Here is a 57,671-nt window from a genome sequence, read left to right as displayed (position 1 = left end):
TCCGCCGCGGCCTTCTTGCGCGCTGGGGCCTTTTTGGCAGCAGGCGCCTTCTTGGCCGCCGGTTCCTTCTTCGCCGCTGGTTCCTTCTTGGCAGCCGCCTTCTTGGGCGCAGCGGCCTTCTTGGCTGGCGCTTTCTTCTTGCCCTTGGCCGGTCCCTTGGCGGCGCGCTCGTCGATCAAGGCGATCGCTTCGGCGGGCGTCAGGCTTTCAGGCTGCTTGTCGCGCGGCAGCGTGGCGTTGGTAGTGCCATCGGTGACATAGGGACCATAGCGCCCAGCCATCAGCTTGATTTCACCGCCAGAGGTGGGGTGCGGCCCGAAGGTCTTGAGCGGCTCGGCCGCCGTACGCGCGCCGCGCCCGCCCGCGCCACTGGCCGCCTCGGCCAGGCGCACCACTGCCGCGTTCATGCCGGTGTCAAACACTTCGGCCGTGGATTTGAGGCGAGCATACTTGCCGTCATGCGCCAGATAGGGGCCATAGCGGCCGATCGCGGCCGTAATCGGCTTGCCGCTTTCGGGATGCACGCCCACTTCGCGTGGCAGGCTGAGCAGCTTGAGCGCCCATTCCAGATCCAGCTCGGGAACATCCTTGGGGATCGAGGCGCGCTTGGCGTCCTTGCCCTCGCCCAACTGGATATAGGGACCGAACCGCCCGGTGCGGCGCGTCACTTCAAGGCCGGTCTCGGGGTCTTTGCCCAGCCCGGTTTCTTCGCCGTCACCACCCTCGCCATTGCCGCCCGGCTGGGCAAACTTGCGGGTGAACTTGCACTCGGGATAGTTGGAGCAGGCGATGAACGCGCCGAAACGGCCACCGCGCAGCGAGAGCCGCCCAGCGCCACACTTGGGGCATTCGCGCGGATCGTGTCCATCGGCGCGCGGCGGAAAGAGATAGTCTTCCAGGAACACGTCCAGCTCGGCGGTAACCTCGCTGGGCTTCTTCTCCATGACCTCGTCGGACTTGGGTTTGAAATCGCGCCAGAATTCGGCCAGCACCTGCTTCCAGGCGGCGCGGCCACCGGAAACATCGTCCAGTTCGTCTTCCATGCCGGCGGTGAATTCGTAGGCGACATAGCGCTCGAAGAACCGTTCGAGGAACGCGGTGAGCATGCGCCCGCTTTCCTCGGCAAAGAACCGGTTCTTCTCGGTCCGCACATAGTTACGGTCCTTGAGAACCTGCAGCGTGGCGGCATAGGTGGAAGGACGGCCGATACCCAGCTCTTCCAGCCGCTTGACCAGGCTGGCTTCGGAATAGCGCGGCGGCGGCTGGGTGAAGTGCTGCGTGGCGTCAACGCCGTGCTTGACCGGGCAATCGCCCTTGTTGAGCATCGGCAGCAGGTTGCCGTCCTCGTCGTCGCCGTCGGCCTTCTGGTCGCGGCCTTCTTCATAGACGGCCAGGAACCCGGGGAACTTGATCACCTGGCCGGTGGCGCGCAGCTCGTGGCGGCCGGTGCCTTCGCGCAGCGTCACCGTGGTGCGCTCGATCGCGGCAGAGGCCATCTGGCTGGCCAGCGCGCGCTTCCAGATCAGGTTGTAGAGCCGCGCCTCGTCACCGCTGCCATAGTGATCGCGGGTGAAATCGGTGGGGCGGATCGCCTCGTGCGCTTCCTGGGCGTTCTTGGCCTTGGTTTCATAGTGGCGCGGCTTTTCGGGCAGGAAGTGCCCGTTATAGCGATCAGAGATCGCCCGGCGCGCGGCGTCGATGGCGCTGGGGTCCATCTGCACGCCATCGGTACGCATATAGGTGATGGCGCCCGCTTCATACAGCGTCTGTGCCACGCGCATGGTGTGGCTGGCCGAAAAGCCCAGCTTGCGCGCGGCTTCCTGTTGCAGGGTAGAGGTGGTGAACGGCGGCGAGGGATTGCGCCGCGTGGGCCGCACGTCCACCTCTTCGACGCGGAACGTGCCCGCTTCCACCGCCGCCTTGGCAGCCAGCGCGCTGCCCTCTTCGCCCAGCGACAGGCGATCGAGCTTGTTGCCATCGAACTTGACGAGGCGCGCCACGAACGGCGTGCCGTCGTGCTCCATCCGCGCGGCGACAGACCAGTATTCCTGCGCCTTGAACGTCTCGATCTCGCGCTCGCGCTCCACGATCAGGCGCAGCGCCACCGACTGCACGCGCCCGGCCGACTTGGCGCCCGGCAGCTTGCGCCACAGCACCGGCGACAGCGTGAAGCCGAACAGGTAATCCAGCGCGCGGCGCGCCAGATAGGCATCGATCAGATCCTGGTCCAGCTCGCGCGGCGCCTTCATCGCCGAGGTTACCGCCGGCTTGGTGATGGCGTTGAACGTCACGCGCGAGACATTCTTGGGCAGCGCGCGGCGCTTGGCCAAGAGTTCGCGCACGTGCCAGGAAATGGCCTCGCCTTCGCGATCAGGGTCAGTCGCCAGGATCAGGCCGTCGGCCTCCTTGGCGGCGTCGGTGATCGCCTTCACGCGCGATTGCTTGTCGCCGTACAGCTCCCAATCCATGGCAAAGTCTTCGTCCGGGCGCACGGACCCGTCCTTGACCGGCAGGTCGCGAATATGGCCGTAAGAGGCCAGGACCTTGTAGCCGGGGCCAAGGTACTTCTCGATGGTCTTGGCCTTGGCCGGGGATTCTACAATGACAAGCTGCATGGCGACTGGCAAAACGTCCTTACGCGTATACGTGCGTATGAGGGTGGGGGCGGTTGGACGGTGGCGTCAAGCCCCCGATTTTCAGCGACGGTTCAGGCGTGCGTGCAGGCAGGCGCTCAGGCAAGCGACACCCTCCCCCCGGCATGGCGCAGCAGGCGCCCGGCCAATTCCAGTTCGATCAGCGCCAGTTGCACCGATCCGGCCGGCGCGCCGCTCAGCCGCACCAGTTCATCCACGCCAACCGGCGCGGTGCCGAGCAAAGCGACGATATCGGCCGGCGCATCGTCGGCCGGCGCGCTGTCGAGCGCCACGGGCGCGGCTGCTTCGTGAAAAGTGGAGCGCGGCGTGCCGGTAAAGCTTTCGAGCAGTTCGATCACGTCGGCCGGGCTCTGCACCAGGATCGCGCCCTCGCGGATCAACTGGTTGCAGCCCTGGCTGCGGCTGTCGAGGGGGGAGCCCGGAATGGCCATGATCTCCCGCCCCGCTTCTGCGGCCAGCCGCGCGGTGATCAGCGAGCCCGACTTAGGCGCGGCTTCCACCACCACCGTGCCGGCGCACAGGCCGGCGATGATGCGGTTGCGGCGGGGGAAATGGCGCGCCTGTGGCTCGGTGCCCGGCGGCATTTCTGCCAGCAGCACGCCCTGCGCCACGATCTGCGCCTGCAACGCGGCATGTTCGGGCGGGTAGATACTGTCGAGCCCACCGGCAATCACGCCGATGGTGCCGCCGCCGCCGGCCGCTACATCGGGCAGCAAGGCGCCCTGGTGCGCGGCGCCATCCACCCCGCGCGCCAGCCCGGAAACCACGGCAAAGCCGGCCGCCGCCAGCGCCGCGCCAAATTCGCGCGCCAGGCGCATCGCCCCCGCTGAAGCATTGCGCGCGCCCACCAGCGCCACCGCCGGCCGCGCCAGCAATGCTCCATCGCCCTGCATCGTCAGGATCGGTGGCGGCGTGTCGGTCTGCGCCAAAAGCGCGGGATAGTGCGGCGAATCATGAAAGAGATAGCGTCCACCCAGCGCGCGCACCCTGGACGCCTCTGCCGCGATGCGCGCCACATCGGCCGGGCGATAGGGCGCCCCGCCCCGCGCCGCCAGGCTGGGCAAAGCCTCCACCGCAGCGCCGGCGCTGCCAAAGCGGCGCAGCAACTGGTAATAGGAAACCGGCCCCACGTTGGGCGAGCGCAGCAGCCGCAGCCGTGCCAGCGCCTCGTCGGACGAAAGCGGCAGCGCCGCAGCTTCGTCCGCGCTGGCCATCAGGCAGCGTCCTTGCCAGTAGGCTTCTTGCCGCCGATCTTCGGCTCGGTTCCAGCGAGCAGGCGGGCAATATTGGCACGGTGCAGGAAGATCACCAGCGCGGCGATCACGGCCAGCACCAGCGCATAATCGCTGCGCCCGATGGCCAATGCGGCCAGAGGGGCCACCACCACGGCGGACATGCCGCCGACCGAGGAAATCCGCACCAGCGCCAGCATGCCCAGCCACACCACGGCATAAGCCAGCCCAATCGGCCAGGCCAGGCCCAGTGCCACGCCCATGGTGGTCGCCACGCCCTTGCCGCCCTTGAAGCGCAGCCACAGCGGGAAACAGTGGCCGATCACCGCCGCCAGCGCGACCAGCGCCTCGGTGCCGGGGGCATAGGCGCGGGCCAGCCACACCGCCACGCTGCCCTTGAGCAGATCGAGCAGCAGCGTGCTGGCCGCCAGCCCCTTGCGCCCGGTGCGCAAGACGTTGGTGGCGCCGATATTGCCCGATCCGATCGCGCGCAGATCGCCCGCCCCAGTCAGCCGGGTGAGGATCAGGCCGAAGGGAATCGCGCCGAGCAGATAGGCCAGAATGCAGGCCGGAAGGGCAAGGTCATGGGTCACGCCGCCGCTCTTAGCCGTGGTTGCGCACAATCGAAAGGTGCCACGCCCTCCCTTTTTACCACCGTTATCGCTACAAGCGCGGCCATGACCGCTGCCGCCACCACTTCCGATCCAGCCATTCCGCCGGCCGACGCGCCGATCCTGATGTTCGATTCCGGCGTCGGCGGGCTGTCAGTGCTGGCCAAGCTGCGCCAGGTCCTGCCCCAGGCGCCGGTGATCTATGTGGCTGATAATGCGGGCCTGCCCTATGGCACCAAGACCGAGGCACAGATCGCCGCGCGGGTATCGGGCCTGCTCGGCCGCTTGACCGAGCGGCTGCGTCCGCGCCTGGTGTGCATTGCCTGCAACACGGCCTCGACCATTGCGCTGGCTTCGGTGCGCGAAGTGCTGGAGGTGCCGATCGTGGGCACGGTGCCGGCGATCAAGCCCGCCGCCGCGATGACCCGGACCGGCGTGATCGGCCTGCTCGGCACGCAGGCCACCATCCGCCAGGGCTATGTCGATCGGCTGGAGGCAGAATTTGCCGCCGACAAGCGCCTGCTGCGGCACGGGGCGCCCGAACTGGTTGCCGCAGCAGAGGCGCAATTGCGGGGCCATGCGGTTGATCCCGCTGTGTTTGCCGCAGCAGCCCAGGCCCTGCGCGAACAGCCGGGCGGCGCCCAGATCGATACCGTTGTGCTGGCCTGCACGCATTTCCCGTTGGTAGAGGCCGAGCTGGGCAAAGCATTCGGGCCTGGCGTACGCTTCATCGACGGGTCTGACGGCATCGCCCGGCGCATCGCGTTCCTCACCCAGGGCCAGGAATTTGCCCGCCGCGTGCCCGACCTTGCGCTGTTCACCCGCCTTGACGATGCCGTGGCCGAACTGGCGCCCACGCTGGCGGCACATGGCCTTGGTCAGGTGGGCAAGGCTTGAGCGTTGCGGCGCGCCGCCTGGGGCATTTTGCCGCATTGACCTAAAGTGCAATCGCTTCGATCACTCAAACCGCAAAAGTCACTTGGCAAGACTTTATCGCGGGGAGTAGAAGCGCCTGGCAACCCGCGACAAACGCCTTTTGGGAGAGAGGTGGCGGGCGCACAACAACGATGTGGCATTATCCAACCCGTGCATTCACCGCAGGATGGGATTTTGTTGCGATAAGACAAAGACGCGGCCGCCTGGCAGTGCTTCATCGCGAGGCAATCCGGGCCCAGCCGGTCAGCTGCAGGAACGAAGGAGCAGCAAGCAGTGAACTACGACCAGATTTTTGATGCTGCCATCGATCGCCTGCACTCCGAAGGTCGTTATCGCGTTTTCATCGACATCCTGCGCAACAAGGGCGCCTATCCCAACGCGCGCTGCTTTGCCGGCCACAACGGCCCCAAGCCGATCACCGTGTGGTGCTCCAACGATTACCTCGCCATGGGGCAGCACCCCAAGGTGATCGCCGCCATGGAAGAAGCGCTGCACGATGTCGGTGCTGGCTCTGGCGGCACCCGCAACATCGGCGGCAACACCCACTATCACGTCGATCTCGAAAACGAGCTGGCTGATCTCCATGGCAAGCAGGGCGCGCTGCTGTTCACCTCGGGCTATGTCTCGAACGACGCGACGCTGTCCACCCTGGCCAAGATACTGCCGGGCTGCGTGATCTTTTCCGACGAACTCAACCATGCCAGCATGATCGCCGGCATCCGCAATTCCGGCGCGGAAAAGCGCGTGTTCCGTCACAACGACCTGGAGCATCTGGAAGAGCTTCTGGCGGAAACCGATCCCGCCGTGCCTAAGCTGATCGCGTTTGAAAGCGTCTATTCGATGGACGGCGACGTCGCCCCGATCCACGCGATATGCGACCTGGCGGACAAGTACAACGCCCTCACCTACATCGACGAAGTCCACGCCGTGGGCATGTATGGCCCGCGCGGCGGCGGCATCACCGACCGCGACAACGCGGCCCACCGCATCGACATCATCGAGGGCACGCTGGGCAAGGCCTTTGGCGTGATGGGCGGCTATATCGCAGCCGACAGCCGGATCATCGACGTGATCCGCTCCTACGCTCCGGGCTTCATCTTCACCACTTCACTCTCGCCGGTGCTCGTGGCCGGCGTGCTCGCCTCGGTTCGCCACCTCAAGGCATCGAGCGACGAACGCAACGCCCAGCAGGCCGCTGCCGCCACGCTCAAGCAGCTGTTCCGCGATGCCGGCCTGCCGGTGATGGACAGCACCACGCACATCGTCCCGCTGATGGTTGGCGATCCGGTGCGCGCCAAGAAGGTGTCGGACATCCTCCTCGCGGAATACGGCGTCTATGTTCAGCCGATCAATTTCCCCACCGTGCCACGCGGAACCGAGCGCCTGCGCTTCACCCCTGGCCCGGCCCACACCGAGGCAATGATGCGCGACCTGACGCAAGCCCTGGTGGAAATCTGGGAACGGCTTGAACTGGAAATGTCGCAGCGCCAGGCCGCCTGACGCTTTCATCCGCAAACACAGAAAAAGGCCCCCGGACCGCAATCCGGGGGCCTTTTTCTTTAAGCCCCATCCTCTTCAGAGAAGGGGGTTTGGGGGTGGTGGAAGCCAAGCCGAAGCCTGGCCCCCTCACCCCCGATCACATCAGAACCGATCCGCGTTCATCACCTTGGTCCAAGCCGCGCCGAAATCGCGCACGAACTGTTCCTTGGCATCGTCCATGGCATAGGCTTCGGCCACGGCGCGCAGTTCGGAATTGGAGCCAAAGATCAGGTCCACCGTGGTGGCGGTCCAGCGCGGCTTGCCGCTGGCACGGTCGCTGCCTTCATAGAGGCCCGCTGCCTTGTCAGACTTCTTCCACACCGTGCCCATGTCGAGCAGGTTGACGAAGAAATCATTGCTCAACGTGCCCGGCTTGGCAGTGAGCACGCCATTGGCCGAATGGCCGGTATTGGCGTCAAGCGCGCGCATCCCGCCCAGCAGCACAGTCATTTCCGGCACGCTCAGGCCCAGCATATCGGCTTTGTCCACCATGGCTTCGGCCGGGCCCTGCCAGTTCGACGGGGTATCGTAATAGTTGCGGAACGGATCAGCCACGGGTTCGAGCACGGCAAAGCTGGCCGGATCGGTCTGCGCCTGGCTGGCATCGACACGGCCTGGCGTGAACGGCAGCGCCAGCGCGACGCCGCCCTTGGCTGCGGCCTGTTCCACCGCCGCATTGCCGCCCAGCACGATCAGATCGGCCAAGCTCACCTTCTTGCCGCCCGGTGCGGTCTTGTTGAAGCCGGCCTGGATTGCCGCCAGCTTGGCCAGCACCGCGTCAAGCTCGGCCGGATCGTTGACCGCCCAGGCTTTTTCGGGGTTCAGGCGAATGCGCGCACCATTGGCGCCGCCGCGCATGTCGGTGCTGCGGAACGTGCTGGCCGAAGCCCAGGCGGCGCGGATCAGTTCACGCTGGCCCAGCCCGCTCGCCAGGATCTGCGCCTTGAGCTTGGCTACGTCACCGGCATCGATCATGGCGTAATCGGCCTTGGGCAGCGGATCTTGCCACAGGAACGATTGCGCGGGCACGTCAGGGCCGATGTAGCGGCCCTTGGGGCCCATGTCGCGGTGGGTCAGCTTGAACCAGGCGCGGGCAAAGGCATCGGCAAACGCCTGCGGGTCCTTGCGGAACTTGAGCGCAATCGCGCGAAAGCCAGGGTCTTCCTTCACCGCGATATCGGTGGTGAACATCATCGGTGCGTGAGTCACGCCAGCCAGGTGCGCATCGGGCACGATCTGCACGTCCTTGGCGTTCTTGGGCGTCCACTGCTTGGCGCCGGCCGGGCTGGTCGTCAGCACCCAGTCAAACCCGAACAGGTTGTCGAGATACTGCGTGGTGAACGCGATCGGATTGGCTGACCATGCGCCTTCCAACCCGCTGGTCACGGTATCTTCGGCGTTGCCCTTGCCACACTTGTTCTTCCAGCCGATGCCCTGGTCTTCCACCGGGGCAGCAGCCGGCTGCGGGCCGGTGCACTCGTCGGGCTTGTGCGCGCCATGCGCCTTGCCAAAAGTGTGACCGCCGGCGATCAACGCCACGGTTTCCTCGTCGTTCATTGCCATGCGGCCAAAGGCGCGGCGGATATCGGCCGCCGCCGCGATCGGATCGGGATTGCCGCCCGGTCCTTCGGGGTTCACATAGATCAGGCCCATCTGCACGGCGGCAAGCGGCCCCTTGAGCTGGCCATTGGCGCCGATGCGGCTGTTCGCCCCGTCGAGCCACTTCTTCTCGCTGCCCCAAAACACCATGTCCGGCTCCCACGCATCGACGCGGCCACCGGCAAAGCCCAGGGTCTTGAAGCCCATCTGCTCCAGCGCGACGTTGCCGGTCAGCACCATGAGATCGCCCCACGAGATCTTGCGGCCATACTTCTGCTTGATCGGCCAGAGCAGGCGGCGCGCCTTGTCGAGGTTGGCGTTGTCAGGCCAGGAATTCTGCGGATCAAAGCGCTGTTCGCCGCCGGCCGATCCGCCACGACCATCGACCGTGCGATAGGTGCCGGCGCTGTGCCAGGCCATGCGGATGAAGAACGGGCCATAGTTGCCATAGTCGGCCGGCCACCACGGCTGAGACGTGGTCAACACCTTGGCGATATCGGCCTTCACCGCCGCCAGATCGAGCGTCTTGAACGCAGCGGCATAGTCGAAATCGGCGCCATAGGGATTCGATTTCACGTCATTCTGGCGCAGCGGCGACAGGTCGAGCCGAGCCGGCCACCAGTCCTTGTTGGTGGTGGCCGTGTCGCTGGCAGCCATGGCCGCAGGCGCAGCCCCAGCGGGAGCGGTTGCTTCGGCATGGGCCAGCGATGTGCCCCAAGGGGCAGTCATCGCCAGACACAAAGCGCCCAGCGAGCGATGAATATGACGCATTGCAACAATCTCCTGCGTTTTAGTAAGACAAGCATAAGCGCTGCCGCAAACGCGATCGCATGCGACATGAATTGTTTCCGAATATATTCAGAACAAAAGAACGAACGTGGCCATCAGGCAAAATGCCTGATGACGGGCCTGAAACAGCAATTTCGTAGATTTCAGATCATGTCATCCCGGCATTGCAAATACACTTTCCCTTCATCACGAGTTCAGGGTGTGTCTTTCCGCAATTCGCGGTTTGGCGGAAACAGATTTATCCGGTCACAAAGATTGCCGAAATCGATCATGCGAAAAAGAGCGGGAACCAAGGTGCAGCCACGTGCGTTGCAGCGCGCGAGCGATGCCGTCTGTTGCGAACGAATGCCGCAGTATTGCCCCAAAGGCCAGGGTGTAACCTGGCTGCAACACCCGGACAAGCCATTGATCGAATTGGCGCAAAACAGTTGCGTTTTGATACCTCCCACGCGAGTTTGGTCGCACTTGCAACAAACGGGGGCTTTATGGCCGCGACTACTTTTTCGCAGCGCCGCATGCGTGCCTTGGCAGCTACGGCGTCATTCCTTGTTCCTCTGACCCTGGCCGGCGTGGCGCACGCACAATCCACCGACGCGGCCCCCGCCTCGGCGGAACAGGCTGCACCGGCCGACGCGTCCGATGCCGAAATCGTCGTCACCGGTTCGCGCATCACCCGCGCGCCGATCACCGACCAGCCCGTGGCCACGCTCGGCAGCGACCTGATCGAGCAGCGCGGCTATACCAACGTGGGCCAGGCGCTGCAGCAGCTGCCGGGCTTCGGCGTTCCGGGCAACAGCGTCGCCGGTGACCAGGGCAGCTTCGGCGCCGGCCAGACCTTTGCCAACCTCTATAACCTGGGTTCGCAGCGCACGCTCACCCTCGTCAACGGCATGCGCTTCGTCAGCCCGGCGACCACCTCGATCTTCGGCGCCGTCGCCGGTAGCCCGGTGGACCTAGGCCAGATCGCGCCGAGCCTGGTTGACCGCATCGAAGTCGTCTCGGTCGGCGGTGCGCCGATCTATGGCTCCGACGCGATCGCCGGTACCGTCAACATCCTGTTGAAGAAGAACTACGACGGCGTCGAAGCCAATGGCTCCTACGGCCTGTCAAAGTATGGCGATGGCCAGGATTACAACTTCTCGGTGCTGGCCGGGAAGAACTTTGCCGACGGCCGTGGCAACATCACTGCCAACTTCTATTACGACAACCAGAACGGCATCACCGGCGCGCAGCGTCCGACGACCTACGGCGGCTCGGCGTCGTTCTTCGGCACCTCAGTCAAGCCGGCGAGCTATGCGTACCAGCTCTATGGCGGCGGCCGTCACTACAACGTGTTCACCAACACCGGCATGCCGATGGTCGAGGATTACTACCCGATCTTGGGCACGACCCCCGTTTCGGCAATCACCAATGCAGCCGGTCAGGCGCTGGTGTTCAACCGCGCCGGGCAACTGGTGCCGTTCCAGAACGGTCAGCGTACCGGCAGTTCCATCTATCAGGCGGGTGGCGACGGCTTTGCCATCGGCGACTACAGCAACTTCCTGGTGGCCTCTGAACGCTATCAGGGCACGCTGCTGGCCCACTATGACATCAGCGACAGCATCCGCTTCAACGGTGAAGTGTGGTTCAGCCGCAACTATGCGTCGAACACCGCGGGTCAGCCGTTCTACAACTATGCCGGTTTCGGCAATGCCGGTGACACCAACGGCAACCTGATCCTGAGCACGGCCAACCCGTTCCTGAGCGCCGCCGACCGCGCGACGATCATCAACAACCTGACCGCCGCCGGGGCTGACCCGAGCCAGTTCTACATGTCGCGTGCCAATACCGACCTGTCCACCGGCTCGTTCCGCACGAGCAGCGACCTGCTGCGCTTCGTGGGCGGCGTGACGGGCGATATCGAGGCTGGCGAACGCAAGTTCACGTGGGAAATCAACGGCACCTATGGCCGAACCATTTCGCGCACGACCTCGCGCGAGATCGTCACGCAGAACTTCTTTAATGCGCTCGATGCCACCACCGACGGCAGCGGCAACATCATTTGCCGCCCGGGCTATACCAACGCCGCGATTGCCACGTTCAGCTCCACTTGTGCGCCGCTGAACATCTTTGGCAATGGCAACGCCAGCAAGGCAGCGCTCGACTACGTCACCACGCAGGCCACCACCCGCCAGATCAACAAGCAGTCTGACATCATCGCCGACATCAAGGGCGATCTCGTCAAGCTGCCAGGCGGCTTTGCCAAGTTCGTGCTGGGTTACGAGCACCGCTATGAAAGCGCACGTTTCGATCCGGGTGCGTTCTACTACGGCCAGGACAATGGCGATGGCACGCGCACGCAGTACGGCAACTCGATTCCGATCGATCCGGTGGCGGGCAGCTACAACACCAACGAAGCGTTCGGCGAAATCAGCCTGCCCTTCATCTCGCCCGATAATGCGGTGCCGGCCGTCTATCGCCTCGAAGTCAACGGGGCGGGCCGCTATGTGAAGAACAGCATCGCCGGCGGTTTCTGGACCTATACCGGTGGCGCCACCTACGCGCCGGTCAAGGCCCTGACGCTGCGCGGCAACTACACCCGTTCGTTCCGCGCGCCGTCGATCACCGAACTGTTTGCGCCGGTCGGCTCGATCTTCGACACCGGCAACGACCCGTGCGACGCGCGCTACATCAACCAGGGCCCCAACCCGACGCGCCGTGCCGCCAACTGCGCTGCCGCCGGCATTCCCGCCAACTTCACCTCCAACGTTGTGGATTATACCGCTCAGGGTACGTCGGGCGGCAACCCCGGCCTGCGCAACGAAGTGGCGAACAGCTGGACCGTGGGTGGCGTGTTCCAGCCCAGCTTCCTGCCGGGCCTGACCGTCACGTCAGACTACGTGAACATCAAGCTCAAGAACGAGATCGCCACGCTCAGCCTGACCGATCTGATGAACGCGTGCTACGATTCGGCCTCGGGTAGCAGCCCGTATTGCAGCACGTTCACGCGCAATGCTGCCGGCCAAGTCACCAGCTTTGCCGAAGGCAACTACAACATCGGTCTGGAAGTGTTCCGTGCCCTGCAGACTTCGGCCAAGTGGGACCTCCCACTTACCCGCCTCGGCCTGCCTTCGTCGGCCGGTGCACTGCTGTTCGACGTGAACTACCTGCATACCTTCCGCCACTACTATCAGATCGGTGAAGGCGATTTCACCAAGACGGTAGGCGGCGTTGCCGAACCGACCGACAACTTCACGGCAACGGCAGTCTGGGCCACCAAGTCGATCAACTGGATGTGGCAGGCCACGTATTATGGGCCGGCCAAGGTTGCGGTGAATTCGCCTGACACGGTCTATCAGTACCCGCGCGTGGGCGCCTATGTGCTGTTTAACAGCGCACTCGGCTTCAACGTCAACGACCGTTTCAGCCTGCGCTTCAACGTCAACAACGTGTTCAACCGCAGCGTGCCCTTCCCGTATGGCCTCGGAAGTTCGGTTTCCACCCGTTACTACGACGCTGTGATGGGCCGCTACATGCGCGTTACGGCTGGCATCAAGTTCTGATGACCACGGCTGCGTGGCGGTTTCGGCCGCCATGCAGCACGGGCCGCAACGCCCCATACTGCACAACAAAAAAGGCCCCGCCGATGCGATCGACGGGGCCTTTTTTCTGGGTTGCGACCCGATTGGACTCGGGTTGTGGGCAAATTATATCGATTGCAACATGACGCAAAAATGAACCGGCGGACCGCAATCCGCCGGTTTCATATTTTCAGCGCAGCGAAACCACGTTGTCGCCGGTGCGCAGGTGGCGACGGCTGCCGTTGTACTGGCTGGCCATCGGCTCGTCCGCCACGGTGTAGGTTTCCACTGCTTCAAAGCCATTGAACGCGGTCTTCATCGCCGCGCCATAGGCACCGAGCATGCCGATCTCGATATAGTCGCCGGCGCGGACATCGCCGGGCAGCGGGAACGGCCCTTCCATGAAGTCCATGTCGTCGCAGGTGGGGCCGTAGAAGCTGAAATCCTGCGCCTCGACACTGCCAGCAGCATCGTTGTCGGCCTCGCGCAGCAGGCGCACCGGAAAGCGCCAGCCCACGTGTGCGGCATCAAACAGCGCGCCATAGGCGCCGTCGTTGATGAACAGTTCGTTCTCGCGGCGCTTTTCCACGCGCACGATGATCGAGTTGTATTCCGCGCACAGCGCACGGCCCGGCTCGCACCACAGTTCGGCCGAATAGGACACCGGCAGCGATTCGTAGGTACGGTCGATCAGCGCGAAGTAATCTTCGAGCGGCGGCGGCTCCATGCCGGGATAGACCGACGGGAAGCCCCCGCCGACGTCGATGATGTCCACCGTCACGGCAGCATCGACGATCGCGGCACGGGCCTTTTCCAGCGCCAGCACATAGGCATGCGGGCTCATCGCCTGGCTGCCCACGTGGAAGCACACGCCCAGGCAATCGGCCAACTGGCGGGTCTGCTGCAGCAGTTCACGCGCATCGACCAGGTCGACGCCGAACTTCGACGCCAGGCTCAGTTCCGAATGCTCGGACGATACGCGCAAGCGCACGCAGAGCGTGAGATCGGTGGCGCCATTGGTCGCTTCCCGGATTTTTTCCAATTCGTCGAGCGAGTCGAGGCTGAACGTGCGCACGCCATGGACGTGATAGGCCTCGGCAATGGCGCGCGGCGCCTTGACCGGGTGCATGAAGCACAGCGTAGCTTGCGGCAGCGTGGCGCGCACCAGCTTGACCTCGGTGATCGAGGCTACGTCATAGTGCGTGACACCAGCGTCCCAGAGGATGCGCAGGAGGTCAGGAGAGGGGTTCGCTTTGACAGCATAGAGCGACTTGCCCGGAAACTTCTCAACAAAGAAGCGGGCTGCGCGCGCTGCTGCATGCGGGCGGTTCAAAATGGCGGGTTGGTCAGGCGCGGTGGCGCGAACTACAGCCCGTGCATCAGGATGAATGTGCAACTCAAGGGACCCCCAAACGGAACGTGGAACGAAAGCTGCCTTGCGGTTTGGAAGTCCCCATGGGGCAGCGAGGAAGCGCTAAATAAGGCTCAGGGGGCGAACTTCAAGCGAAAAAATCCCCCTTTCACAAATCTGTCACAGTGCCAGCCTCGGACTGACGCACCCCCGCCCCGTCCGGGCGCAGACAGCACCTCGACGGGAGCAGGCAACAGACTGTTTTGAAGAGATATTCTCCGGTCAGCTCAGCCGGTCGCGGAAATCTTCATAGGCAAACCGGCGCACCAGCTTGAGCGTGTCCGCTCCGCTGTCCCATAGCCAGATCGAGGGCAGCGGTACCCCGTTGAACGTGGTCGTCTTGACCATCGAATAATGCGCCTGATCCAGGAACGCGAAACGCACGCCCGGCTCGGCCGGAACCGGCAGGCGATAGTCGCCGATCACATCGCCCGCCAGGCACGATGGCCCGCCCAGGCGCACCGGGGCATCGCCGGCGCCATCCTCGTATTCGTCGATCGGCAGCTCGCCCAGCATGGCCGGCCGATAGGGTGCCTCGATCACGTCGGGCATGTGGCACGTGGCCGAAATGTCGGTGATGGCAATGTCCATGCCGTTCCAATGGCGATCGAGCACCGTGCCCACCAGGATGCCAGCGTCGAGCGCCACGGCCTCACCGGGCTCGAGATAGATCTCACAGCCAGTCTGGGCCTTCACCTCGCGCAGGAAAGCCACTAGGTCGTCGCGCTGGTAATCCGCGCGCGTCACATGGTGGCCGCCGCCAAAGTTCAACCACTTGAGCTGGCCCAGGAACGGCGCGATGCGCGGCAGCAGCGCTTCCCACGTGCGGCGCAGCGGCTCGAAATCCTGCTCGCACAGGGTGTGGAAATGCAGGCCGGACACGCCCCCGAGATGCTCTGGCTGCAACTGGTCCACTGGAAAGCCCAGGCGCGAATGCGGCGCGCACGGGTCATAGCGCGGCACTTCGCCTTCCTGGTGCAGCGGATTGATCCGCAGGCCCACGTCGAACGCCTGGCCATCAGCGCGCGCCTGCGCCAGCACCGGGGCAAAGCGCGCAATCTGGAACGGCGAATTGAAAATCACATGGTCCGAAAGCGCGCAGATTTCGGCCAGGTCTTCCGCCTTGTAGGCCGCGCAATAGGTCGCGATCTCGCCCTGGTAGTGCTCGGCCGCCAGCTTGGCTTCCCACAGGCCAGACGTGCACACGCCGTCGAGGTATTCGCCCACCACCGGCGCCACCTGCCACATCGAAAAGGCCTTGAGCGCAGCCAGAACCTTGATCCCGGCCCGATCGCGAATGTCCGCCAGGGTTGCCAGATTACGCCGCAGGGCCTGCACATCGACGACGAAAGCTGGGCTGTCGACGCGCGACAGATCGAAATGGGCGAAGGCGCCCGGGTCACCGGCTCTGGTTTCCATGGGATACTGGCCTTTCGTTCGGCAGGGGCGACAATCCGCGACCCCCGCAGTCAATCAACACGTCACCCCGGACTTGATCCGGGGTCCCGCTGCTCCCGCGCCGGAAACAGAAAGCGGGACCCCGGGGCAAGCCCGGGGTGACGAAAATGCGGGATCAGTTGGAGCGCGACCCCGCCGAATGATCAGGCGATCAGAACTGCAGCGGGCCTGCCAGTTCCTTCACCTGCCAGGGCAGGCCATGCTGGTTGAGCATGTCCATGAACGGATCGGGATCGAGCTGTTCGATGTTGAACACGCCCTCGCCCTTCCACAGGCCCTGCACCATCAGCGCCGCGCCGATCATCGCCGGAACGCCGGTGGTGTAGCTGATCGCCTGGTTGCCGGTTTCGGCAAAGGCGTCTTCATGGTCGCAGATGTTGTAGATGTAGAACGTCTTTTCAACGCCGTCCTTGATGCCGGTGGCAATGTCACCGATGTTGGTCTTGCCCTTGGTGGTGGCGCCCAGCGACGCCGGTTCGGGCAGTACGGCCTTGAGGAACTGCAAGGGAATGATTTCCTTGCCTTCATAGATCACCGGATCGATGCGCGTCATGCCCACGTTCTGCAGCACGGTGAGGTGCGTGATATAGGCGTCGCCAAACGTCATCCAGAAACGGATGCGCTCGATTTCGGGCAGGTGCGTCTTCAGGCTTTCGATTTCCTCATGATACATGAGGTACATGTTCTTGGGGCCGACGGCCTCGAAATCGAACTGCTGGCGGATGGTCAGCGCCGGGGTTTCCACCCATTCGCCATTCAGCCAGTGGCGCGCCGGGGCCGTCACTTCGCGGATGTTGATTTCCGGGTTGAAGTTGGTGGCAAAGGCCTGGCCATGATCGCCGCCGTTGCAATCGAGAATGTCGAGCGTGCGAATCGTGTCGAGCTTGTGCTTCTTGAGCCAGCCGGCAAACACCGAGGTCACGCCCGGGTCAAAGCCCGAACCGAGCAGCGCCATCAGGCCCTTTTCCTTGAAGCGTTCCTGATAGGCCCACTGCCACTTATATTCGAACTTGGCTTCTTCGCGCGGTTCGTAGTTGGCGGTGTCCATATAGTGCACGCCGGCCGCCAGGCACGCGTCCATGATCGTGAGATCCTGGTACGGCAGTGCCAGGTTGACCACCAGCATGGGCTTCACCTGGTTGATCAGCGCGGTGGTAGCGGCCACATCGTCTGCGTCGATCTGATAGGTGGCCACGTCAACACCGGTGCGTTCCTTCACCGATGCGGCAATCGCGTCGCACTTGCTCTTCGTGCGGCTGGCGAGCGCGATGCCGGTGAAGATATCGGCATTCATCGCCATCTTGTGGACCGCGACCGAGCCGACGCCGCCGGCGCCAATCACAAGAACCTGAGCCATGGTCACTCCATAATTCGAGAAAACAGGGGGCATTCGGCCTGCCCGGCACAGGGCAGACCCATCATGGGCAGGCCCCATAGGGCAAGCACATGACAAACCCAAGTCCTATTGCGGGCAACACAACCGGGGCGAAACCCGGTACGCCACCGGGTTTGCCATATTACCGCAACGCCGCTGCCTTAAACCGGTGCCTATCCATACGAATGGGAAAGACACTGACCATGGAACTGCAACGCCACCGGGGCCAACCCGGCGCCGGCAACCCGATCACCCGCTCTGTCGTGCGCAAGGGCGCCGGTGTTGCCCACCGCCTGCTCGATCATGCTTTTGCTCTGGCGTTTCGCGGGCTGGTCTATGCGCAGATCTGGGAAGACCCGGACGTCGACATGGACGCCCTGCAGATCCGACCCGACAGCCGCGTGGTGGCGATCGCCAGCGGCGGGTGCAACGTGCTGTCCTATCTGGTGGCCGATCCCGAAAGCATTACGGCGGTCGATCTCAACACCGCGCATATCGCGCTCAACAAGCTGAAACTGGCCGCAGCACAAGGCCTGCCCGACCATGCCGCCTTCCACCGCTTTTTCGCTCAGGCGGATAGCCCGGCCAACATCGCGGCCTATCGCGCGCACCTTGCGCCCATGCTCGATGAGCCGACGCGCCGCTATTGGGAAGGACGCGACCTGATCGGCCGGCGCCGCATCGGCGGCTTTTCCAAGGGCATCTACAAGCGCGGGCTGCTGGGCAACTTCATCGGCGTGGCGCATCTGCTGGCCAAGCTTTATCGCATCGACCTGGCGCAAATCCTGGCCGCCCCCACGCAAGAGGCGCAGCGCGCCGTGTTCGAGCGCGAACTGGCCCCGGTGTTCGACAAGCGCTTCGTGCGCTGGCTGACCGACCAGCCCGCCGCGCTGTTTGGCCTGGGCATTCCCCCGGCGCAGTTCGATGCCTTGGCGGGAGACCAGCCCATGGCCCAGGTGCTGCGCCGCCGCCTGGAAAAGCTGGCCTGCGATTTCCCGGTGGAGGACAACTATTTCGCCTGGCAAGCCTTCGCCCGTGGCTATGCCCGCGATGGTGATGGGCCCCTGCCGCCCTATCTCCAGGCCGGGAACTGGGACGCCGTGCGTGCCCGTGCCGGCCGCGTGACCGTGCTTCACGCCAATTTCACCGAGCATCTCGCCACGCTGCCCGATGCCTCGCGCGATCGCTATGTCCTGCTCGATGCGCAGGACTGGATGACCGATGCCCAGCTCAACGCGCTGTGGCAGCAGATCACCCGCACTGCCCGGCCCGGCGCCCGCGTGCTGTTCCGCACTGCGGCCCAACCCACGCTGCTGCCGGGACGCGTGGCGCCCGACCTGCTCGATCGCTGGACCTATTATGCGCAGGCCAGCGCCGGCTTTACCGCGCGTGATCGCTCGTCGATCTATGGCGGCGTCCACCTTTACGAACTGCGCGCATGACGATGCTGGCCGGGCAAGCCCGCGAGCATGGCGTGCTGATGGATGCGATCTACCGCCGCCAGGTGCGCATCTATGACATCACGCGCAAATATTACCTGTTCGGCCGCGATCGCCTGATCCGCGGGCTGGACGCTGCGCCCGGCGCCCGCGTGCTGGAACTGGGCTGCGGCACCGGGCGCAACCTGGCGATGATCGCGCGGCGCTGGCCCGGCATGCGCCTGTTCGGCATCGATATCTCGCGCGAGATGCTCGGGGCCGCACAGGCGCGGCTGGGTGATGGCGCGCGCCTGGCACTGGCCGATGCCAGCGCTTTTGACCCGGCTGCGCTGCTCGGCACGGCGCGGTTCGATCGCGTGGTCATTTCGTTTGCGCTCTCGATGATCCCGCCGTGGCAGCAAACCGTGGCCCATGCCGCCACCCTGCTGCCGCCGGGCGGATCGCTGCACATCGTCGATTTCCACGATGCCGCCGGCCTGCCCGGTCCGCTGCGCCGCCTGCTGCATGCCTGGCTGACGCGCTTTCATGTCACGCCGCGCACCGAACTGGCCAAGCTGGCCCAGGACATCGCCGCGCGGCAGGGCCTGTCTTGCCAGACCCACACCGGCGCCTTTGGCTATTACCGCCTGATCGTGCTCACCCGGTCACGCTGAGCCCCTGTGCGCAGGCCTGTGGATAACCTGCGCACAATCCATGGATATCGCCGGGAAAGGCTGTGGGTTGCGCCGGCCCTGATCAGGCGCCTGCGCGCACGAACAGGCTCGCCAGTTCGACATGGGTGGACCAGCGGAACTGGCCCACAGCCTTGAGCCCTTCCAGGCGATAGCCAGCCGCCACCAGCGTTGCCGCATCACGGGCCCAGCTGGCCGGGTTGCAGCTGATATAGACCACCCGCGCCACGGTTGATTCCGCGATCTGCCCCACCTGCTCGCGCGCGCCGGCGCGCGGCGGATCGAGCAGCACGGCAGCGAAGCGGTTCAGTTCTTCGGCCCGCAGCGGATTGCGGAACAGATCGCGGTGCAGCGCGTGCACCGGACGGCCCTGGCTGCGCGCCGCCGCCTGGCAGGCGAGATGCGCGTCGCGCGCGGCTTCCACCGCCAGCACCTTGGTGCCCGGCCCGGCCAAAGCAAAGGCAAACGTGCCCAACCCGGCGAAGAGATCGGCGACTGTGCTGGCGCCGGCCAGCCAGCCCTGCGCGACGGCGACAAGCGCCGCTTCGCCATCGGCCGTGGCCTGCAGGAATGCCCCCGGCGGCAGGCCAACGGCGGTGCCACCCAGTGTGATCGTCGCAGGATCGGGCTCCCACGTGGTTTCCGGGCCATAGCCGGTGTCGATCGTCAGCCGCGCCAGGCGGTGATCGCGGGCGAAATCGAGCAACGCCTCGGTCCGCGCCAGGTTATCAGCGACCAGGCCGGAAAAGCCCACGGCCACGCCCTGATCGGCCAGCGTCAGTTCCACGTCTACCGCCAGCTTACGATCCTGCCAGCTTTCCAGCAGCGTGCGCAGCGGAGCCACCAGCGCCATCAACTCGGGCGCGATGACATGGCATTCGCGCATATCAATGGTCTTGTGGCTGCCACCCTCGCGAAAGCCCAGCACCACGCGGCGGCCAATTGCCTGCGCATGCAGGGTGGCGCGGCGGCGGGTGCGCGGCGGCGAAAGGTGGGTTGGCGCGGGCGTGCCGGGGTCCAGTTCCTGCCCCTTGGCCGCGCCGATCACACGACTGCCGACGAAATCGATCAGCGCAGCTTCCGAAAGATGCTGCAACTGGCAGCCACCGCAGGCCGGGAAATGCCGGCAGGGCGGCTCGACGTGGTTGGGCCCCCAGGTCAGCGTGCCATCGGCCTCCAGCATGTCACCGGGGGCAGAGAGTGCGACATAGCGGCCATCGGCCGTAGCGCCCTCACCCTTGGCGGCAACGCGCACGATCGGTGCCGCGCTCATGCCAGCACCTGTTGCATCGCACCGGCAATGGCGTGGGCCAGATCGCCGCTGGTAAAGGCCGGGCCGGCCAAGCGCGCTGCTTCGCCATGGAGCCACAGCCCTTCCTGCGCGGCGCGATGCGGATCGCGCAGCACGGCCAGGCGGCTGGCAACGGTGCCAGCCAGCACATCGCCGCTGCCGGCCACCGACAGCCACGACGACGCGCGCGGCGCCACCGTCACAGCGCCATCGGGCGCGGCGATCACACTGTCCGGTCCCTTGAGAATCACCACAGCGCGGGCGGCTTGCGCCAGTGCCACGGCGCGCGCGCGCCGGTCACCCGTGCCGGAAAGTCCAAAATTGCGTTCCAAAACCTGCATCTCTCCATCATGCGGGGTCAACACCAAGGGTGTTCCCCGCAGCATCGCCGGCACCAGCAAGACCAGCGCATCGGCATCAATCACCATGGGCCGGCCTGCTCCAAGCGCTGCAGCCAGGCGAGCCCGCGCCACGCCATCGCGGCCCAGCCCCGGCCCCACCAGTAACGCGGCAAAGCGATTATCGTCTAACGCGGCTGCCAGCGCCGCTTGCTCGGCAGTGTCACGCACCACCAGTTCCGGCGGCGGCCCGGATAGCGCGCTTTCGCCCGCCAAGACCTGTACATAGCCTGCCCCACCGCGCAGCGCGGCCGTGGCCGCCAGAAGCGCCGCGCCGGGCATGGCACCGGCCACGATGCCCAGCAAGCCCCGGCGATACTTGTGCGCATCGGCCGTTGGCGCTGCCAAGACTGGCCGTGCCAGCACGTGCGCCGCGCCGGGCACGGCCGCAACGCCGATGTCGACCAGGCGCAGCGCGCCCATCGTGGCGCAGGCCGGCATGGCATAGTGGGCGTGCTTCCATGCGCCCAGCGCCACGGTCAGATGCCAATCGGGCAGACCGGGATTGAGGCATTCGCCGCTATCGCTGGCCACGCCGCTGGGCACATCGATCGCGATCCGATAGGCGTGCCGCGCGGCCAGTTGCGCCAGCATCGCCGCCGATGCATCGTCCAGCGGCCGGGCCAGCCCGCTGCCGAACAGGCAATCGACCAGCACCCCGCCCAGCCCGTCAGCCGCGCTTTCCATAACGGTGCCGGCATACAGCGCCCGCGCCCGCTGCGCCGCCGGAGTGGCGGGCGGCCTGGGCGCGATCACGCACACGCGCAAGCCCGCCTCGGCCAGATATTGCGCGATGACATAGCCATCGCCGCCGTTGTTGCCCGGCCCGCACAGCACGGTCACGCGCCGCCCGGCCGCCACCCGGCGCACCCATTCCCCGGCGCCGCGCCCGGCCCGCTGCATCAGCGCATGGACATCGGTTCCAGCGGCGATCAGGGCGTCTTCGGCGGCGCGCATCTGCGCGACGGTGAGGATTTGCGCAGGGTCAGGGCTTGGCGGGAGCATCGGGTCCAGCCGGGGCACTGGCCGGGGCGTCGGCCTTCACTTTGGCGGGAAAGCGATAGCGGTCGCTGCCCACCGTCACTTCCAGCCGGCCATCGGCCAGCCACGCCACCTGGGCAGGCACCACACCGTCTGCCGTCACCACGCCGCGCCCGTCATCGACCTTGAGCAGGCGGCGAAATCCGCCAGCCGGATGGTGCACGACCAACAGGTGCCGGCCCTGTTCCATCACCGGCTCCACCTTGCAATCGCGCGCAAAGGCCGTGGCGCCATCGGTGGCGCATTCGATAGTGACCATCGGCCGTTCCGGCGCAGAGCCGGCGCCCTGCCCGCAGGCAGCCAGCGCCAGCAGCGGCAGCAGGGCGGCCGCGCGCAGCATCAGCTCCGCTTCAACTGCGCCAGATCGCGCACCGCGCCGCGCGCCGCGCTCGTGGTCATCGCGGCATAGGCCTGCAACGCCACCGAAACCTTGCGCGCGCGCGGCTTGGCCGGTTGCCAGGCATCGGCGCCCTTGGCCTCCATCGCGGCGCGACGGCGGGCGAGTTCATCGGCCGACACCAGCACGTCGATCTTGCGGCCAGGAATGTCGATGGCGATCAGGTCACCGGTTTCCACTAGGCCGATCGCTCCACCCTCGGCCGCCTCGGGCGAGACGTGGCCGATCGACAGGCCCGAGCTGCCGCCCGAAAAGCGCCCGTCCGTCACCAGCGCGCAGGCCTTGCCCAGGCCCTTGGACTTCAAATAGCTGGTGGGATAGAGCATTTCCTGCATGCCGGGGCCGCCTTTGGGCCCTTCATAGCGGATCAGCACCACGTCGCCTTCCACCACCTGGCCGGTGAGGATCGCGGTCACCGCGGCGTCCTGGCTTTCATAGACCTTGGCCGGGCCGGTGAACGTGAGGATGCTTTCATCCACGCCCGCTGTTTTCACGATGCAGCCGTCGGCGGCGATGTTGCCGGCCAGCACGGCCAGCCCGCCGTCCTGGCTGAAGGCATGGGTGGCGCTGCGGATCACGCCGTTTTCGCGATCGAGGTCCAGCTCGGCCCAGCGGCGGCTCTGGCTGAATGCGGTCTGCGTGGGCACGCCGCCAGGGGCCGCGCGATAGAACTCCTGTACCGAGGGCGCATTGGTGCGCGCCACGTCCCACTGCGCCAGCGCATCGGCCATGGTGCGGGCGTGCACCGTGGGCGTATCGGTGTGCAGCAGCCCGGCGCGGTCCAGTTCGCCCAGGATCGCCATGATCCCGCCGGCACGGTGCACGTCTTCCATGTGCACGTCGTTCTTGGCGGGCGCCACCTTGGACAGCACCGGCACCCGGCGCGACAGGCGATCGATGTCGGCCATGGTGAAATCGACCCCGGCCTCGTGCGCGGCGGCCAACAGGTGCAGAACAGTATTGGTCGAACCGCCCATGGCGATATCCAGGCTCATCGCGTTTTCAAACGCGCGGAAGTTGGCGATCGAGCGCGGCAGGGTGCTCTCGTCACCCTCTTCGTAATAGCGCTTGCACAGGTCCACCGCCAGGCGACCTGCTTCCAGGAACAGGCGCTGGCGATCGGCATGGGTGGCCAGGGTGGAGCCGTTGCCGGGCAAGGACAGGCCGAGTGCTTCGGTCAGGCAGTTCATCGAATTGGCGGTGAACATGCCGGAGCAAGAGCCGCAGGTCGGGCAAGCCGACCGCTCGATATCAGCCACTTCCTCGTCGGTGTAGTTGTCATCGGCGGCCACGACCATGGCATCGACCAGATCGAGCGCGTGTTCCTTGCCACGCAGCACCACCTTGCCGGCTTCCATCGGCCCGCCCGACACGAACACCACGGGAATGTTGATGCGCATCGCCGCCATCAGCATGCCCGGCGTGATCTTGTCGCAGTTGGAGATGCACACCATGGCGTCGGCGCAGTGCGCGTTGACCATGTACTCCACGCTGTCGGCAATCAGATCGCGGCTCGGCAGCGAATAGAGCATGCCGTCGTGGCCCATGGCGATGCCATCATCCACCGCGATGGTATTGAATTCCTTGGCAACGCCGCCCGCAGCCTCGATCTCGCGCGCCACCATCTGGCCCAGGTCCTTGAGGTGGACGTGGCCCGGCACGAACTGCGTGAACGAGTTTACCACGGCGACGATCGGCTTGCCGAAATCGCCATCCTTCATCCCCGTTGCGCGCCACAGGCTGCGCGCGCCCGCCATGTTGCGGCCGTGGGTAGAGGTGCGGGAGCGGTAGGCGGGCATTGTTCGAAAACTCCAGGCATGCAATTTTCTCGCGCCGCGCAGGCGCAAGCACGTGCCCCTACTCCACGTGAGCCGACGCGTCCAAGGTTACATTTGCGACTTTTTGGCGAGGCCCGCAACCACCGCTGGCAACAACCGGGAGAGCCGCGCGGCCCACTCCGCCTGGCCCGCCGCGTCGCCAATCAGATCCTGGCGCAGTTCCAGCCCCACATACGCCCGCCCGTGCGCCTCGGCATGGCGGTTCATCGTGGCATTGAGCAGACGCCCCGAATAGGGCTGCTGATCGCCCACGCACAGGCCCGGCTCTTGACCCAGCCAATTGAGCGCCAGATGTGCGGCGCGCGTATCGTCGTTGTACAACACGCCGACATGCCATGGCCGCTGCTGTTCGGGATCACTTGAAAGACGCGGCGTAAAGCTATGCAGTGAAAGGATTAGCGCCGGTTCATTCGCCGCCAGTATTCGCGCCAGCGCGGTATGATAAGGATCGAAGAACCGCGCCAGCCGCCCTGCGCGAGCAGCGGCGTCGAGCCGGTTGCCGGGGATCACATGCCCGTCGCTCGCTTCGGGCACAACGCCCGGCGCATCGGCATCGCGATTGAAATCACAGACCAGACGGCTCACCCCGCCCAGGAATGCCGCCACGCCCGAGGTTTGCGCCAGAATGGCGGCAATGCCGGCAACGCCAATGTCGATGGCCATATGCTGGCTCAACAAGGCAGGATCGATGCCCAGATCGATATCGCCCGGCACACGCGCCGATGCGTGGTCGGAAACGATCAGCACCCCACCTGTTGTGGGCGTGCCCAACAGGGTCCAGGCCTCGGCGCTCATCGCAACGCTCCGGCCAGCGTCCACCATGCGCCAGGCATGGCCGCCTGCGCGGCATCGCGCGCGGCCGTATCGTCAAACAGCGCAAAGCAAGTTGCGCCAGACCCAGACATGCGCACCAGCCAGGCGCCCGTGGCGCGCAGCGCGGCGAGCACCTCACCGATTTGCGGCACCAGCGCCAGCGCCGGTGCTTCCAGATCGTTGCGCCCGTCCAGCGCGATGGTGCGCAGGTTTCCGGTAGGCAGCGGGCCGCGATCGACGCCATCCCAGCCCTTGAACACCGGTCCGGTCGCCAGCGGAATGCGCGGATTGACCAGCAGCACCGGGCACCCTGCCAAGTCATTGTCCACCGCTTCCAGCTCGGTGCCGGTGCCGCGCCCGATGCAGGCTTGGCTCGCTACGCAAGCGGGCACATCGGCGCCCAGCGCAGCGGCGCGCGCGTGCCAATCCTTCGGCAGGCCCTGCGCCCGCTCGACCAGGCGAAACACCGCGCCGGCGTCGGCCGATCCACCACCCAGCCCGGCCGCCACCGGCAAGCGCTTTTCCAGCGTGACCGCCCAGCCTTGCTCACGCGGCAGCGTAGTCAGCGCCTTGGCCACGATATTGCCAAACGGATCGGCCAGTTCACCGCCGAATTCACCCACCACGCGCAAGGCATCCTGCGCTGCCGGGCTTACTGCCAGTTCATCGCCCGCATCGACAAAGGCGAACGCAGTTTCCAGCGCGTGATAGCCGTCCTGGCGCCGCGCGCGAACGTGCAGCGCCAGGTTGATCTTGGCAAAGGCCGTTTCATGCATGGTCTGAACAACGGGGCCTTACATATTGGGATAATTGGGACCGCCACCACCTTCGGGCGTGACCCAGTCGATGTTCTGGGTCTTGTCCTTGATGTCGCAGGTTTTGCAGTGCACGCAGTTCTGCGCGTTGATCTGCAAACGCGGCGTGCCTTCTTCCACACCCACGAATTCATAGACACCCGCCGGGCAGAACCGCGCCTCTGGCCCGGCATAGAGCGGCAGGTTGACGCGCGTGGGCACCTCGGGGTCTTTCAACACCAGGTGGCACGGCTGGTCTTCCTCGTGATTGGTGTACGAGAACGACACGCTGGTCAGGCGATCGAAGCTGATCACACCATCGGGCTTGGGATAGGCGATCGGCTTGTAGAGATCGGCGCGCTGCGTCGCCTCGGCATCGGTATGATGCTTGAGGCCCTTGACCGGATTGACCTTGAGCACGCGGGCCCACATGTCGGCCCCGGCCAGGATCGTGCCCCACGAACCGCCGAACTTCGACACCAGCGGCTGGGCGTTCTGCACCAGCTTGAGTTCCTTGGCGATCCAGCTGTCGCGCACGGCGGCATCGTATTCCACCATGTCGTCATGTTCACGCCCGGCGGCGGCTGCCGCCACGATCGCCTCGGCCGCCAGCATGCCGCTTTTCATCGCGGTATGGCTGCCCTTGATGCGCGGCACGTTGACGAAACCGGCCGAGCAGCCGATCAGCGCGCCACCGGGGAACGAGAGGCGCGGCACTGATTGCCAGCCGCCTTCGTTGATCGCGCGCGCGCCATAGGCCACGCGGCGGCCACCTTCCAGGATGGCGCGGATTTCCGGGTGCTGCTTCCAGCGCTGGAATTCCTCGTAGGGATAGACATAGGGGTTGGCGTAATCGAGCGCGGTGACAAAGCCCAAGGCCACCTGGTTGTTGGCCTGGTGATAGAGGAACCCGCCGCCCCACGAATTGCTTTCCGAAAGGGGCCAGCCCTGGGTGTGCAGCACGCGGCCCGGCACGTGCTTGGCCGGATCGATGTCCCACAATTCCTTGATACCCAGGCCATAGACCTGCGGCTGGCAATCGCGCTCAAGATCGTAATGCTGCTTGAGCCGCTTGGTCAGGCTGCCGCGCGCACCCTCGGCAAACAGGGTGTACTTGGCATGCAGTTCCATGCCGGGCTGGTAATCGCCCTTGTGGCTGCCATCCTTGGCCACGCCCATGTCGCCCGTGGCCACGCCTATCACGGCGCCGGCCTCGTTGAACAGCACTTCGGCAGCGGGGAAGCCGGGGAAGATTTCCACGCCGAGTTCGGTCGCCTGTTCGGCCAGCCAGCGGCACAGGTTGCCAAGCGAACCGGTGTAGTTGCCCTCGTTCGACATGAACGGCGGCATCGGCCAGTGCGGGATGGCGTACTTCTTGGTCTTGGTCAGCACCCAGTGCCAGTTGTCGGTCACCGGCACTTCGGCCATCGGGCAGCCCATGGTGCGCCATTCGGGCAGCAGTTCGTCCAACGCCTTGGGATCGACCACCGCGCCAGACAGGATATGCGCGCCGATTTCGGAGCCCTTTTCCAGGATGCACACCGAAAGTTCGGGATTGAGCTGCTTCACCCGGATCGCGGCAGCCAGGCCTGCAGGCCCACCACCGACGATCACCACGTCATAAGGCATCGATTCCCGTTCGCTCATCGTCCCCGCTCCATCGCCCGTTCGTGCTGTGGGCTGTTAATCACGCGATTATGCAGCGCAGCCTTGAAAGCTGGGGCGCCCAAGGTCAATAGGGTGTGCATGACAAGCTGCCTCATGAGACAAAAAGGCATCGCGCCCCAGGTTGCGGCATGAGCCAGCCCCCTGCCGGCACGGCCGCCGGCCATTCCCTGTCTGCCCTGGTCGACGCTGCCTTTGCTTGGTGGGACGACGCCGGGCTCGATGGAATGTTGAGCGATACGCCGCAATCCTGGCTGGAAAGCGACCGCAAGGCTGCGGCCAAGGCCAATGCCAAGGCCGGAAATGGCGCTGCCAGCTTTGCGCCGCCACCACCGCCGCCGGCGATGGGCGGCCTGGCGCGGGATTGGCCGCAAACCCTTGATGATTTCCACGCCTGGTGGCTGGAAACGCCCAGCCTGCCCTTCCCACCGGCACGCCGCATTGCACCCGCTGGCCCGACCGGCGCGCCGCTGATGATCCTGTTGCCCATGCCCGAGGCGGATGACGAGGCCGGCCTGCTCAGCGGCCGAGGCGGCAAGGTAGTGGACGGAATGCTGGCCGCATTGGGCCTGGCACGCGATCAGGTCTATTGCGCCGCCGCCCTGCCGGTGCATGTGCCGATGCCCGATTGGGGCCAGTTGCGGGCAGAAGGCCTGGGCGCACTCCTCGCCCATCACGCCGCGCTGGCAGCTCCCCAACGCGTGCTGATCCTGGGCCGTAGCGGCATTTCAACGCTTCTTGGCCACAGCTTGCCGAATAATGCTGCCGATTTACGAGAGTTTAACCATGACGGTGGATGCGTACCTGCGGTTTTCGCATACGATCTTGCGGCGCTCGTGGCTCGCCCGGCGCACAAGGCGGCCTTGTGGAACCGCTTGCTTGACTGGACGGGAACAGACCTGACGTGATGATCCGGCGCTTTCACCGCGCTTGCCTGCCGGCTGCAGCCCTTGCCTGCATCGCCGGCCTGGCCGCGCCTGCACACGCCAACAGCGCGGCCGTGGAGTACTTCCGCAGCCGGGCAGACCGCACCGCGGTGCCAACCCTGCTCAGCCAGGACGACCGCACCTATTACACCCAGCTGTTCGCCGCGATCGAGCGGCAGGACTGGATCAATGTCCAGACCATGCTGGCCCAGCGCAGCGATGGCCCGCTTCAGGCCGTAGCCCGCGCGCAGTATTATCTGGCTGCCACCTCGCCCAAGGCGGATCTCGCCTCGCTCACCGATCTGATCGCCCGCGCGCCCGATCTGCCGTGGACCGACCAGCTCGGCCGCCTGGCGCTCAAGCGCGGGGCCATCTCGCTGCCGATAACGCCCAGCGCGCAATCGTTCGCCACGCTGCCCAGCACGCCGCGCCGCACCCGCCCGCGCAGCATTGCCGATGGCACGATGCCCGATAGCGTGGCCCAGGCCATTCAAGAGCGGATCAAGGCTGATGACCCCACCGGCGCGCGCGTGCTGCTCGATGGGATCGACGCCAACCTTTCCTCGGACGCCCGCGCCGAATGGCGCCAGAAGGTCGGCTGGAGCTTCTACATCGAAAACGACGATGCCAACGCCCGGCTCGTCGCGCTGTCCGCCACGCAGGGCGGCTCTGGCCCATGGGTGGCCGAGGCGCTGTGGACCGCCGGCCTCGCTGCCTGGCGCATGGACGATTGCATGGCCGCGGCTGATGCGTTCCAGCAGGCAGCGACGCAGGGCAGCAACCCGGAACTGGTTTCCGCCGGCTATTACTGGGCCAGCCGCGCCATGGTGCGCTGCCGCCAGCCGGAAAAGGTGTCCGGCATGCTGCGCGCGGCTGCCCGCAACAGCGACACGCTCTATGGCATGATGGCCGCAGAGGCGCTGGGCCTGCGCAGCGCGACGCCGCCCCCAGCGCCTGATTTCTCCGCTACCGATTGGCAATCGCTTCGCGATGTCAACAATGTGCGCCTCGCCGTCCAGCTTGCTGAAATCGGTGAGGATGGTCTGGCCGACGATGTGCTGCGCTATCAGGCGCGGATCGGTGCACCCAGCCAGTATGCCCCGCTTTCGCGCCTGGCGCGCGACCTGGGCCTGCCATCCACCCAGCTGTGGATGGCCTATAACGCCCCGGCTGGCGCGCGCGCCGATGAAGCGGCACGCTTCCCCGCGCCCAAGTGGGTGCCGGCCAATGGCTGGAAAGTCGATCCCGCGCTGCTCTTTGCCCACTCGCTGCAGGAATCGAACTTCCGCACCGCCGTGACCAGCCCGGCTGGCGCCAAGGGTCTGATGCAGGTGCTGCCTGGCACCGCGCGTGACATGGCACGGGCCGATCCGGTCATGCAGGGCCGTGATACCCAGCTTGATCTGCCCGGCGTGAACCTGGCGTTTGGCCAGACCTACCTCACGCGGCTGCGCGACAATGGCGCCACCGGCGGGCTGCTGCCCAAGGTGATCGCCGCCTACAACGCCGGCCCGATGCCGGTGGCGCGCTGGAACACCCAGGTGAAGGACCAGGGTGATCCGCTGCTGTGGATGGAATCGATCCCCTATTGGGAAACGCGCGGCTATGTTTCGGCCGTGATGCGCAACTACTGGATGTATGAACGTCAGGCCGGTGGCCCGTCGGATAGCCGGATCGGCCTGGTCCAGGGCTTGTGGCCCAAGTTCCCGGGCCTGGCCGGCGCAGACAATGTCCGGGTTGCGATGGGCGGGAATTGAGCGCATCACGCCGCCATGGCCATAGACACGACGCGCACTTTCAAGCCGATCAACATCGCCCTGCTCACCGTGTCCGACACGCGCGGACCGGATGAGGACACCTCGGGCGACATCCTTGCCCAGCGCATTCGCGATGCCGGACACGCCCTGGTGGCGCGCGGCATCGACAAGGACGATGCTGGCGTCATCGCCACGCGGCTCAACAACTGGATCGACGATCCCAAGGTCGATGCCGTGGTGATCACCGGCGGCACCGGCCTGACCGGCCGCGACGTGACGCCAGAGGCGCTCGACCGGGTAAAGACCCGCGACATTCCCGGCTTTGGTGAGCTGTTCCGCTGGCTCAGCTACAAGACCATCGGCACCAGCACGATCCAGTCCCGCGCCTGCGCCGTGGTGGCGCGCAGCACCTATATCTTTGCCCTGCCCGGCTCGAACGGCGCGGTGAAGGATGGCTGGGACGGCATCCTCGCCGAACAGCTCGACAGCCGCAATCGCCCCTGCAACTTCGTCGAACTGATGCCAAGGCTGCTCGAAAAGTAAGCTCCTCCCCGGCCCGGGGAGGGGGACCGCGCGAAGCGTGGTGGAGGGGATTGCCAACCAGACGCGCCGTGTGAGGGGCAAACACCCCTCCACCACCGCTTCGCGGCGGTCCCCCTCCCCGTGCCGGGGAGGATCAGCCTTCCCCTGCCCGCATGTTCATGCTATGTTCTCATGCATGCAACCGATCAAAGGCAGGGGTGCGCAATCCGGCGCGGTGCCCACGCGCTTTGGCCTTGCCCAGCGCGAGGCCGATGGCGACTGGCGCGACATGGCGCCCGATATCGACGGCGCCGCCCCGCCCCTGCGCACGACAGTGACCGAGGAATTTCCCAAGTCGGTCCTCACCTTCAACGCCTCTCCCGACATTCCGTTTGACCGCAGCGTCAATGCCTATCGCGGCTGCGAGCATGGCTGCATCTATTGCTACGCCCGGCCAACCCACGCCTATCACGATCTCTCGCCGGGCCTGGATTTCGAGACGAAGCTGTTTGCCAAACCGCAGGCGGCGGTGCTTCTGCGCCAGGCCTTTGCCAAGCGCGGATATAGCCCAAGGCCGCTGGCCATGGGCACCAACACCGATCCCTATCAGCCGATCGAGCGGGATTATCGCATCACGCGCCAGGTGCTGGAACTGTGCCTGGACGTGGGCCACCCCGTCACCATCACCACCAAGTCTGCGCGCGTGCTGGATGATCTCGATCTGCTGCGCGCCCTGGCGGCGCGCCGGCTGGTGGCGGTCGGCATCTCGATCACCAGCCTCGATCCGCGCCTGTCCAGCCTGCTCGAACCGCGCGCCGCCAGCCCGGCCAAGCGCATGGCGGCGCTCGGTACTTTGGTGGAGGCCGGGGTTCCCGCGCATGTCGGCGTCTCGCCGATCATCCCGGCCATTACCGATCAGTTCCTCGAACAGATCCTGATGGACGCCGGCGCCCTTGGCGTGCGCTCGGCCAGCTGGATCATGCTGCGCCTGCCGCACGAGGTCGCGCCGCTGTTCCGCGAATGGCTCGATACCCATTTTCCCGACCGCGCCGCCAAGGTGATGCACACCGTGCAATCGATGCGTGGCGGCAAGGATTATGACGCCAGCTTCCATACCCGGATGAAGCCCAAGGGCGTTTGGGCCGATCTCGTCCGCACCCGCTTTCGCCTGGCGTTGCGCCGCGCCGGCATCCCGCAAGAGCGGCTCGATCTGGATTGCAGCCAGTTCCGCGCGCCTTCGCGGGATGGGCAGATGAACTTGTTTTGAGAGGTGCGGCGCATGATTTCCACCACCCCCAACCCCCTCCTCTGAAGAGGAGGGGGTTGGGGGTGGTGGAAACCTGAGCGCCCAATTAATCCGCGACCGGCTCATACTTGCGCGCGCCGGTCAGCGGATCGTACCACACTTCCACCACCGCGCCGGTTTCCACGTCCACTTCGCACTCGCCGGTGCGCTGCCACTGCACCTGTCCTTCGGGCAGGCGCGCGCGGTAACGCCCTTCGAACAGCGTGCCCAACGCAATCACCGCGCCAAGGCCGATCAGGCCCCAGCCATGACCCGTCACCAGATGCAGGGCCACTCCGCCCAGGCCGACCAGCCCCGCCGTCACCAGCGCGGCGATGCGCGCCCCGCCGGTCACGGCCTGGCCAGCTTCACGGCCGTGCCATAGGCCACCACCTCGTTCATGGTCTGGCCGATGGAGCCGGAATCGAAACGCATCATCACCACGGCGTCGGCACCCATCAGCCGCGCATTCATCACCAGCCGATCGATCGCGTGGCGCCGCGTATCTTCGACCAGCGCCGAATATTCCTTGATCTCGCCGCCAATGATCGTGCGCAGGCCCGCCACGATGTTGCCAGCCAGGCCGCGGCTGCGCACCACCACGCCGAAAACCTGCCCCAGGCTTTCCACCACTTCATGGCCGGCGATGTTTTCGGTGGTCGTGACGATCATGGTTCTCTCCCGTTGATTGCCGCCGATGATGGCGCTTGATCCCATGAAAAGCCATGGAATTGTGCGCGCAGATCCTTCTTGGAAATCTTGCCGGTGCCGGTGTGCGGCAGGCTTTCGACAAAGACCACGGCATCGGGAAGCCACCATTTGGCAACCCGGCTGGCCAGATAGTCGCGCAGGTCATCCGCCGTGGCGGTCATTCCAGGGCGCAGCACCACCACCAGCAGCGGGCGTTCGTCCCAGCGCGGATGGGGAATGCCGATCGCGGCGGCTTCGGCCACGGCCGGATGGCCAACGGCGATGTTTTCCAGATCGACCGAGCTGATCCATTCGCCGCCGGATTTGATCACGTCCTTGGTCCGGTCGGTGATCTGCAACGTGCCCTCGGGGTGGAGAATCGCCACATCGCCGGTGTCGAACCAGCCGTCGCCATCCACGGCATCGGCCTCGGCCTTGAAATAGCGCTGGATCACCCACGGCCCACGAACCTGCAGCGCGCCTGCTGTCTTGCCATCGCGGGGCAGCACGCGCGTGGCATCGCCCAGATCGACGCAGCGCATCTCCACGCCAAACGGCGGGCGCCCCTGCATCGCCTTGAGCGAGACCTGCGCCTGGAAATCGAGCGTGTCCCAGTTCCACGGCTCACCGCCAGACGTGCCGATGGGCGAGGTTTCGGTCATGCCCCAGGCATGGCTGACGCGCAGCCCCGCCGCCATGAACCGCTCCACCAGGGTGCGTGGCAGGGCCGATCCGCCACACAGCACATCGCGCAGCGCCGGCGGAAAGGCGCCATCGGCCGTGGCATCGACATATTGCGTCAGCCCCAGCCAGACCGTGGGCACACCCGCCACGGCGGTTACCGCGTGGCGATGCAGCAGATCGCACAGCACGGCCGGCTCGGCCACGGCGGAAAAGACCAGCTTGGCCCCCACGCTGGCCGCTGCCCACGGCGCGCCCCAGCAGGCCGCGTGGAACATCGGCACGATCGGCAGCATCACACTGCGGCTTTCCAGGCCAAACACCTGCCGTTGCAGCATCGAGAGCGCGTGCAGCACGGTGGACCGATGCGAATAAAGCACGCCCTTGGGATTGCCCGTGGTGCCGCTGGTATAGCTCAGCATGCAGGCTTCGCGCTCGTCACCCTCCAGCCAATCGGCGCGGTCATCGCCGATCCAATCGGCAAAGGCCGGCGCAGGCCCGTCGCTGTCAAAGCAGACGTAGTGCTCCACGCTGGGCCAGCGCGACTTCATCCGCTCGACCAGCGGCGCGAAGACCGAGTCGAACAGCATGACCCGGTCTTCGGCGTGGTTGACGATGAATTCGAGTTGATCGTCGAACAGGCGCGGGTTCACCGTGTGCAGCACCGCCCCGGCGCCGGGAATGCCATACCAGGCAGCCAGGTGATGGGCGTGGTTCATGGCCAGCGTGGCCACGCGATCACCGGGCTGAACACCGACGCGGCGCAGCGTGGCTGCCAGCCGCGCCGCATCGTCGCGCACCTCTCTCCAGGTGGTTTCGGTTTCGCGGCCATCGGCCCAGCGGCTGACGATCGCCCGCGTGCCATGCTCTCGCGCGGCGTGATCGACCAAGCGGCCCACGCGCAGCGGCCAGTCCTGCATTCCGCCCAGCATCGCTCTGCCCTTTCGTTACTGCCGGGTCTTGTCGCCCGGCTGACGTGTTATTTCACCAGCCGCAGGTCGGCCTTGGCCGTCAGCGCCATGTTGGCCAGCCCCTCGATCGGCACCAGCCGTTCGATCAAATCGCTGTCGAGCTTGAAATTGCGCCCCAGCCGCACCCGCGGCTCTGCCCCACTCGCGGTGCGCAGCCGGGCGATCACTTCGCCCTTGCCATCGGGCTCGCGCGGCAAGAGCAGCGCCAGTTCGCGCAGGGCATCCTCGCGTGTCACGTCCAGCGTCAGGTGCATGCGCGCCGCGCTGGTCACGCTCGACAGCGGGCGGGCGCCGCGCACGGTCACGCGTGGCGGCTCGTCAGGGTTGGGCCGATCGAGTTCGACATTGAGCAGCACGCACGTGCCTTCGCGCGCCCAGGCGACGAAATCGTCGACCAGGGTTTCTTCAAAGCACGAGGCCGAAAACAGCCCGCTGCTGTCGGAAAAATCGGCCATGACAAAGTCCTTGCCGCGCTTGGTCTTGCGCTTCTGGACGTTTTCCACCAGCGCCGCCATGACCGCCGCCGATCGCGCGGCGCCACCGCCATCACCAGAACCCGCCATCAGGCTGCCATAGGTGCGGGCACCATTGGCCGTCGCCACGGCGCGGTATTCCTCCACCGGGTGCGCGGCGAAATAGAAGCCGAAGTTCTCGCGCTCGGCCGCCATCTGGTCGGCGCGGCTCCATGGCTTGGTTTCCGCCAGGCGCGTGGCCGGCTGATCATGCCCATCGCCGCCAAACAGGCCGCCCTGGCCAGAGGTGCGGCTGCGCACCGCTTCATCGGTCACGGCCATCAGCAGTTCGGCGTTGGCAATGATCTTGGCCCGGTTCGGCTCCAACCCATCGAGCGCGCCGGCTGCCGCCAAGGCTTCGAGCTGGCGCCGGTTCATCGAGCCGGCGGGAATGCGCTTGAACAGATCGTCGAGCGAGGCGAACGGGCCACTCCCCTCCCGCTCCGCGACGATCGCGTCCATCGCCTTTTCCCCCACGTTGCGCAGGCCAGCCAGGGCATAGCGCACGGCGTGGCCATCGGCGGTCCGCTCCACGGTGAATTCGGCTTCGGAATGGTTGATGTCAGGCCCCGCCAGCGCCACGCCGTTGCGGCGCATGTCGTCGACAAAGATGTTGAGCTTTTCCGATTGGTGCATGTCGAAGCACATCGACGCGGCATAGAATTCGTGCGGGTAATGCGCCTTGAACCACGCGGTGTGATAGGCCAGCAAGGCATAGGCGGCAGCGTGGCTCTTGTTGAAGCCATAGCCGGCGAACTTGTCGATCAAGTCGAACAGTTCGTTGGCCTTGCCCGCCTCGATCTGCGAAACCTCCTTGCACCCGGCCACGAAGCGCAGGCGCTGCTGGTCCATTTCCGCCTGGATCTTCTTGCCCATGGCGCGGCGCAGCAAGTCAGCGTCACCCAGCGAATAGCCCGCCAGGATCTGCGCGGCCTGCATCACCTGTTCCTGGTAAACAAAAATGCCATAGGTTTCCGCCAGAATGACCGACAGCTTTTCATGCGGATATTCAATCGCTTCCAGCCCGTTCTTGCGGCGTCCGAACAGCGGAATGTTGTCCATCGGGCCAGGGCGATAGAGCGAGACGAGCGCGATGATGTCACCGAAATTGGTGGGCTTCACCGCCGCCAGCGTGCGCCGCATGCCTTCCGATTCCAGCTGGAACACACCGACCGTGTCACCCACCTGGAGCAGGCGATAGACCGCCGCATCATCGAGCGGCAGCAGCGACAGGTCGATCGTGATCTGCCGCTTGGCCAGCAGATCCACTGCCTTGCGCAGCACCGACAAGGTCTTGAGGCCGAGGAAGTCGAACTTGACCAGCCCTGCGTCCTCGACATGCTTCATGTCGAACTGGGTCACCGGCATGTCTGACCGGGGATCGCGATAGAGCGGCACCAGTTGCGCCAGCGGCCGGTCCCCGATCACCACGCCCGCCGCGTGGGTAGAGCTGTTGCGCGGCAGGCCTTCCAACTGGCGCGCCAGGTCGATCAAGCGCTTGACCTCGGGATCGCGATCATACTCGCGCTTCAATTCCATCACGCCGTTGAGCGCACGCTCCAGCGTCCAGGGATCGGTGGGATGGTTGGGCACCATCTTGCACAGCCGGTCGGTCTGGCCATAGCTCATCTGCAGGATGCGTCCGGTATCGCGCAGCACGGCGCGCGCTTTCAGCTTACCGAATGTGATGATCTGCGCCACGTGATCGGCGCCATATTTGGCCTGGACATAGCGGATCACTTCGCCACGCCGCGTTTCGCAAAAGTCGATATCGAAGTCTGGCATCGATACGCGTTCCGGGTTGAGGAAGCGTTCGAACAGCAGGCCCAGCTTGATCGGATCAAGGTCGGTGATGGTCAGCGCCCAGGCGACCAGCGAGCCGGCGCCCGAACCACGCCCCGGCCCCACCGGAATGTCATGATCCTTGGCCCACTTGATAAAGTCGGCCACGATCAGGAAGTAGCCGCCAAAGCCCATGCGGTTGATGATCGAAACCTCGAACTCCAACCGCTTGCGGTATTCCAGCACCTCGTCCCACACCCCCGCCGCGACAAGTTCGGGGTAGTCCGCGCCATCCGGTTCTGCCTCGGGCTCCAGGCACAGGACTTGCGCCAATTCGGCGTGGCAGTTTTCCGGGTAATAGGGCTTGAGCCGCTCGACCAGGCCAGTGCGGCTGTCGCGCGCGCAGGCCAGCGCCTCCCCTTCCTTGTCGCCAGCCAGGCTGGGCAGGATCGGCTTGCGCTTGGGCGGAATGCAGGCGGTGCGCTGCGCCACCACCAGGGTGTTGGCCAATGCCTCGGGCAGGTCGGCAAACAGCTCCTGCATCGCCTCGATCGGCTTGATCCACCATTGTGCCGATGATCGCGGGCGATCCGGGCTGTCGACATGGGTGGAACTGGCGATGCACAGCATGGCATCGTGCGCATCATAGAACTGCGCGTCGGCAAAGCAGGCCGGATTGGTCGCCACCAGCGGCAGCTCGCGGGCATAGGCCAGCGCGATCAGCGCCTCTTCGGCTGCTTCCTCGCTGGCCTCGTTGCGGCGTGCCACTTCGATATAGAGCCGATCGGGAAACAGCGCCTGCAACCGCGTGCAATAGGCTTCGGCCGCAGACTGCTGTTCGCCGGCCAGCAGGCGCACCAGCGCGCCCTCGCCCGCGGCGGTCAGGCAGATCAGGCTGTCGGTATAGCCTTCCAGATCGGACAGCAGCACGTGCGGTGCATGCTCCAGCGGGCGATCGAGGTGGGCCCGGCTGACCAGGTGGCAGATATTGTCATAGCCCCGCGCATCCTGGGCATAGAGCGCCAGCCAATCGATCGTTGGCGCCTGCGGGCCAAAGCCGGGGCTGGATGCGCCCTCGCGTTCGGGGCGGGCGACGGCCAGCATGGTGCCGATGATCGGCTGGACGCCGCCGTCCTTGCACGCCTTGGCAAAGGCAGCACTGCCGTAAAGGCCGTTGCGGTCGGTAATGGCAACGGCGGGAAACCCGCGCTTTTCCGCGGTCTTGGCAATCGCCTTGGGGTCGATCGCCCCGTCCAGCATGGTGTACGACGAGAAGACGCGCAGCGGAACGAAGGGTGCGAAGGCCATGGCATAAAGATAGCATGGCCTTCGCCCGATTTTGAGGGGCTGCGTGCCCTCATCAACAGATAAGCATCACCCCTTGGCCCGCTGGCCGTCAATCCAGGCGTCAACCCGTCCTTCCAGCACCGACAGCGGCACCGAACCGGCGCTCACCACCAGATCGTTGAAGCCGCGCAGATCGAACTTGGTGCCCAGGACCGCCTGCGCCTTTTCCCGCAGCGCGACGATTCGCAGCATGCCCACCTTGTAGCCGGTCGCCTGCCCCGGCACGGTGATATAGCGCCGCACTTCCGAACGGGCCTGCTGCGCCGGCAGATGCGCGGTATCGATCAGGTATTGCACCGCCTGATCTTCCGACCAGCCCTTGGCATGGATGCCGGTGTCCACCACAAGGCGCGCAGCGCGGAACAGTTCGGCGTCCAGCCGCTCCAGATCGGCGGCGGCATCGGGGAACGCCCCCATTTCGCTGCACAGCCGCTCGGCATAGAGCGCCCAGCCCTCGCTGAACGCGACATAGGTATAGGCCTTGCGGAACTGCGGCGTGCCGGTCTGCCGCACCTGGATATCGCCCTGCATCAAGTGGCCGGGAATGCCCTCGTGGCACATCAGCGTATAAAGCGTGGCATCAGGGTCTTTCTCGCCCAGCATGTGGAGCCATACGCGTCCTGGGCGCTTGCCATCGGCGCTGGCAAAGGCGGCATGCGCAGCGCCACCGGCCACCTCGCTGAACGCCGGCTCGCGCACCACTTCGGTGCCATAGGCAGGAAGCATGGTAAACACCTTGGGCAACAGGGCCCGGTTGGCATTGACGATGGCGTTGGACTTGGCCAGGCGCGCCGCGCGCAGTTCGTCGGTCCACGGGCGCGGCGGGTCCTTCGCGACGATATCGGCCCGCAGCGCAGCAGCATCGGCAAACCCGCCCTTGCGCGCCAGGGCATCTTCAGCGGCATTGATGCGCGTCACTTCGGCAAGGCCGGTCTGGTGAATTTGTTCGGGCGTCAGGTCGGTCGTGGTGTTGAGGCGCAGCGCCGCAGCATACCAGTCTGCCCCGCCCGGCAGCGTGCCGACGCCGACCACGCCCGAACGCGCCTTGTCCAGATTGCCCTGCGCCCAGGCGATTACCCGCTCATAGGCTGGCTGCAAGGCGCGCACCGCATCGACAGCCTGCTCGGTCAGCTGGGCTGCCTGCACCGGCGAAATCGCCTTGGCCGCCAGCAGTTTGGCGATCTTGGTTTCGGCATCGTTGAGCAAGGGCGAGGCCGGGCCGTTGTCGAACGGCGCGCCGGTGATCAGACCCTTGCTGCCGGAAATCACGCGCTCCAGCTGAAACCGCGGCGGCAAGATGCCCATCGCCGCCGATTGGGTGGATTGGCCGATCGCGGTGTCGAGCACCGCCGGGATCGCGCGCAACCGCGTGATATAGGCCGCCATGTCTGAAGCGTCCTGCACCTGGTGCGTGTTGATCAGGAAATTGGGCAGTTCGGCGTGGACGGAATAGAGGTAGGAATAAAACGGCGGCTGATAACGGCGAAAACGGTATTGCAGTTCGGCGCGATCGAGTTCCAATGCCCAGATATCGTAGTTGATGCGACCTTCGGGAGAGAGCGCATCGCGGGAAAACGCGGCTTTCATCCGGGCAACACTGCCCCGCCGCCATTCCAGGCGGCGCAACACACCCGCGTCGCTGTTGTCGTCCAGCCGATCCATGCCCTCCTTGCGGCCCAGGCGCGTAGCCAGCTGCGGCCGCAGCGCCAATTCAGCGGTAAATTCCTTGTCGAGAAATGCCGCCAGGCGCGCATCCTGCGCTGCGGCTGCGCTGGCTGGCGCGGTGGCGGCAGGCGCGGTGGACGTATCACGCGCCAGCGCAGCGCCGCCTGCCAGGCATGACACCATGGCTGTGGCAGCCAGCATGGCGTGAATTGGCTTGATCATGATTGCCCCCTGCGTCGATTGTGCGGTTGGGGTTTTTGTACAAAACCTCCAACTGTTTACAACCGAAACAAGCTGGGCTGCGGAAGGAGCCTGGAACGCCGCAAGGGGTATGCGCAATTCACGGACGGGTGATCACAGCATGCGGCCTAGGGCCGAAGAGCAGCGGGACCCCGGATCAAGTCCGGGGTGACGTTAATTCTATACCACACGTATGTCTCGTCACCCCGGACTTGATCCGGGGCCCCGCTCCTTAATTCGTTCGCACGCCATCAAAGCAAAGCGACAATGTCAGCCTCGATCGCCTCGGGCTTGTCGGTGGGCGCATAGCGGCGCACGACATGGCCGTTGCGATCGATCAGGAACTTGGTGAAGTTCCATTTGATCGCCTTCGTTCCCAAAACGCCGGGCGCCTGCGCCTTGAGCCAATCGAACAAGGGTTCGGCCTCGTCGCCGTTGACGTCAACCTTGGCCATCAGGGGAAAGCTCAGGCCGAAATTCACCTGGCAAAAGCTGGCGATCTCGTCAGCCGAGCCGGGCTCTTGCGCGCCGAACTGGTTGCAGGGAAACGCCAGGATTTCGAACCCGGCATCGCGGTGACGGCGCCATAGCGTTTCCAGGCCTTCGTATTGCGGGGTAAAACCGCATTTCGATGCGGTGTTCACCACCAGTACGACTTTGCCGACCCGGTCGGCCAAGCTGACCCGCTCACCATTGGGCAAGCGCGCGTCGAAATCGGCAATGGTCTTCGGCTCGCTTATGGCAGAATCATGCATGGCATTGCTCCGCAGGCATCGCTCCGGGTCGGTCCCGTCTCCATGCCGTGTTGCCACGGCTTGGCCCCCGAAATCAACGCCTTGGTTCACCGCATTAAAGCGGGAAGTCAGCCCGCTTGAACAGTTCCAACGCTTCGGCCGGGCCATAGCTGCGATCACCGGACTTTTCGATGACGAGGTCGTTGCGATCGGCTTCGGGCATGCGGCCCATCATGCGGACCATTTCAGCAAAGCTGCCCGAATGCAGCACGGCAAAGCCATGCAGCACGCTGCCCGCGGCATCGCGCGTCACGATCGTAGCGTGATCGTTCCAGATATCTTGGGCACCTGCGCGGCCTTCGGCACGAATTGTGGTATTCATCTGATAAAACCCTCCTTGGGTTCCCCGGCAACGCACAAAGCGTCCTCCGGTTTCCATAGCAAAGCAATACCTGTGTGAACCTGGGCTTACACCAGGACGCCCTCGTTCAGACGCATGACCCGGTCCATGCGCACGGCAAGCCGTTCGTTGTGCGTGGCGACCAGCGCCGCGCTGCCCTCGCCGCGCACCAGCTTGAGAAATTCGTCGAGCACGCGGTCGGCGGTCGCCTCGTCCAGATTGCCGGTTGGCTCATCGGCCAGCACCAGCGCCGGCCGATTGGCCAGCGCGCGTGCCACTGCAACGCGCTGCTGTTCGCCGCCCGAAAGCTGACTGGGGCGATGGTCGAGGCGGTGGCCCAGGCCCAGCGCAGTGAGCAGTTCGGTCGCCCGCTCGCGCGCCTCCCGCTCCGCCTTGCCCGAAACGAGCTGGGGCAGGATGACGTTTTCGGTGGCGTTGAAATCGGGCAGAAGATGGTGGAATTGATAGACAAAACCCAGGTGATCGCGGCGCAACACGGTGCGGGCATCGCCGTTGAGCTTGGCCGCATCTGTTCCGGCAATCTCAATCATGCCTTCAAAGCCGCCTTCGAGCAGGCCAACGGCCTGCAGCATGGTGGACTTGCCCGAGCCCGATGGCCCGAGCAGCGCGACGATTTCGCCGGGGCGGATATCGAGGTTCACACCGCGCAGCACGTCGATGCGCACGCCTCCCTGCTCGAAACTGCGGCGCAGGTTGCGCAGGCGGACGACGGGTTGGTTCATGGCCGTCTCATTCATAACGAAGCACCTGCACCGGATCGGTGCTGGCCGCCTTCAAGGCGGGATAGAGGGTGGCAAGGAAGCTCAGGACCAGCGCCATCAGCGCGATCACGATGATTTCCACCGGGTCGCTGCGGCTGGGCAGTTCGGTCAGGAAACGGATCGAAGGGTCCCACAGATTCTGGCCGGTGAGTAGTTCCACCAGATGCACGATCGGCTGGCGGAAATAGAGAAACACGAAGCCGAGCGCGAGGCCCACGATCGTCCCCAGCGCGCCGATGACAAAGCCGATAGCCATGAAGATCTTGAGCAGGCTGCGCCGCGATGCCCCCATCGTGCGCAGGATCGCGATGTCGCGCGTCTTGGCGCGAACCAGCATGATCAGCGACGAAAGGATGTTGAACACCGCGACCAGCACGATGATCGACAGCACCACGAACATCGCCACGCGTTCCACGGCCAGGGCCTCGAACAGGCTGGCGTTGATCGTCTTCCAGTCGGTGATCTGCGCGCGGCCTTCCAGCTGCTTCTTGAGCGGGCCAAGCGTGGTCATCACCGTATCGGGGTCGGTGGTCGTCACTTCAATCATGCCAATGGAATCGCCGGTGAGCAGAAGGGTCTGCGCATCAGGGATGGGCATGACGACAAAGGCATTGTCGTAATCGTAGACGCCGATCTCGAAGATCGCGGCGACCTTGTAGCCCACCTGGCGCGGCACCGTGCCAAATGGGGTGGAGCGACCAGCGGGGTTGATGATCGTGATCGTGTCACCCACCTGCGCGCCCAGGCTTTCGGCCAGGCGCGACCCGATTGCCACGTTGTCGCTGCCGGGCTGCAAGGCGGCCAGGTTGCCGGCCTTGAGCTTGTCCGACAGACGATTGATGTCCTTCGACGTATTGCCGCGCACCAGGATGGCTTCCACCCGGCCGTTGAAGCTGGCCAAGAGCGGCTGCTCGATCAGCGGGGAAGCGCGGGTGACGCCGGGCGTCTTTTCCAGCTTGGCCAGGATATCCTGCCAATCTTCCAGCCGCCCGCCATAGGCCTGGATCACGGCGTGGCCGTTGAGGCCCACGATCTTGTCGAGCAGTTCGGCGCGAAAGCCGTTCATGACGCTCATCACGATCACCAGCGCAGCCACGCCCAGCATCACGGCGGCCAGGCTGATGCCGGCCACCATGGCAATAAACGCTTCTCCGCGTCCGGGTAGCATGTAACGCTTGGCGATGGTCCATTCGAAAGGCGAGAGGATCAAAGGCGGCACACTTTCGCGCTGGAACTGGACGGATTTGTCGGCCGCGGCTTTAGGACGGCGGGCACGACAGGGCAAGACGCCCCTGCCCAATCATGAAGTGCCGCGATGGTTCCCGCGTTTGGTGCTGCCAAGCCCTTTCAGGCTGCCACGCGCAGCCGGGCGCGGCCTTCGGCCTTGGCGCGATAGAGCGCGCTGTCTGCCGCCGCCAGGGCGGCATCAGGATGGCTACCCAGCGCCGCGATGCCGGCGCTGATGGTAATCTTGACCGGGCCTTGCGGCGTATCCACGGCCAGCGCGTTTACCGCCTTGGCCAGGCGCTGGCACACCTTTTCGGCGTGAACCAGTTCGGTATCGGGCAGCAGGACGGCAAATTCCTCCCCGCCGATGCGGGCCACGAAATCGGTCGAGCGCACGGCCGCCACGGCCGCCTCGGCAAAGGCGCGCAGCACGCGATCGCCCACGGCATGGCCATAGCGATCGTTGACCTGCTTGAAATAGTCGATGTCCACCACCGCCAGCGCCGAAGGCACGCCCAATGCGCCGACGCGCTCGGCGGTTTCGAAGAAAGCGCGGCGGTTGGGAATACCGGTCAACGGATCGGTCAGCGCGGCGCGCGAGAGGTCTTCCTCGATGCGCTTGCGCTGAGCGATGTCGCGCGTCACGCAGACCAGCCCATCGATCTCGCCTTTTTCGTTGGTCACGGCGCGGAAATGGGTCTCGAACCAGCGCGCTGGGCCACCCAGCGGCAGGCCCAGGAACTCCACCGCCACCGGTTCACCCGGGCTGGCCAAGGCAGCATTCCAGGCAGCGGCCACGGCGGCACGGTGCTCTTCCGTCACAATCTGGCGGAAATCCACGCCGTGGAGTTGTTCGGGCACATGGCCGGTCAATTGCGTGATCGCGGGAGAGGCATAGCGGATCGTGCCGCGCTGGCTCATGTGGATGATCACGTCGCTCACATGATCGGACAGCAGGCGATAGCGTGCCTCGCTGTTCGCCAGATCGAGCATGCGGCGGCGGCGGCGTTCCTGCTCGGCCACCACCGGCAGCACGGCCAGCACGGTAATGCCCAGATAGACCTGGAAGAACTGCAACCGCCCGGCCAGGACATGCAGATCGGTGGGTGCCAGTTGCATGTCGGCAATCGGGCCGTGGCCCAGCACGGTCATCAGCCCGCCCACCGTTGCCAGAATGATCGGCAGCGTCAGGGCGACAATGGCATTCGCCCAAACCGCGCCGAACAATACGAGCAACAGCGGAAACAGCAGCAGGGGCCGGGCGATCTGCGAAAACACCGCGATCGTCAGCACGATCATCACGCCGATCAGCAGCAGCGCGCGCAGGCCATTGCCCTTGGGCACCAGCGGCTGGCGCGTTTGCCAGGCCAGGCACAACAGGCTGCCCGCCGGCAGGAAAATCAACAGGCCCAGCGAATGGCCCACCAGCCAATCCACGAAACTGGCGCGCATCGGCTGGCCCAGTGTCAGCCATACGATCACCGCCGCCAGCATGGCGCCGATCACCGGGACGAACAAGCCGATCCCCAGGCTGTAGCCCGCCATCCATTCGGCAGTGTCTTGCGGCCAGTGGTCTTTCATGAGGCGGCGCAGGATCGCCGCGGCGACCACGCCCTCGAACAGGTTGATCACCATCATCGCGGGCGCGGCCAGCCAGCCAAGCCCGAACAAACCGGTGACGAGCCAACTGGCGACGCCGGTTGCGGCAATCGTTGCTGGCCATACCCGCGTCGGCAATGCATTGAGTCGCGAAGCGAGAACCGCGTTCGAAACCCACACCATCGCCACGCCGCCGCTCAGCCGGCTGTACTCGATGGCGAGGAAAGCACTGATGAAAAAGGCGAGTGCCGTAACGAGCGCGGCACGCAGCGATGCTGCCGGGGTTATGGCCAGACGGGGCCGAGGAAGAACGGCGGTTTGCATGGCCCTTATACCTGCCACCAAATGGTTAATTCCAACCTAAGGGGCAGCGCTGAGCGCGCAATACGATGGTAAAGTTTTGGAAACCAGCCGCACCGTGATCGCCGCTCTTGAACAACTGTATGGCGCGAATTGATAATTTCTCCTGAATCGGGCCACGCCAAATGGCTGGGCTGCGCGCACCCTTGCCTTTGGCGGCAAACGTCGCCACATGGGCGCCATTGCTCGGCCGGGGCATTTCGCACCGGTGCGAGTCTTTGGCGCGAGCGCTTGCGAGACAGATGATCACCACCAACCCCTTCGAGGACCGCGACGGCGACAAGCTGCGCGAGGAATGCGGCATTTTCGGCGTGCTGGGCGCGCGCGATGCGGCGGCGATGACAGCTTTGGGCCTTCATGCCCTGCAGCATCGCGGCCAGGAAGCGGTGGGCATCACCAGCTTCGACGGGCAGGAGTTCTTCTCCCGCCGCGGCATCGGCCATGTCGCGCAGAACTTTTCCAGCGGCCAGGCGATCGCCGAACTGCCGGGCATGATGGCCGCCGGCCACGTCCGCTATTCGACCACGGGTGGATCGGGCCTGCGCAACGTGCAGCCGCTGTTTGCCGATCTGGCCGCGGGCGGGTTTGCCATCGCGCACAACGGCAACATCTCCAACGCGATGTTCCTCAAGCGCGATCTGGTGCAAAAGGGCGCGATCTTCCAGTCGACCTCGGATACCGAGGTGATCATCCACCTCGTTGCCACCAGCCGCTATCCCACGCTGCTCGATCGCTTCGTCGATGCGCTGCGCCTGGTCGAAGGCGCCTATTCGCTGATCTGCATGACGCCCGAAGGCATGATTGCCTGTCGCGATCCGCTCGGCATCCGTCCGCTGGTGATGGGCAAGCTGGGTGACGCCGTGGTGTTCGCCAGCGAAAGCGTCGCGCTCGACGTGGTGGGCGCCGACATGGTGCGCGAAGTGGAGCCGGGCGAACTGGTCCAGGTGGCCCTCGACGGTTCGATCCAGACGCATCGCCCGTTTGGCGACACGCCGCAGCGCCCGTGCATCTTCGAGCATGTCTATTTCAGCCGCCCGGATTCGATCCTGGGTGGCCGCTCGGTCTATGAAGTGCGCAAGGCCATCGGCACGCAGCTGGCCCTGGAAAACCCGGCCGACGCCGATCTCGTCATTCCCGTGCCCGACAGCGGCGTTCCCGCCGCGCTCGGTTATGCCCAGCAGTCGGGCATTCCGTTCGAGCTTGGCATCATCCGCTCGCACTATGTCGGCCGCACCTTCATCCAGCCTTCGGACGGCGCCCGCAATGCCGACGTCAAGCGCAAGCACAACGCCAACCGCGCCCTGGTGGCCGGCAAGCGCATCGTGCTGATCGACGATTCGATCGTGCGTGGCACCACCAGCCTCAAGATCGTGCAGATGATGCGCGAAGCCGGCGCGCGCGAAGTGCACTTCCGCGTCGCCAGCCCGCCGACCGAACATTCGTGCTTCTATGGCGTGGACACGCCGGAGCGCTCGAAGCTGCTCGCCGCGCGGATGGACATTGCCGCCATGGCCGAATTCATCCAGGCCGATAGCCTGGCCTTCGTCTCGATCGACGGTCTCTATCGCGCCGTGGGCGAGGTTCAGCGCAACAGCACCTGCCCGCAATATTGCGACGCCTGCTTCACCGGTGACTATCCCACGCGCCTTACCGATCTGGGTGATCGCGCGCCGGGCTGTTCGCCGGTCAAGCTCAAGGCCAAGCCCGCCAAGGTCGCCTGATCGTGTCGGCCGCCAACGCGCAAACGCCGCTCGCCGGCCGTGTCGCCCTCGTGACCGGCGCCAGCCGGGGCATCGGTGCCGCCACGGCCCGGGCGCTGGCAGCCGCTGGTGCCCATGTGGTGCTGGTGGCCCGCACGGCGGCCGAACTGGAAAAGGTGGAAGACGAAATCTTCCAGGCCGGTGGCAATGCCACGATCGCGCCGGTCGACCTGGCCGAACCCGATGGCGTGGCGCGCCTCGCCTCGGCGATTTCCGAACGCTGGGTGGCGCTTGATATCCTGGTGATCAACGCCGCCGTGCTGCCGGCCCTCACCCCGGTGTGGCAGATCGAGCCGCGCGATTTCAGCCGCGCGATCACGCTCAACGTGCTGGCGACGCACTCGCTGATCAGCGCGTTCCATCCCCTGCTCAAGGGCAGCCAGGATGCGCGCGTGATCGGCCTGACCAGCAGCGTCGGCGCTGCGCCGCGCGCCTATTGGGGTGCCTATGGCGCGACCAAGGCGGCGTTCGACAATCTCCTGGCCAGCTATGCCCAGGAAGTGGCCGCGATCTCGGGCATTCGCGTGGCCATCGTCGATCCGGGTGCCACGCGCACCAAGATGCGCGCCAAGGCCTATCCCGGCGAAAATCCGGCCAGCGTCAAGCCGCCTGAAACGGTAGCTGCGCGCATCGTCGCCCTGGCCAGCGCCGATTTCACCAGCCCGCACCGCGAGCGGGTGGACGAACCCGCCTGAGCTTTCCGCGCGGTTACATGCCACAATCGCATGAAATCTTAGGGTGTCATTGCGCCTGTTAACCTGCTGGTAACGCACTTTCCTCATGCTTCCACAACGGCCGCGTGCTGCGCGGCCTGGAACCACGGCTTCAGCAGGTCAGGGCCAATGCCGACAATCAATTGGCAGCAGGATTACGAAGCAGCCGCCAGCGACGATCGCTGCGCTCCGCGCTCGCGCATGGTCATTCCGGCCAAGTTGCGCCGCAACGGGGCCCGCGCCGCGCAAACCCTGGTGCTCGATCTCTCGCTCGCCGGCTTTTCCGCGCTCGCTTCGGTGCGGCTGGCCCAAGGCAGCAAGGTTTACCTCACGCTGCCCGGCCTGGAACCGCGCGAAGCCGAGGTTGTGTGGTGGCACGCCGGCCTGGTTGGCTGTGCCTTTGCCAATCTTTTGACCCAGCGCGAGCATGACGCGCTGCTGCTGCGCTATGGCGGAGAGGCCGACGGCGACGGGCGCTGAGCCGCCCATCGCCGCGTCAACCCATCGCCCAGTCAGGCGTGCACTTTCATCGCGGCATGCGCTGCCAGCGCACGTTCGCGCGCCTGGGTATGGGGAATGATCTTGGCCGGATAGCCGCGCGGCGGGCGCTGCGGATCGTGGATGTCTGCGTCGGAAAGATGGCGCAGTTCGGGCACCCATTCGCGGATATAGGCCGCCGCATCGAACTTGGCCGATTGCGATAGCGGCGCCATGATCCGCACGAACATGTTGGCGTCCAGGCCGCTACCTGCCACCCACTGCCAATTGGTGGCATTCGCGCCGTAATCGGCATCGACCAGCGTATCCCAGAACCACTGCTCCCCCGCGCGCCAGTCGATCAGCAGGTGCTTGATCAAGAAACTGGCGGCGATCATCCGCACGCGGTTGTGCATCCAGCCGGTGTGCCACAGTTGCCGCATGCCGGCATCGACGATGGGATAGCCGGTGCGCCCCTGCTGCCAGGCGGCAAGTTCTTCGGGTGCGTCGCGCCACGGCAAGGCATCGAATGCCGGGCGGCCATTGCGCGCGGCGTAATCGGGGCATTGCAGGATCAGGTTCTGGGCATAATCGCGCCAACCCAGTTCGCTCAGGAACACGTCCACGCTACCGCCGGCATCGGCCACGGCGTGCCACACAGTGGCGGGTGAGATTTCACCGAAGTGAAGATGGGGCGAAAGCATCGAGGTGCCGGGGCACGAAGGCAGGTTGCGCTGCTCGTCATAGCGACGGGCCCGGCCGATGAATGCCTCGATACGCTGCGCTGCCCCCGCCTCGCCCGGCGTCCAGGTGTCGCGCATGCCCTCCGCCCAATCCGGGGTTTTCGGCAAGAGTTGCCAGTCGGCCAGCGTATCGCTCGCCGGCCAGAATTCGGGTGCAGGCAGTGTTTCCGGCGCCGGCTGCGGCGGCGGCGGCGGCAACTGCTGCAGGCTGGCGCGCCAGAACGGCGTATAGATCTTGTATGGCTGCCCCGCACCGGTGGTGACCGTGCCGGGTGGCAGCAGGAAATTGCCGTGATGCAGGCGCAAATCCAGCGCCTTCCCCACCGCGCGCTCGGCCAGGCGCCACCACGGCTCGTAATGGTGCAGTGCATGAACCACGCGCGCGCCAGTCTCGCGGCGAATGGCGGCGAGCGCGGCATCGCACTTGCCGCGGCGCAAGATCAGGCGCGATCCTATGGCCTGCAACTGCGCATCGAGCCGTTCCAGGCTGTGATGCAGCCACCAGCGCGATGCGGCGCCCATGCGACGGTGCTTGGGGGTCTCGTCATCCAGCACATAGACCGGGATGACCGGGCTGCCGCTTGCGGCGGCGGCAATGAAGGCGGCCTGGTCATGCAGGCGCAAATCCCGGCGCAGCCAGACAATTGTTGGGCTCGTCATGCCTTGCTATGTGCAGGGTAATGGCCCACTTGGCCATGGTTGGCCGCCTGCCCCTTGGTGCAGGTCTGCGCGCTGGGCGCCTATGGCGCCGCAACTGGAGAATGGGCCTTGGCCGAACCGCTCTTTGTCCGTCCTGATGTGCAGGCGTTCCTCGATTACCTGCGCCAGGCTGCCGCCGCCGGTGCCCCCGCGATGCACCAGATGCCGGTGGACCAGGCGCGCGCCGCCTATGTTGCTATGCAGCAACTGGCCGACCTGCCGCCGCGCGACCTGCCCGTGATCCGCGACCTGCAGTGCCCGGGGCCAGCCGGCCAAATTGCCTTGCGCCTGTATGACAGCCGCGAAGCCCGCGCCCCGGGGCCAGTGCTGGTGTTCTATCACGGCGGCGGTTTTGTGCTTGGCGGGTTGGACAGCCATCACAACGTCTGCACCGAGATCGCCGCGCAGATGGACTTGCCGCTGGTCTCGGTCGATTATCGGCTCGCCCCCGAACATCCGTTTCCTGCCGCCACCGACGATGCCGAGGCGGCCACCCGCTGGATCGCGCAATCCCCAGCCGAGCTGGGCCTGGATGTCACCGGCCTGGTGCCGATCGGCGATTCGGCCGGCGGCAATCTCGCGATCGTGGTCACCCAGGCGCTGGCTGCCGATCCCGCCGCCGTGCCGGTCATCGCCCAGGTGCCAATCTACCCACTGACCGATGCGGTGGATGGCCACGCCTCTTTCCGCGAATTTGCCGAAGGCTTTCTGCTCGATGCGCAGGTGATGCGCTGGTTTGCCGATGCCTATGCCGCGCCGGCCGACAGCGTACGCACCTTTCCGCTCAACGGCGGGCATGACCGCATGCCCCCTACGGTGCTAGTGACCGCAGGCCTCGATCCGATTCGCGATAGCGGGCGGGTCTATGGCGCGGCCCTGGCACGCGCCGGATCGCCCCTCGTGTTCACCGAACGCGCGGGAACGATCCACGGCTTTATCCAGGTGCGCAAGGCCATCCCCAGCGCGCAGGCTGATCTGGAAGCAATTCTGGCGGCGCTGCGCGGTGTGCTCGATGCCGGGCGCCCTACTGTTTGAACGAGGACCACCTATCCATGAGTGCGGACCCCTTTGCCGCTCTTCCCTATCGTCCCTGCGTGGGGCTGATGATCGTCAATCCCCAAGGCCGCGTCTTCGTCGGCAAGCGTATCGACAACAAGGAAGGTGACGCCTGGCAGATGCCACAGGGCGGCATCGACGACGGCGAGGAACTGGTCCCCGCCGCGATGCGCGAACTGCACGAGGAAACCGGCCTGACGAGCGAGCACGTCACCGTGCTGGCGCAGAGCCGCGAAGAGCATTTCTATGATCTTCCGCCCGAATTGCTGGGCAAGCTGTGGGGCGGCCAGTATCGCGGCCAGCGCCAGGCATGGCTGCTGCTGCGCTTCAACGGCCAAGACAGCGACGTGGTGCTCGACGCCCACGATCCGGCCGAATTCTGCGAATGGAAGTGGGTCGATCCCGAGCAGCTGCCCGATCTGATCGTGCCTTTCAAGCGGCGCGTCTATCGCCAGGTCGTGGAAGAATTCCGCGCCCTGATCTGAGTTTTTTCAGCGCCATGTTTCCACCAACCCCAAACCCCATCCTCTAAGAGAGGATGGGGCTTAAGCCTCTGCCCCCCCTCTTCAGAGGAGGGGGTCGGGGGGTGGTGCGAAGCCTAACGCATCCCCCGCAAAATCAATTCGCCTGAACCGGGTCCTTCGTCGCAACCGGCTCAGCTGCCGCCACCTGCGGCTTGGGGCCAGCGGCAAGCGCCTTGCTCACCACGGCCGTTTCCGGGCAGGCCTTGCCGCACAGGCCTTCCAGCCGGGTGAGCGTGGCCTTGGCCTTGTCGATGGCGCCCTTTTCGGCAAGCGCCGCACCTTCGCCCGCAATCGCGGCGAGATTGTTGGGCTCGCGGTCCAGCACGTCGCGGTAATAATGGATCGCCTTGCCCTGAAGCCCGGCCTGGCGCGAGGCATCGCCCAGCGCCACCAGAATGCTGGCATTGGCCGGATCGATAGTCAGCGCCGATTCCAGGCTGTCGGTCGCGGCGTCGATGTCGCCCTTGGCCATGAGCGTGCGCCCTTCCTGAAACAGCACCTGCGCGCGCGGATCGAGAGGCTCGCTGGTGTGGGCCGAGCCCATGCTGCCGGTCACGGCCACAAGCAGGGACAGCGCAAGGGCCGCTGGCGTGTAACGCATCAAGAACTCCTTCAGCCGGGACTGCTCACCGCGGCGATAGACCACCCTCATGGCCGATGGGTCTATCACAGACGAACCAGCCGAGCGAAGAAAAACCCGTCCGTATCGTCATGATACGGAGACAAACGCCAGCCGCCACGATGCGCCCGCCCGGCCGGCATAGCCAGCTGTTCACACGTGAAATCGGGATGGCTGGCCAGGAACGCGTCCAGCCCATCGGCGCCCTCGGCATCGATCAGCGAGCAGGTGATGAACACCAGGCGCCCACCGGGCCGCACCAGCCCGGCCGCCACGTCGAGAACCTGGGCCTGCATCTGCTGATAGCGGGCAATCGCCGACGGGCTCAGCCTCCAGCGCGCCTCAGGATTGCGGCGCCACGTGCCCGTGCCCGAACACGGCGCATCGACCAGAACCGCATCGGCCTGGCCGCGCCAATCGGCCAACATCTCGGTCTCTTTGCCGGGGTTGAGCAGCCGCGTTTCGACCAGCGCGCCGGCGCGCTCGGCCCGGGGGGCCAGCCGCGACAGGCGCGGGCGATCGATATCGCAGGCCAGCAACCGCCCGGTATTGTGCATCGCGGCGGCCAGGGCCAGGGTCTTGCCCCCGGCGCCAGCGCAAAGGTCCACCACGTTTTCCCCTGGCCGCGCGCCCAGTGCCTCACAGGCGATCTGGCTGCCAGCGTCCTGCACTTCGAACAGGCCCTGGGCAAATTCCGGCCAGGTTTCCGCGGGCGTGCCCATTGGCAGGCGCAGGCCATGCGGCGCCACCACCGGCTCGGCCGCGACCGGCAGCCGCGCCGCCAGGCTATCGCGATCGATTTTCAGGGTATTGGCGCGCAGGTCCAAGGGCGCACGGCCCATCAACGCGGCCTGTTCCGCCTCGCCCAGCCCTGACGCGGCCATCGCCTTGGCCAGCCAGCCCGGCATGGCGCCGGCCAGCGCCACGGGCTCGTCGGCGCAGATCGGCGCCGGACCATAGGGCGAACCGTCAAACCGCGCTGCCAGATCGGGATCATCCTGCGCCAGGCGCAGCACGGCGGCCCGCCCGCTTACCGGCACTTCGCCACAGGCGCGGATCGCGGCCCACACCAGCTCGCGAATGGCGCGGCGATCCTTCGATCCGACAAAGCGCCGCTGGCGGAACCATTCCGCCGCCAGCCGATCGGCCGAAGCCCCCTGCCCGCGCGCGGCCGCGATCACGCCATCCAGAATGTCGATCGCGGCCTGGACCCGCGCGGCCGGCGTCACCGCGTGGGGTAGTTCGGCGCCTCACGCGTGATCGTCACGTCATGGACGTGGCTTTCCTTGAGGCCCGCATTGGTGATGCGCACGAACTTGGCGTTCTTGCGCAGGTGCTCGATCGTGCCGCTGCCGGTATAGCCCATGGCCGCCTTGATGCCGCCGACCAGCTGGTGCACCACGTCCTTGGCCGGGCCCTTGTACGGCACCTGGCCTTCGATGCCTTCGGGCACCAGCTTCATCGAATCCTTGATGTCCTGCTGGAAATAGCGATCGGCCGAACCGCGCGCCATGGCGCCCACCGAACCCATGCCGCGATAGGCCTTATAGGCGCGGCCCTGGTAGATGAAGGTTTCGCCGGGCGCTTCCTCGGTGCCGGCCAGCATCGAACCGATCATGATCGAGCTGGCACCGGCGGCAAGCGCCTTCGCCGCATCGCCCGACGTCCGCAGGCCGCCATCGCCGATCACCGGCACGCCTGACTTTTCCGCCTCGGCCGCGCATTCCATGATCGCGGTCAGCTGCGGCACGCCCACGCCGGCAACGATGCGGGTGGTGCAGATCGAGCCCGGCCCGATGCCCACCTTGATGCCATCGGCCCCGGCATCGATCAGCGCGCGGGTCGCCTCGGCCGTGGCAACGTTGCCGGCAATCACCTGCACGTCGTTCGACAGCTTCTTCACCGCTTCCACGGCACGCGCCACGTCGCGGTTGTGGCCATGGGCGGTGTCGATGATCACCACGTCGCATTCCGCTTCCACCAGGGCGGCGGTGCGGGCCATGCCCTTTTCCCCCACGGTCGTGGCAGCGGCCACGCGCAGGCGGCCGGCACTGTCCTTGGTGGCGTTGGGATAGGTCACCGACTTTTCGATGTCCTTCACCGTGATCAGGCCGATGCAGCGATAGGCATCGTCCACCACCAGCAGCTTTTCGATGCGGCGGGCGTGCAGCAGGCGGCGGGCTTCGTCGCCGCTGGTGCCCAGCTTCACCGTAGCCAGGTTTTCGTGCGTCATCAGCTCGCGCACCGGCTGCGCCAGATTGGCGGCAAAGCGCACGTCGCGGTTGGTGAGGATGCCCACCAGCCGGCCGCCGGCTTCCACCACCGGAATGCCGCTGATGCGGTTGGCGCTCATCAGCGCTTGGGCGTCGCCCAGCGTGGCATCAGGCGAAATGGTGATCGGGTTGACCACCATGCCGCTTTCATAGCGCTTCACTGCGCGCACGGCGGCGGCCTGTTCCTCGATCGTCAGGTTGCGGTGCAACACGCCGATGCCGCCAAGCTGGGCCATCACGATGGCCATGTCGGCCTCGGTCACGGTGTCCATGGCCGAAGACAGCACGGGGATGTTGAGAGCGATCGCCTTGGTCAGGCGGGTGCGGGTATCGGCCTGCGAAGGCAGAATGTCTGACTCGGCCGGACGCAACAGAACGTCGTCAAAGGTAAGGCCGAGGGGGATATCCATGTGCGCTGCCACTTCCTGTCCGGGTAGAATCGTGGCGGCCCATGTAATCAAGCCGGGAACAATTGGCTAGGGGGTTCGGGCGCTATTTGTCGGCCCCGGCGCGGGCGCCGTCGCCGGGGGTGTCACGCCCCCTGTGGCATAGCGGCGGGCATCGGCAAATTCGCGCACCAACTCGGTGTTGATCTGCACGTCATCGGCCATGCCGGCATAGTTCACATGGTCCGGCGTATCGGCCGGGGTGTGATAGGCGCCGGTCATGAACCGGTCCAATCGCGCCTCGTCGGCATAGCTGGTGCTGACCATGATCGCGGGCACATCATGCTGCATCAGCACCCAGCTATCCTGCCGGCGCACATAGGCATTGGCCGCCCGGCCATCGACCAGCTTGCGCCGCATCCGCCCCAGCACCCGCGCCACGGTATCATCCAACGGGGTCATCCCCCGCCCCACGATCGCCACCTGCCCGCCCGCCGGCACCAGGCCGGTGCTGTCGACGTTGAACGCCGCCACGATCCGCCCCAGCGGCAGCGGCGGATTTTCGGCAAAGGCCAGGGCGCCAAGCAGGCCCATTTCTTCGCCGGTGGTGGCCAGCACATAGATATCGCGATCGGGCATGCGCTGCGGCATGCCGGCCAGGATCTGCCGCGCCACTTCGGTGATCACCGCCACGCCGCTGGCATTGTCCACCGCGCCCGGGCAGATCGCCCCGGCCGCCGTGCAAACCCCGAAATGGTCCCAATGCGCCACCAGCAGCACGGCGCCGGCAGCGGGATCGCGCCCGGGAATGCGGCCGATCAGGTTGTGCGTGCGCACGCGGGTTTCGGTGCTGGTCGCTTCCAGACTGGCCGTGGTGCCGATCAGGCGCGGCGTGAAATCGGGCTTTTCTGCCTCGGCCTGGGCAGCGGCCAGCGCCTGGCCGGGCGCGGCGGTGGATCCGCCCAGCAGGCGATCGGCCATGTCGGGGGTGACAAACGCCTCGATCTCGTTGTCGAGCCGCTCGCCGGCCAGCACCGTGCCAGCCTTGCGCCGCCGCGTTGCCACATCATCAAGGGTGCGCGTGCCATCCAGCACCGTGATCACCGCCATGGCCCCGCCGTCCAGCAGGCGGCCCACGGCCTCGCGCCCGGCCTCCACGTCGCCGTGGCGCTCGTCATGGTCACCACGCTTGCCGCCAGCGGCTGCCTTGCTTTCCAGCAAGAGCGCAACACGGCCGGCCAGTTCGGTGCGCGATGGCACCACCCCATGCCCGACAAACAGCACCGGCGCGCTTTCCACCAGGTTGCGCACGCCCGAGGTAACCACGAACACATCATGCTCGTCAGCCGCCAGGCGCCGCCGGCCACGCATGAAGGCCGCGCGCGACAGCACCGGCTCGCGCGCGACCAGTTCGACCGGCGCAAACCACGGGCTGCCCGGCAGGTTGGTGCCCGATTCCAGGCCCATTTCGAACCACTGCCGCACCAGGTAGCGCAAGGTCTGGGTTTCACCCTCGGTGCCGGGGCGGCGGCCGGCAAAGGCCGGGCTGGCCAGCGTCTCGACATGGGCACGCAGGCGCTGTTCCAGGGTCTGGCCAACCGGCACTGTGGCCGAATGCGCCGCGCCCGCCGGCAGCAGAGCTGCCAGCGAGACCAGGGCCAGTGCCCTCAACAGCCTTGCGCCACGACTCATCTATGTCCCCAAACGCTTCAGCGCAGGCTCATTGCTGACAAAACCCGCCAAGACGCGCAAGTTCCCAAACTGTAAAGCACGGTGAATCGAGCCTGCGCGCGAAATTCCTGGCGCAGGATGTGCACGGCGGTGACAAAACCAGCCACTGGAACGCCGGCGAGGTGCTGAGCGTGGCGGATTAAAACCCAGCCAGTGGTAAGGCGTGCCCTTTTGAGGGCGGCCAGGATGTATGCCGTGGAAGTTTATGCGAGTGTTCGGCAGTTTGTGTTTGTGCAGGGTCGCAGCCGGCGGGAGGCGGCGCGGGTATTTGGGTTAAGCCGGGAGACGATTGGCAAGATCTGCCGATTTTCACTGCCACCGGGTTATACGCGCACGAAGCCAGTGGAGAAGCCGAAGCTTGGACCTCTGCTGCCGGTTGTTGATGCGATTTTGGAAGATGACCGGACGGCGCCGGTCAAGCAGCGGCATACGGCGAAGCGGATTTTCGAACGCCTGCGTGATGAGCATGGCTATGGCGGCGGCTATACGGTGGTGAAGGACTATGTCCGGCTGAGCCGGGTGCGTGGCCGCGAGACATTTGTGCCGCTGGCCCATCCACCGGGCCATGCGCAGGTGGACTTCGGTGAAGCCGTCGGTGTGATTGGCGGGGTGGAGCAGAAGATCCACTTCCTGTGCATGGATTTGCCGCAGTCCGATGCCTGTTTTGTGAAGGCTTTTCCGCGCGAGACCACCGAGGCATTTCTGGATGGGCATGTGTCGGCCTTTGATTTCTTTGGGGGCATTCCCCAGTCGATCCTGTACGACAACACGACAATTGCGGTGGCCAAGATCCTGGGGGATGGCAAGCGTGAGCGGACACGGGCCTTCAACGAGTTGGTCAGCCACTACCTGTTTTCTGACCGGTTTGGCCGGCCCGGCAAAGGCAATGACAAGGGCAAGGTCGAAGGGCTGGTCAAGCACGCGCGCCGCAACTTCATGACGCCCAAGCCGCAGGCGGCGAGCTATGACGCGCTGAACGCCGACCTTTTGAACCGCTGCCGTGCGCGGCAGGGCGAACGTGCTGGCCGCCATGCCCAGACCATCGGTGAACGCTTGACCGCCGATATTGCGGCACTGCGCCCACTGCCGCCCGTGCCATTGGAACCATGCGAGAAGCGCAGTGCCCGCGTGTCATCGACGGCGCTGGTGCGATATCGCGGCAATGATTACTCGGTGCCCACCCGTTATGGCTTCCAGGATGTGGTGGTGAAGGGCTTCGTGGACGAGGTGGTGATCCTGTCCGGTGCCGAAGAGATCGCCCGCCATGTCCGCAGCTATGGCAGTGGCGATTTTGTGGCCGATCCGCTGCATTATCTGGCGCTGATCGAGACCAAGCCCAATGCCCTCGATCAGGCGGCGGCATTGCAGAATTGGGCCTTGCCCGATGTCTTTGCCCACTTGAGGCAAGTGCTGGAGGGGCGCATGGGCCGCAAGGGCAAGCGCGAATATATCCAGGTTCTCCGCCTGCTGGAGGCGATGCCCATGGCGGTGGTGACCCATGCGGTCACTCAGGCGATCCACATGGGCGCTGTCAGCTTTGATGCGGTCAAGCAGATCGCGCTGGCCAGGATTGAGCGGCGGCCAGCCAGGCTGGACCTGGCGACCTATCCTCATCTGCCCAGGCTGGATGTGAAGGTCACGCAGGCGGCTGATTATGCTGCTTTGGTCCCCACCGTCTCCGAGGGGATGGCAGCATGAG

At 65.6% G+C, this 57,671-nt stretch carries 44 protein-coding genes (1 of these 44 running past the window's edge); 15 read left to right on the top strand and 29 right to left on the bottom strand.

Going from position 1 to position 57,671, the window contains the following annotated elements; all coding sequences use genetic code 11:
* The 3 genes from topA to plsY all read right to left on the bottom strand — a co-directional run.
* Window positions 1–2,615, bottom strand: the 5' portion of a protein-coding gene (topA, locus tag C8K14_RS06145) for a type I DNA topoisomerase (RefSeq protein ID WP_107716058.1). Its footprint begins 4 nt before the window's first position; only the first 2,615 of its 2,619 coding nucleotides appear in the window; its start codon is at window positions 2,613–2,615; its stop codon lies beyond the left edge, outside the window.
* Between the two features lie 116 nt (window positions 2,616–2,731).
* Window positions 2,732–3,868, bottom strand: coding sequence for a DNA-processing protein DprA (gene dprA, locus C8K14_RS06140; RefSeq protein WP_107716057.1), 1,137 nt, complete (start codon window positions 3,866–3,868; stop codon window positions 2,732–2,734).
* On the bottom strand, window positions 3,868–4,479 hold the full coding sequence (gene plsY, locus C8K14_RS06135; protein ID WP_107716056.1) for a glycerol-3-phosphate 1-O-acyltransferase PlsY: 612 nt from the start codon (window positions 4,477–4,479) through the stop codon (window positions 3,868–3,870). The genes dprA and plsY overlap by 1 nt, the downstream gene beginning before the upstream one ends.
* Before the next feature lie 84 nt (window positions 4,480–4,563).
* On the opposite strand from plsY, the gene murI reads away from it, so the two are divergent.
* Window positions 4,564–5,394, top strand: a complete 831-nt coding sequence (gene murI, locus C8K14_RS06130; RefSeq protein WP_107716055.1) for a glutamate racemase — start codon at window positions 4,564–4,566, stop codon at window positions 5,392–5,394.
* A 312-nt stretch (window positions 5,395–5,706) separates the two neighbouring features.
* Window positions 5,707–6,933, top strand: a complete 1,227-nt coding sequence (gene hemA, locus C8K14_RS06125) for a 5-aminolevulinate synthase (protein ID WP_107716054.1) — start codon at window positions 5,707–5,709, stop codon at window positions 6,931–6,933.
* Window positions 6,934–7,074: 141 nt separating this feature from the next.
* Here the strand turns inward: hemA and katG are convergent, their stop codons facing one another.
* Window positions 7,075–9,342 (bottom strand): catalase/peroxidase HPI, encoded by a 2,268-nt coding sequence (katG, locus tag C8K14_RS06120; RefSeq protein ID WP_107716053.1) that lies wholly within the window; start codon window positions 9,340–9,342, stop codon window positions 7,075–7,077.
* A gap of 503 nt (window positions 9,343–9,845) precedes the next feature.
* Between katG and C8K14_RS06115 the strand changes: the two genes are divergently transcribed.
* Window positions 9,846–12,902 carry a TonB-dependent receptor domain-containing protein gene (locus C8K14_RS06115; RefSeq protein WP_233250933.1) on the top strand — a complete coding sequence of 1,019 codons (3,057 nt, stop codon included), beginning with the start codon at window positions 9,846–9,848 and terminating at the stop codon, window positions 12,900–12,902.
* A gap of 208 nt (window positions 12,903–13,110) precedes the next feature.
* Here the strand turns inward: C8K14_RS06115 and C8K14_RS06110 are convergent, their stop codons facing one another.
* The 3 genes from C8K14_RS06110 to C8K14_RS06100 all read right to left on the bottom strand — a co-directional run bounded on the left by C8K14_RS06110 (window position 13,111) and on the right by C8K14_RS06100 (window position 17,146).
* On the bottom strand, window positions 13,111–14,316 hold the full coding sequence (locus C8K14_RS06110; RefSeq protein ID WP_054131081.1) for a type III PLP-dependent enzyme: 1,206 nt from the start codon (window positions 14,314–14,316) through the stop codon (window positions 13,111–13,113).
* A gap of 237 nt (window positions 14,317–14,553) precedes the next feature.
* Window positions 14,554–15,750, bottom strand: a complete 1,197-nt coding sequence (locus C8K14_RS06105; protein WP_062782725.1) for a carboxynorspermidine decarboxylase — start codon at window positions 15,748–15,750, stop codon at window positions 14,554–14,556.
* Between the two features lie 190 nt (window positions 15,751–15,940).
* Window positions 15,941–17,146, bottom strand: coding sequence for a saccharopine dehydrogenase family protein (locus C8K14_RS06100; RefSeq protein ID WP_107716052.1), 1,206 nt, complete (start codon window positions 17,144–17,146; stop codon window positions 15,941–15,943).
* A 203-nt stretch (window positions 17,147–17,349) separates the two neighbouring features.
* On the opposite strand from C8K14_RS06100, the gene C8K14_RS06095 reads away from it, so the two are divergent.
* A complete protein-coding gene (locus C8K14_RS06095; protein ID WP_233250932.1) occupies window positions 17,350–18,606 on the top strand; it encodes a DUF3419 family protein in 1,257 nt (418 codons plus the stop codon).
* Window positions 18,603–19,256: a class I SAM-dependent methyltransferase gene (locus C8K14_RS06090; RefSeq protein WP_233250931.1), complete on the top strand. Its 654-nt coding sequence runs from the start codon at window positions 18,603–18,605 to the stop codon at window positions 19,254–19,256. Before C8K14_RS06095 ends, C8K14_RS06090 begins: the two co-directional genes overlap by 4 nt.
* Window positions 19,257–19,338: 82 nt before the next feature.
* On the opposite strand, the gene C8K14_RS06085 is transcribed toward C8K14_RS06090, so the two are convergent.
* From C8K14_RS06085 to C8K14_RS06055, 7 genes are all read right to left on the bottom strand, one after another.
* A complete protein-coding gene (locus C8K14_RS06085; RefSeq protein WP_107716051.1) occupies window positions 19,339–20,547 on the bottom strand; it encodes a class I SAM-dependent RNA methyltransferase in 1,209 nt (402 codons plus the stop codon).
* Window positions 20,544–21,968, bottom strand: coding sequence for an NAD(P)H-hydrate dehydratase (locus C8K14_RS06080; protein WP_107716259.1), 1,425 nt, complete (start codon window positions 21,966–21,968; stop codon window positions 20,544–20,546). Before C8K14_RS06080 ends, C8K14_RS06085 begins: the two co-directional genes overlap by 4 nt.
* Entirely contained in the window at window positions 21,949–22,344 is a 396-nt protein-coding gene (locus tag C8K14_RS06075; protein ID WP_107716050.1) for a hypothetical protein, read from the bottom strand. Before C8K14_RS06075 ends, C8K14_RS06080 begins: the two co-directional genes overlap by 20 nt.
* Entirely contained in the window at window positions 22,344–24,200 is a 1,857-nt protein-coding gene (ilvD, locus tag C8K14_RS06070) for a dihydroxy-acid dehydratase (protein ID WP_054131075.1), read from the bottom strand. The genes C8K14_RS06075 and ilvD overlap by 1 nt, the downstream gene beginning before the upstream one ends.
* 87 nt (window positions 24,201–24,287) lie before the next feature.
* Window positions 24,288–25,034, bottom strand: coding sequence for an N-formylglutamate amidohydrolase (locus tag C8K14_RS06065; RefSeq protein ID WP_107716049.1), 747 nt, complete (start codon window positions 25,032–25,034; stop codon window positions 24,288–24,290).
* Complete coding sequence (locus tag C8K14_RS06060) at window positions 25,031–25,828, bottom strand: 4-(cytidine 5'-diphospho)-2-C-methyl-D-erythritol kinase (RefSeq protein WP_107716048.1); 798 nt, start codon at window positions 25,826–25,828, stop codon at window positions 25,031–25,033. Before C8K14_RS06060 ends, C8K14_RS06065 begins: the two co-directional genes overlap by 4 nt.
* 18 nt (window positions 25,829–25,846) lie before the next feature.
* A complete protein-coding gene (locus C8K14_RS06055) occupies window positions 25,847–27,493 on the bottom strand; it encodes an electron transfer flavoprotein-ubiquinone oxidoreductase (protein WP_022675289.1) in 1,647 nt (548 codons plus the stop codon).
* A 149-nt stretch (window positions 27,494–27,642) separates the two neighbouring features.
* Here C8K14_RS06055 and C8K14_RS06050 point away from each other — a divergent pair, with 149 nt between their 5' ends.
* The 4 genes from C8K14_RS06050 to C8K14_RS06035 all read left to right on the top strand — a co-directional run bounded on the left by C8K14_RS06050 (window position 27,643) and on the right by C8K14_RS06035 (window position 31,983).
* Window positions 27,643–28,419: a hypothetical protein gene (locus C8K14_RS06050; protein WP_107716047.1), complete on the top strand. Its 777-nt coding sequence runs from the start codon at window positions 27,643–27,645 to the stop codon at window positions 28,417–28,419.
* The gene (locus C8K14_RS06045) at window positions 28,419–30,194 is read left to right on the top strand and encodes a lytic transglycosylase domain-containing protein (protein WP_107716046.1); all 1,776 of its coding nucleotides are present in this window, start codon (window positions 28,419–28,421) and stop codon (window positions 30,192–30,194) included. Before C8K14_RS06050 ends, C8K14_RS06045 begins: the two co-directional genes overlap by 1 nt.
* A gap of 15 nt (window positions 30,195–30,209) precedes the next feature.
* Entirely contained in the window at window positions 30,210–30,737 is a 528-nt protein-coding gene (gene moaB, locus C8K14_RS06040) for a molybdenum cofactor biosynthesis protein B (protein ID WP_107716045.1), read from the top strand.
* Between the two features lie 175 nt (window positions 30,738–30,912).
* A complete protein-coding gene (locus C8K14_RS06035; RefSeq protein WP_107716044.1) occupies window positions 30,913–31,983 on the top strand; it encodes a PA0069 family radical SAM protein in 1,071 nt (356 codons plus the stop codon).
* 85 nt (window positions 31,984–32,068) lie between these two features.
* Here the strand turns inward: C8K14_RS06035 and C8K14_RS06030 are convergent, their stop codons facing one another.
* The 10 genes from C8K14_RS06030 to C8K14_RS05985 form a co-directional block, all read right to left on the bottom strand.
* A complete protein-coding gene (locus C8K14_RS06030) occupies window positions 32,069–32,356 on the bottom strand; it encodes a hypothetical protein (RefSeq protein WP_062782687.1) in 288 nt (95 codons plus the stop codon).
* Window positions 32,353–32,673, bottom strand: coding sequence for a YbjQ family protein (locus tag C8K14_RS06025; RefSeq protein WP_022675283.1), 321 nt, complete (start codon window positions 32,671–32,673; stop codon window positions 32,353–32,355). The genes C8K14_RS06030 and C8K14_RS06025 overlap by 4 nt, the downstream gene beginning before the upstream one ends.
* Window positions 32,670–34,304, bottom strand: coding sequence for a long-chain fatty acid--CoA ligase (locus C8K14_RS06020; protein WP_107716043.1), 1,635 nt, complete (start codon window positions 34,302–34,304; stop codon window positions 32,670–32,672). Before C8K14_RS06020 ends, C8K14_RS06025 begins: the two co-directional genes overlap by 4 nt.
* Before the next feature lie 47 nt (window positions 34,305–34,351).
* Entirely contained in the window at window positions 34,352–37,945 is a 3,594-nt protein-coding gene (dnaE, locus tag C8K14_RS06015) for a DNA polymerase III subunit alpha (protein WP_107716042.1), read from the bottom strand.
* 66 nt (window positions 37,946–38,011) lie between these two features.
* Window positions 38,012–39,871, bottom strand: coding sequence for a DUF885 family protein (locus C8K14_RS06010; protein ID WP_233250929.1), 1,860 nt, complete (start codon window positions 39,869–39,871; stop codon window positions 38,012–38,014).
* Window positions 39,872–40,140: 269 nt separating this feature from the next.
* A complete protein-coding gene (locus tag C8K14_RS06005; RefSeq protein ID WP_199223694.1) occupies window positions 40,141–40,644 on the bottom strand; it encodes a glutathione peroxidase in 504 nt (167 codons plus the stop codon).
* A gap of 94 nt (window positions 40,645–40,738) precedes the next feature.
* Window positions 40,739–41,005, bottom strand: a complete 267-nt coding sequence (locus C8K14_RS06000; protein WP_107716040.1) for a hypothetical protein — start codon at window positions 41,003–41,005, stop codon at window positions 40,739–40,741.
* An 86-nt stretch (window positions 41,006–41,091) separates the two neighbouring features.
* The gene (locus C8K14_RS05995; RefSeq protein ID WP_022675277.1) at window positions 41,092–41,766 is read right to left on the bottom strand and encodes an ABC transporter ATP-binding protein; all 675 of its coding nucleotides are present in this window, start codon (window positions 41,764–41,766) and stop codon (window positions 41,092–41,094) included.
* Window positions 41,767–41,773: 7 nt separating this feature from the next.
* Window positions 41,774–43,015 (bottom strand): lipoprotein-releasing ABC transporter permease subunit, encoded by a 1,242-nt coding sequence (locus tag C8K14_RS05990; RefSeq protein WP_107716039.1) that lies wholly within the window; start codon window positions 43,013–43,015, stop codon window positions 41,774–41,776.
* 137 nt (window positions 43,016–43,152) lie between these two features.
* Window positions 43,153–44,955, bottom strand: coding sequence for a diguanylate cyclase (locus C8K14_RS05985; RefSeq protein WP_022675275.1), 1,803 nt, complete (start codon window positions 44,953–44,955; stop codon window positions 43,153–43,155).
* 278 nt (window positions 44,956–45,233) lie between these two features.
* Here C8K14_RS05985 and purF point away from each other — a divergent pair, with 278 nt between their 5' ends.
* The 3 genes from purF (at window position 45,234) to C8K14_RS05970 (ending at window position 47,944) form a co-directional block, all read left to right on the top strand.
* Complete coding sequence (gene purF, locus C8K14_RS05980; protein ID WP_022675274.1) at window positions 45,234–46,712, top strand: amidophosphoribosyltransferase; 1,479 nt, start codon at window positions 45,234–45,236, stop codon at window positions 46,710–46,712.
* Window positions 46,713–46,714: 2 nt separating this feature from the next.
* Window positions 46,715–47,446, top strand: a complete 732-nt coding sequence (locus tag C8K14_RS05975; protein ID WP_107716038.1) for an SDR family NAD(P)-dependent oxidoreductase — start codon at window positions 46,715–46,717, stop codon at window positions 47,444–47,446.
* Window positions 47,447–47,593: 147 nt separating this feature from the next.
* Complete coding sequence (locus C8K14_RS05970) at window positions 47,594–47,944, top strand: PilZ domain-containing protein (RefSeq protein ID WP_022675272.1); 351 nt, start codon at window positions 47,594–47,596, stop codon at window positions 47,942–47,944.
* 32 nt (window positions 47,945–47,976) lie between these two features.
* Here C8K14_RS05970 and C8K14_RS05965 read toward each other — a convergent pair whose 3' ends face one another.
* Window positions 47,977–49,344, bottom strand: coding sequence for a deoxyribodipyrimidine photo-lyase (locus C8K14_RS05965; protein WP_107716037.1), 1,368 nt, complete (start codon window positions 49,342–49,344; stop codon window positions 47,977–47,979).
* A 39-nt stretch (window positions 49,345–49,383) separates the two neighbouring features.
* Between C8K14_RS05965 and C8K14_RS05960 the strand changes: the two genes are divergently transcribed.
* Together C8K14_RS05960 and C8K14_RS05955 are read left to right on the top strand one after the other, a co-directional pair.
* Complete coding sequence (locus tag C8K14_RS05960) at window positions 49,384–50,418, top strand: alpha/beta hydrolase (protein WP_233250928.1); 1,035 nt, start codon at window positions 49,384–49,386, stop codon at window positions 50,416–50,418.
* A gap of 17 nt (window positions 50,419–50,435) precedes the next feature.
* Window positions 50,436–50,924 carry an RNA pyrophosphohydrolase gene (locus tag C8K14_RS05955; protein ID WP_062782662.1) on the top strand — a complete coding sequence of 163 codons (489 nt, stop codon included), beginning with the start codon at window positions 50,436–50,438 and terminating at the stop codon, window positions 50,922–50,924.
* Between the two features lie 133 nt (window positions 50,925–51,057).
* On the opposite strand, the gene C8K14_RS05950 is transcribed toward C8K14_RS05955, so the two are convergent.
* The 4 genes from C8K14_RS05950 to C8K14_RS05935 form a co-directional block, all read right to left on the bottom strand.
* Window positions 51,058–51,564 carry a tetratricopeptide repeat protein gene (locus tag C8K14_RS05950; RefSeq protein ID WP_107716256.1) on the bottom strand — a complete coding sequence of 169 codons (507 nt, stop codon included), beginning with the start codon at window positions 51,562–51,564 and terminating at the stop codon, window positions 51,058–51,060.
* Between the two features lie 65 nt (window positions 51,565–51,629).
* Window positions 51,630–52,811, bottom strand: coding sequence for an RsmB/NOP family class I SAM-dependent RNA methyltransferase (locus tag C8K14_RS05945; RefSeq protein WP_107716036.1), 1,182 nt, complete (start codon window positions 52,809–52,811; stop codon window positions 51,630–51,632).
* Window positions 52,808–54,265 (bottom strand): IMP dehydrogenase, encoded by a 1,458-nt coding sequence (guaB, locus tag C8K14_RS05940; RefSeq protein WP_028657618.1) that lies wholly within the window; start codon window positions 54,263–54,265, stop codon window positions 52,808–52,810. The genes C8K14_RS05945 and guaB overlap by 4 nt, the downstream gene beginning before the upstream one ends.
* Before the next feature lie 66 nt (window positions 54,266–54,331).
* Complete coding sequence (locus C8K14_RS05935; protein WP_233250927.1) at window positions 54,332–55,912, bottom strand: M28 family metallopeptidase; 1,581 nt, start codon at window positions 55,910–55,912, stop codon at window positions 54,332–54,334.
* A gap of 246 nt (window positions 55,913–56,158) precedes the next feature.
* Here C8K14_RS05935 and istA point away from each other — a divergent pair, with 246 nt between their 5' ends.
* A complete protein-coding gene (istA, locus tag C8K14_RS05930; RefSeq protein ID WP_107716034.1) occupies window positions 56,159–57,670 on the top strand; it encodes an IS21 family transposase in 1,512 nt (503 codons plus the stop codon).
* Window position 57,671: the final 1 nt, after the last annotated feature.

It is taken from the genome of Novosphingobium sp. GV079 (genome assembly GCF_003058045.1).
Taxonomy (GTDB): Bacteria; Pseudomonadota; Alphaproteobacteria; order Sphingomonadales; family Sphingomonadaceae; genus Novosphingobium; species Novosphingobium capsulatum.
The sequence above is the reverse complement of the archived record's forward strand: the minus strand, read 5'-3'. Positions and strand labels throughout refer to the sequence as shown.

What these genes read in the sequence shown, in the direction of transcription:
- C8K14_RS06060 (WP_107716048.1), bottom strand. Translation starts at nt 25,828, where the DNA reads ATGCATGAAACGGCCTTTGCCAAGATCAACCTGGCGCTGCACGTTCGC.
- C8K14_RS06005 (WP_199223694.1), bottom strand. Translation starts at nt 40,644, where the DNA reads ATGCATGATTCTGCCATAAGCGAGCCGAAGACCATTGCCGATTTCGAC.
- C8K14_RS05950 (WP_107716256.1), bottom strand. Translation starts at nt 51,564, where the DNA reads ATGCGTTACACGCCAGCGGCCCTTGCGCTGTCCCTGCTTGTGGCCGTG.
- C8K14_RS06020 (WP_107716043.1), bottom strand. Translation starts at nt 34,304, where the DNA reads ATGCTGGGCGGAATGCAGGACTGGCCGCTGCGCGTGGGCCGCTTGGTC.
- C8K14_RS06085 (WP_107716051.1), bottom strand. Translation starts at nt 20,547, where the DNA reads ATGAGCGCGGCACCGATCGTGCGCGTTGCCGCCAAGGGTGAGGGCGCT.
- moaB (WP_107716045.1), top strand. Translation starts at nt 30,210, where the DNA reads ATGGCCATAGACACGACGCGCACTTTCAAGCCGATCAACATCGCCCTG.
- katG (WP_107716053.1), bottom strand. Translation starts at nt 9,342, where the DNA reads ATGCGTCATATTCATCGCTCGCTGGGCGCTTTGTGTCTGGCGATGACT.
- C8K14_RS06045 (WP_107716046.1), top strand. Translation starts at nt 28,419, where the DNA reads ATGATCCGGCGCTTTCACCGCGCTTGCCTGCCGGCTGCAGCCCTTGCC.
- C8K14_RS06095 (WP_233250932.1), top strand. Translation starts at nt 17,350, where the DNA reads ATGGGAAAGACACTGACCATGGAACTGCAACGCCACCGGGGCCAACCC.
- C8K14_RS05995 (WP_022675277.1), bottom strand. Translation starts at nt 41,766, where the DNA reads ATGAACCAACCCGTCGTCCGCCTGCGCAACCTGCGCCGCAGTTTCGAG.
- C8K14_RS06050 (WP_107716047.1), top strand. Translation starts at nt 27,643, where the DNA reads ATGAGCCAGCCCCCTGCCGGCACGGCCGCCGGCCATTCCCTGTCTGCC.
- guaB (WP_028657618.1), bottom strand. Translation starts at nt 54,265, where the DNA reads ATGGATATCCCCCTCGGCCTTACCTTTGACGACGTTCTGTTGCGTCCG.
- C8K14_RS05965 (WP_107716037.1), bottom strand. Translation starts at nt 49,344, where the DNA reads ATGACGAGCCCAACAATTGTCTGGCTGCGCCGGGATTTGCGCCTGCAT.
- ilvD (WP_054131075.1), bottom strand. Translation starts at nt 24,200, where the DNA reads ATGCCCGCCTACCGCTCCCGCACCTCTACCCACGGCCGCAACATGGCG.
- C8K14_RS05970 (WP_022675272.1), top strand. Translation starts at nt 47,594, where the DNA reads ATGCCGACAATCAATTGGCAGCAGGATTACGAAGCAGCCGCCAGCGAC.
- istA (WP_107716034.1), top strand. Translation starts at nt 56,159, where the DNA reads ATGTATGCCGTGGAAGTTTATGCGAGTGTTCGGCAGTTTGTGTTTGTG.
- C8K14_RS05955 (WP_062782662.1), top strand. Translation starts at nt 50,436, where the DNA reads ATGAGTGCGGACCCCTTTGCCGCTCTTCCCTATCGTCCCTGCGTGGGG.
- purF (WP_022675274.1), top strand. Translation starts at nt 45,234, where the DNA reads ATGATCACCACCAACCCCTTCGAGGACCGCGACGGCGACAAGCTGCGC.
- C8K14_RS06090 (WP_233250931.1), top strand. Translation starts at nt 18,603, where the DNA reads ATGACGATGCTGGCCGGGCAAGCCCGCGAGCATGGCGTGCTGATGGAT.
- C8K14_RS05985 (WP_022675275.1), bottom strand. Translation starts at nt 44,955, where the DNA reads ATGCAAACCGCCGTTCTTCCTCGGCCCCGTCTGGCCATAACCCCGGCA.
- C8K14_RS06100 (WP_107716052.1), bottom strand. Translation starts at nt 17,146, where the DNA reads ATGGCTCAGGTTCTTGTGATTGGCGCCGGCGGCGTCGGCTCGGTCGCG.
- murI (WP_107716055.1), top strand. Translation starts at nt 4,564, where the DNA reads ATGACCGCTGCCGCCACCACTTCCGATCCAGCCATTCCGCCGGCCGAC.
- C8K14_RS06035 (WP_107716044.1), top strand. Translation starts at nt 30,913, where the DNA reads ATGCAACCGATCAAAGGCAGGGGTGCGCAATCCGGCGCGGTGCCCACG.
- C8K14_RS06075 (WP_107716050.1), bottom strand. Translation starts at nt 22,344, where the DNA reads ATGCTGCGCGCGGCCGCCCTGCTGCCGCTGCTGGCGCTGGCTGCCTGC.
- C8K14_RS06010 (WP_233250929.1), bottom strand. Translation starts at nt 39,871, where the DNA reads ATGATCAAGCCAATTCACGCCATGCTGGCTGCCACAGCCATGGTGTCA.
- dprA (WP_107716057.1), bottom strand. Translation starts at nt 3,868, where the DNA reads ATGGCCAGCGCGGACGAAGCTGCGGCGCTGCCGCTTTCGTCCGACGAG.
- C8K14_RS06115 (WP_233250933.1), top strand. Translation starts at nt 9,846, where the DNA reads ATGGCCGCGACTACTTTTTCGCAGCGCCGCATGCGTGCCTTGGCAGCT.
- C8K14_RS06055 (WP_022675289.1), bottom strand. Translation starts at nt 27,493, where the DNA reads ATGAGCGAACGGGAATCGATGCCTTATGACGTGGTGATCGTCGGTGGT.
- dnaE (WP_107716042.1), bottom strand. Translation starts at nt 37,945, where the DNA reads ATGGCCTTCGCACCCTTCGTTCCGCTGCGCGTCTTCTCGTCGTACACC.
- C8K14_RS06025 (WP_022675283.1), bottom strand. Translation starts at nt 32,673, where the DNA reads ATGATCGTCACGACCACCGAAAACATCGCCGGCCATGAAGTGGTGGAA.
- C8K14_RS06080 (WP_107716259.1), bottom strand. Translation starts at nt 21,968, where the DNA reads ATGCTCCCGCCAAGCCCTGACCCTGCGCAAATCCTCACCGTCGCGCAG.
- C8K14_RS06065 (WP_107716049.1), bottom strand. Translation starts at nt 25,034, where the DNA reads ATGAGCGCCGAGGCCTGGACCCTGTTGGGCACGCCCACAACAGGTGGG.
- C8K14_RS06105 (WP_062782725.1), bottom strand. Translation starts at nt 15,750, where the DNA reads ATGGAAACCAGAGCCGGTGACCCGGGCGCCTTCGCCCATTTCGATCTG.
- C8K14_RS06000 (WP_107716040.1), bottom strand. Translation starts at nt 41,005, where the DNA reads ATGAATACCACAATTCGTGCCGAAGGCCGCGCAGGTGCCCAAGATATC.